This window comes from Streptococcus sp. oral taxon 056 str. F0418 (genome assembly GCF_000220065.1).
In the GTDB taxonomy this organism is placed as follows: Bacteria; Bacillota; Bacilli; order Lactobacillales; family Streptococcaceae; genus Streptococcus.
In genome coordinates, this window is sequence record NZ_AFQU01000001.1 from 1,260,001 (window position 1) to 1,317,671 (window position 57,671).

The 57,671-nt window shown below is 39.0% G+C and carries 43 protein-coding genes, 9 tRNA genes and 9 pseudogenes (2 of these 61 only partly in view); 42 read left to right on the top strand and 19 right to left on the bottom strand.

Annotated elements, in window-relative coordinates; translation table 11 throughout:
* From HMPREF9182_RS06375 to HMPREF9182_RS06410, 8 genes are all read left to right on the top strand, one after another.
* Nucleotides 1-48, top strand: a tRNA-Ser gene (locus HMPREF9182_RS06375); it begins 42 nt to the left of the window's first position.
* 19 nt (nt 49-67) lie between these two features.
* Nucleotides 68-141: transfer RNA gene (locus HMPREF9182_RS06380), tRNA-Met, on the top strand.
* A gap of 3 nt (nt 142-144) precedes the next feature.
* Nucleotides 145-217: transfer RNA gene (locus HMPREF9182_RS06385), tRNA-Phe, on the top strand.
* Between the two features lie 18 nt (nt 218-235).
* Nucleotides 236-316 (top strand) — tRNA-Tyr (locus HMPREF9182_RS06390).
* Between the two features lie 8 nt (nt 317-324).
* A tRNA-Trp gene (locus tag HMPREF9182_RS06395) sits at nt 325-395 on the top strand.
* Between the two features lie 12 nt (nt 396-407).
* A tRNA-His gene (locus HMPREF9182_RS06400) sits at nt 408-480 on the top strand.
* 13 nt (nt 481-493) lie between these two features.
* Nucleotides 494-565 (top strand) — tRNA-Gln (locus HMPREF9182_RS06405).
* Nucleotides 566-575: 10 nt separating this feature from the next.
* Nucleotides 576-659: transfer RNA gene (locus tag HMPREF9182_RS06410), tRNA-Leu, on the top strand.
* 113 nt (nt 660-772) lie between these two features.
* Here HMPREF9182_RS06410 and HMPREF9182_RS10030 read toward each other — a convergent pair.
* Nucleotides 773-2,079, bottom strand: a pseudogene (locus HMPREF9182_RS10030) (transposase).
* Nucleotides 2,080-2,292: 213 nt separating this feature from the next.
* Nucleotides 2,293-3,153: an RluA family pseudouridine synthase gene (locus tag HMPREF9182_RS06425; protein ID WP_009754234.1), complete on the bottom strand. Its 861-nt coding sequence runs from the start codon at nt 3,151-3,153 to the stop codon at nt 2,293-2,295.
* 140 nt (nt 3,154-3,293) lie between these two features.
* Here HMPREF9182_RS06425 and pbp2a point away from each other — a divergent pair, with 140 nt between their 5' ends.
* The 6 genes from pbp2a (at nt 3,294) to HMPREF9182_RS06450 (ending at nt 9,676) form a co-directional block, all read left to right on the top strand.
* A complete protein-coding gene (gene pbp2a / locus HMPREF9182_RS06430; RefSeq protein WP_009754743.1) occupies nt 3,294-5,507 on the top strand; it encodes a penicillin-binding protein PBP2A in 2,214 nt (737 codons plus the stop codon).
* Between the two features lie 104 nt (nt 5,508-5,611).
* On the top strand, nt 5,612-5,764 hold the full coding sequence (gene rpmG, locus HMPREF9182_RS10035) for a 50S ribosomal protein L33 (protein ID WP_080979189.1): 153 nt from the start codon (nt 5,612-5,614) through the stop codon (nt 5,762-5,764).
* 9 nt (nt 5,765-5,773) lie between these two features.
* A complete protein-coding gene (gene secE / locus HMPREF9182_RS06435; RefSeq protein ID WP_009444018.1) occupies nt 5,774-5,950 on the top strand; it encodes a preprotein translocase subunit SecE in 177 nt (58 codons plus the stop codon).
* Between the two features lie 463 nt (nt 5,951-6,413).
* Entirely contained in the window at nt 6,414-6,950 is a 537-nt protein-coding gene (gene nusG / locus HMPREF9182_RS06440; RefSeq protein WP_009754399.1) for a transcription termination/antitermination protein NusG, read from the top strand.
* A 126-nt stretch (nt 6,951-7,076) separates the two neighbouring features.
* Complete coding sequence (locus tag HMPREF9182_RS10960; protein WP_009755055.1) at nt 7,077-7,709, top strand: sigma 54-interacting transcriptional regulator; 633 nt, start codon at nt 7,077-7,079, stop codon at nt 7,707-7,709.
* 77 nt (nt 7,710-7,786) lie between these two features.
* Nucleotides 7,787-9,676 carry a PRD domain-containing protein gene (locus tag HMPREF9182_RS06450; RefSeq protein WP_255263266.1) on the top strand — a complete coding sequence of 630 codons (1,890 nt, stop codon included), beginning with the start codon at nt 7,787-7,789 and terminating at the stop codon, nt 9,674-9,676.
* 106 nt (nt 9,677-9,782) lie between these two features.
* Here HMPREF9182_RS06450 and HMPREF9182_RS06455 read toward each other — a convergent pair whose 3' ends face one another.
* The 4 genes from HMPREF9182_RS06455 to HMPREF9182_RS06470 all read right to left on the bottom strand — a co-directional run bounded on the left by HMPREF9182_RS06455 (nt 9,783) and on the right by HMPREF9182_RS06470 (nt 14,880).
* Nucleotides 9,783-11,132 carry an MATE family efflux transporter gene (locus HMPREF9182_RS06455; RefSeq protein WP_009443314.1) on the bottom strand — a complete coding sequence of 450 codons (1,350 nt, stop codon included), beginning with the start codon at nt 11,130-11,132 and terminating at the stop codon, nt 9,783-9,785.
* On the bottom strand, nt 11,129-12,358 hold the full coding sequence (locus tag HMPREF9182_RS06460; protein ID WP_009443948.1) for an apiosidase-like domain-containing protein: 1,230 nt from the start codon (nt 12,356-12,358) through the stop codon (nt 11,129-11,131). The genes HMPREF9182_RS06455 and HMPREF9182_RS06460 overlap by 4 nt, the downstream gene beginning before the upstream one ends.
* Nucleotides 12,359-12,402: 44 nt before the next feature.
* Complete coding sequence (locus tag HMPREF9182_RS06465) at nt 12,403-14,364, bottom strand: family 20 glycosylhydrolase (RefSeq protein WP_009754696.1); 1,962 nt, start codon at nt 14,362-14,364, stop codon at nt 12,403-12,405.
* Nucleotides 14,365-14,442: 78 nt separating this feature from the next.
* A complete protein-coding gene (locus HMPREF9182_RS06470; RefSeq protein ID WP_009443093.1) occupies nt 14,443-14,880 on the bottom strand; it encodes a DUF3284 domain-containing protein in 438 nt (145 codons plus the stop codon).
* 373 nt (nt 14,881-15,253) lie between these two features.
* Between HMPREF9182_RS06470 and HMPREF9182_RS06475 the strand changes: the two genes are divergently transcribed.
* From HMPREF9182_RS06475 to HMPREF9182_RS06490, 4 genes are read left to right on the top strand one after another with little or no spacing between them, the layout of a single operon-like run.
* Nucleotides 15,254-15,586 carry a PTS lactose/cellobiose transporter subunit IIA gene (locus HMPREF9182_RS06475; RefSeq protein ID WP_009754996.1) on the top strand — a complete coding sequence of 111 codons (333 nt, stop codon included), beginning with the start codon at nt 15,254-15,256 and terminating at the stop codon, nt 15,584-15,586.
* Nucleotides 15,583-15,873, top strand: coding sequence for a PTS sugar transporter subunit IIB (locus HMPREF9182_RS06480; protein WP_009443334.1), 291 nt, complete (start codon nt 15,583-15,585; stop codon nt 15,871-15,873). The genes HMPREF9182_RS06475 and HMPREF9182_RS06480 overlap by 4 nt, the downstream gene beginning before the upstream one ends.
* A gap of 13 nt (nt 15,874-15,886) precedes the next feature.
* Nucleotides 15,887-17,194, top strand: coding sequence for a PTS sugar transporter subunit IIC (locus HMPREF9182_RS06485; RefSeq protein ID WP_009754267.1), 1,308 nt, complete (start codon nt 15,887-15,889; stop codon nt 17,192-17,194).
* A complete protein-coding gene (locus HMPREF9182_RS06490; protein WP_009443112.1) occupies nt 17,191-18,585 on the top strand; it encodes a glycoside hydrolase family 1 protein in 1,395 nt (464 codons plus the stop codon). The genes HMPREF9182_RS06485 and HMPREF9182_RS06490 overlap by 4 nt, the downstream gene beginning before the upstream one ends.
* Nucleotides 18,586-18,851: 266 nt before the next feature.
* Here HMPREF9182_RS06490 and HMPREF9182_RS06495 read toward each other — a convergent pair.
* A tRNA-Cys gene (locus HMPREF9182_RS06495) sits at nt 18,852-18,922 on the bottom strand.
* A gap of 280 nt (nt 18,923-19,202) precedes the next feature.
* On the opposite strand from HMPREF9182_RS06495, the gene rpsB reads away from it, so the two are divergent.
* The 4 genes from rpsB (at nt 19,203) to HMPREF9182_RS06515 (ending at nt 24,248) form a co-directional block, all read left to right on the top strand.
* Nucleotides 19,203-19,985, top strand: a complete 783-nt coding sequence (rpsB, locus tag HMPREF9182_RS06500) for a 30S ribosomal protein S2 (RefSeq protein WP_009754635.1) — start codon at nt 19,203-19,205, stop codon at nt 19,983-19,985.
* 81 nt (nt 19,986-20,066) lie between these two features.
* Entirely contained in the window at nt 20,067-21,110 is a 1,044-nt protein-coding gene (gene tsf / locus HMPREF9182_RS06505) for a translation elongation factor Ts (RefSeq protein WP_009443401.1), read from the top strand.
* Between the two features lie 235 nt (nt 21,111-21,345).
* Complete coding sequence (locus HMPREF9182_RS06510; RefSeq protein ID WP_009754862.1) at nt 21,346-21,804, top strand: CtsR family transcriptional regulator; 459 nt, start codon at nt 21,346-21,348, stop codon at nt 21,802-21,804.
* 5 nt (nt 21,805-21,809) lie between these two features.
* Nucleotides 21,810-24,248 carry an ATP-dependent Clp protease ATP-binding subunit gene (locus HMPREF9182_RS06515; RefSeq protein ID WP_009443337.1) on the top strand — a complete coding sequence of 813 codons (2,439 nt, stop codon included), beginning with the start codon at nt 21,810-21,812 and terminating at the stop codon, nt 24,246-24,248.
* Nucleotides 24,249-24,447: 199 nt separating this feature from the next.
* On the opposite strand, the gene dusB is transcribed toward HMPREF9182_RS06515, so the two are convergent.
* Nucleotides 24,448-25,425, bottom strand: coding sequence for a tRNA dihydrouridine synthase DusB (gene dusB, locus HMPREF9182_RS06520; protein ID WP_009754577.1), 978 nt, complete (start codon nt 25,423-25,425; stop codon nt 24,448-24,450).
* Nucleotides 25,412-26,284: an Hsp33 family molecular chaperone HslO gene (gene hslO / locus HMPREF9182_RS06525; protein WP_009443263.1), complete on the bottom strand. Its 873-nt coding sequence runs from the start codon at nt 26,282-26,284 to the stop codon at nt 25,412-25,414. The genes dusB and hslO overlap by 14 nt, the downstream gene beginning before the upstream one ends.
* Nucleotides 26,285-26,644: 360 nt before the next feature.
* Between hslO and HMPREF9182_RS06530 the strand changes: the two genes are divergently transcribed.
* From HMPREF9182_RS06530 to HMPREF9182_RS06545, 4 genes and pseudogenes are all read left to right on the top strand, one after another.
* Nucleotides 26,645-27,937, top strand: a complete 1,293-nt coding sequence (locus HMPREF9182_RS06530) for an adenylosuccinate synthase (protein WP_037603062.1) — start codon at nt 26,645-26,647, stop codon at nt 27,935-27,937.
* Between the two features lie 58 nt (nt 27,938-27,995).
* On the top strand, nt 27,996-28,646 hold the full coding sequence (locus tag HMPREF9182_RS06535; protein ID WP_009754445.1) for an HAD family hydrolase: 651 nt from the start codon (nt 27,996-27,998) through the stop codon (nt 28,644-28,646).
* A 410-nt stretch (nt 28,647-29,056) separates the two neighbouring features.
* Complete coding sequence (locus HMPREF9182_RS06540; protein ID WP_009443698.1) at nt 29,057-29,653, top strand: TetR/AcrR family transcriptional regulator; 597 nt, start codon at nt 29,057-29,059, stop codon at nt 29,651-29,653.
* Nucleotides 29,653-29,988: pseudogene (locus HMPREF9182_RS06545) on the top strand (ATP-binding cassette domain-containing protein); the annotation flags it as partial. The gene HMPREF9182_RS06540 and the pseudogene HMPREF9182_RS06545, both read left to right, overlap by 1 nt.
* A 234-nt stretch (nt 29,989-30,222) precedes the next feature.
* Here HMPREF9182_RS06545 and HMPREF9182_RS06550 read toward each other — a convergent pair.
* Nucleotides 30,223-31,388, bottom strand: a pseudogene (locus HMPREF9182_RS06550) (MFS transporter).
* Nucleotides 31,389-31,419: 31 nt separating this feature from the next.
* Nucleotides 31,420-31,941, bottom strand: a complete 522-nt coding sequence (locus HMPREF9182_RS06555; RefSeq protein WP_037603066.1) for a TetR/AcrR family transcriptional regulator — start codon at nt 31,939-31,941, stop codon at nt 31,420-31,422.
* A gap of 158 nt (nt 31,942-32,099) precedes the next feature.
* On the opposite strand from HMPREF9182_RS06555, the gene HMPREF9182_RS06560 reads away from it, so the two are divergent.
* From HMPREF9182_RS06560 to HMPREF9182_RS06585, 8 genes and pseudogenes are all read left to right on the top strand, one after another.
* Entirely contained in the window at nt 32,100-32,954 is an 855-nt protein-coding gene (locus HMPREF9182_RS06560) for a cation diffusion facilitator family transporter (protein ID WP_009443655.1), read from the top strand.
* A 669-nt stretch (nt 32,955-33,623) separates the two neighbouring features.
* A complete protein-coding gene (locus HMPREF9182_RS06565) occupies nt 33,624-34,235 on the top strand; it encodes a hypothetical protein (RefSeq protein WP_128080246.1) in 612 nt (203 codons plus the stop codon).
* Nucleotides 34,236-34,243: 8 nt separating this feature from the next.
* A complete protein-coding gene (locus HMPREF9182_RS06570) occupies nt 34,244-34,816 on the top strand; it encodes a CPBP family intramembrane glutamic endopeptidase (RefSeq protein WP_009443894.1) in 573 nt (190 codons plus the stop codon).
* 12 nt (nt 34,817-34,828) lie between these two features.
* Nucleotides 34,829-35,212 (top strand): annotated as a pseudogene (locus HMPREF9182_RS10965) (Msa family membrane protein); the annotation flags it as partial.
* 33 nt (nt 35,213-35,245) lie between these two features.
* The gene (locus tag HMPREF9182_RS06575; RefSeq protein ID WP_037603069.1) at nt 35,246-36,121 is read left to right on the top strand and encodes an ABC transporter ATP-binding protein; all 876 of its coding nucleotides are present in this window, start codon (nt 35,246-35,248) and stop codon (nt 36,119-36,121) included.
* A gap of 1 nt (nt 36,122) precedes the next feature.
* Nucleotides 36,123-36,878: a hypothetical protein gene (locus tag HMPREF9182_RS06580; protein WP_009754296.1), complete on the top strand. Its 756-nt coding sequence runs from the start codon at nt 36,123-36,125 to the stop codon at nt 36,876-36,878.
* A gap of 1 nt (nt 36,879) precedes the next feature.
* Nucleotides 36,880-37,685, top strand: a pseudogene (locus HMPREF9182_RS10970) (ABC transporter transmembrane domain-containing protein); the annotation flags it as partial.
* A gap of 21 nt (nt 37,686-37,706) precedes the next feature.
* The gene (locus HMPREF9182_RS06585) at nt 37,707-38,606 is read left to right on the top strand and encodes an ABC transporter ATP-binding protein (protein ID WP_255263276.1); all 900 of its coding nucleotides are present in this window, start codon (nt 37,707-37,709) and stop codon (nt 38,604-38,606) included.
* 27 nt (nt 38,607-38,633) lie between these two features.
* On the opposite strand, the pseudogene HMPREF9182_RS06590 reads toward HMPREF9182_RS06585, so the two are convergent.
* Nucleotides 38,634-39,162, bottom strand: a pseudogene (locus HMPREF9182_RS06590) (TetR/AcrR family transcriptional regulator).
* A 132-nt stretch (nt 39,163-39,294) separates the two neighbouring features.
* Here HMPREF9182_RS06590 and HMPREF9182_RS06595 point away from each other — a divergent pair.
* The 4 genes and pseudogenes from HMPREF9182_RS06595 (at nt 39,295) to HMPREF9182_RS06610 (ending at nt 44,571) form a co-directional block, all read left to right on the top strand.
* Nucleotides 39,295-41,714: pseudogene (locus tag HMPREF9182_RS06595) on the top strand (YhgE/Pip family protein).
* A gap of 182 nt (nt 41,715-41,896) precedes the next feature.
* Complete coding sequence (locus tag HMPREF9182_RS06600; RefSeq protein WP_009754402.1) at nt 41,897-42,634, top strand: polyphosphate polymerase domain-containing protein; 738 nt, start codon at nt 41,897-41,899, stop codon at nt 42,632-42,634.
* On the top strand, nt 42,615-43,295 hold the full coding sequence (locus HMPREF9182_RS06605; RefSeq protein ID WP_009443395.1) for a DUF4956 domain-containing protein: 681 nt from the start codon (nt 42,615-42,617) through the stop codon (nt 43,293-43,295). The genes HMPREF9182_RS06600 and HMPREF9182_RS06605 overlap by 20 nt, the downstream gene beginning before the upstream one ends.
* 22 nt (nt 43,296-43,317) lie before the next feature.
* On the top strand, nt 43,318-44,571 hold the full coding sequence (locus HMPREF9182_RS06610; protein ID WP_009754647.1) for a carbohydrate-binding domain-containing protein: 1,254 nt from the start codon (nt 43,318-43,320) through the stop codon (nt 44,569-44,571).
* 58 nt (nt 44,572-44,629) lie between these two features.
* Here the strand turns inward: HMPREF9182_RS06610 and HMPREF9182_RS06615 are convergent, their stop codons facing one another.
* Both HMPREF9182_RS06615 and HMPREF9182_RS06620 read right to left on the bottom strand, forming a co-directional pair.
* Nucleotides 44,630-45,583 carry a S66 family peptidase gene (locus HMPREF9182_RS06615; protein WP_009444017.1) on the bottom strand — a complete coding sequence of 318 codons (954 nt, stop codon included), beginning with the start codon at nt 45,581-45,583 and terminating at the stop codon, nt 44,630-44,632.
* Nucleotides 45,584-45,646: 63 nt separating this feature from the next.
* On the bottom strand, nt 45,647-46,279 hold the full coding sequence (locus HMPREF9182_RS06620; RefSeq protein WP_009443119.1) for an HAD family hydrolase: 633 nt from the start codon (nt 46,277-46,279) through the stop codon (nt 45,647-45,649).
* A 288-nt stretch (nt 46,280-46,567) separates the two neighbouring features.
* Here HMPREF9182_RS06620 and HMPREF9182_RS06625 point away from each other — a divergent pair, with 288 nt between their 5' ends.
* The 4 genes from HMPREF9182_RS06625 (at nt 46,568) to HMPREF9182_RS06640 (ending at nt 52,346) form a co-directional block, all read left to right on the top strand.
* Nucleotides 46,568-47,077 carry an ABC transporter permease gene (locus tag HMPREF9182_RS06625; protein WP_009443761.1) on the top strand — a complete coding sequence of 170 codons (510 nt, stop codon included), beginning with the start codon at nt 46,568-46,570 and terminating at the stop codon, nt 47,075-47,077.
* Between the two features lie 77 nt (nt 47,078-47,154).
* The gene (gene nrdI / locus HMPREF9182_RS06630) at nt 47,155-47,613 is read left to right on the top strand and encodes a class Ib ribonucleoside-diphosphate reductase assembly flavoprotein NrdI (RefSeq protein ID WP_009754787.1); all 459 of its coding nucleotides are present in this window, start codon (nt 47,155-47,157) and stop codon (nt 47,611-47,613) included.
* Nucleotides 47,614-47,928: 315 nt separating this feature from the next.
* Nucleotides 47,929-50,319 carry a Cna B-type domain-containing protein gene (locus tag HMPREF9182_RS06635; RefSeq protein ID WP_009755003.1) on the top strand — a complete coding sequence of 797 codons (2,391 nt, stop codon included), beginning with the start codon at nt 47,929-47,931 and terminating at the stop codon, nt 50,317-50,319.
* Entirely contained in the window at nt 50,316-52,346 is a 2,031-nt protein-coding gene (locus HMPREF9182_RS06640; RefSeq protein ID WP_009443670.1) for a Cna B-type domain-containing protein, read from the top strand. The genes HMPREF9182_RS06635 and HMPREF9182_RS06640 overlap by 4 nt, the downstream gene beginning before the upstream one ends.
* Before the next feature lie 47 nt (nt 52,347-52,393).
* On the opposite strand, the gene pulA is transcribed toward HMPREF9182_RS06640, so the two are convergent.
* The 5 genes and pseudogenes from pulA to HMPREF9182_RS06665 all read right to left on the bottom strand — a co-directional run.
* Nucleotides 52,394-54,487 carry a type I pullulanase gene (pulA, locus tag HMPREF9182_RS06645; protein WP_009443132.1) on the bottom strand — a complete coding sequence of 698 codons (2,094 nt, stop codon included), beginning with the start codon at nt 54,485-54,487 and terminating at the stop codon, nt 52,394-52,396.
* Nucleotides 54,488-54,513: 26 nt separating this feature from the next.
* A pseudogene (locus tag HMPREF9182_RS06650) lies at nt 54,514-55,499 on the bottom strand (LacI family DNA-binding transcriptional regulator).
* Between the two features lie 8 nt (nt 55,500-55,507).
* Nucleotides 55,508-56,319 (bottom strand): annotated as a pseudogene (locus HMPREF9182_RS06655) (DUF1189 family protein).
* A gap of 54 nt (nt 56,320-56,373) precedes the next feature.
* The gene (locus HMPREF9182_RS06660; RefSeq protein WP_009755022.1) at nt 56,374-57,216 is read right to left on the bottom strand and encodes a sugar ABC transporter permease; all 843 of its coding nucleotides are present in this window, start codon (nt 57,214-57,216) and stop codon (nt 56,374-56,376) included.
* A gap of 1 nt (nt 57,217) precedes the next feature.
* Nucleotides 57,218-57,671, bottom strand: the 3' portion of a protein-coding gene (locus HMPREF9182_RS06665; protein WP_009444032.1) for a sugar ABC transporter permease. 842 nt of this gene lie beyond the right edge of the window; 454 of the gene's 1,296 nt are visible here — the last part of the coding sequence; its start codon lies off the right edge, out of view; it ends in the stop codon at nt 57,218-57,220.

Sequence of the window (57,671 nt, forward strand, 5' to 3'; positions counted from 1 at the left end):
CCGTCAGGCGTGTAAAAGCGTGCGTGGGTTCGAATCCCACATCCTCCTTTAGAGAATATAATACTATCGCGGGATGGAGCAGCTAGGTAGCTCGTCGGGCTCATAACCCGAAGGTCGTAGGTTCAAATCCTGCTCCCGCAATAAGGCTCGGTAGCTCAGTTGGTAGAGCAATGGATTGAAGCTCCATGTGTCGGCGGTTCGATTCCGTCTCGCGCCATTTTGTTTATATCATTTTGGAAGGGTAGCGAAGAGGCTAAACGCGGCGGACTGTAAATCCGCTCCTTCGGGTTCGGGGGTTCGAATCCCTCCCCTTCCATAACCTTTACGGGCATAGTTTAAAGGTAGAACTAAGGTCTCCAAAACCTTCAGTGTGGGTTCAATTCCTACTGCCCGTGTTTAATAATATGGCGGGTGTGGTGAAGTGGTTAACACACCAGATTGTGGCTCTGGCATGCGTGGGTTCGATCCCCATCACTCGCCTATTTATTAATATTGGGGTATAGCCAAGCGGTAAGGCAAGGGACTTTGACTCCCTCATGCGTTGGTTCGAATCCAGCTACCCCAGTTAAACTTGAGCCGGCGTGGCGGAATTGGCAGACGCGCTGGACTCAAAATCCAGTGTCCTCACGGACGTGCCGGTTCGACCCCGGCCGCCGGTATAGCTTAAGTTTACTGAGAGATAAGGTTTTTAGTCCTTATCTTTTTTATCTTAATATTTTTTGAGTTCCTTAAAATCTGAATTCATTGTCAACTGTGGTGGTTTGATGAAAAGTTATAACCTGGAGAGGACCAACTTGGTTCTCTCCTTTTTGATGTTCAAAGCGATGAGGATTCTAGTTTTAAAGTTTTCAAAGTTCCGGAAGCCAAAAGCATTGCGCTTGATGACCTTAATGAGGTTATTAGTCGCCTCTAGTTTCACGTTTGAGTAGGGCAGTTCCAGTGCGTTCATAGTCTTGTCCTTATCTTCCAAAAAGGTCTTAAAAACAGTTTGAAAAATAGGATTTACACAAGAAATAGTTTCTTCAATCAGTTCAAAGTAATGGTCTGTTTGTTTCTCTTGGAAATGAAACAGTAATAGTTGATAGAGTTCATAGTGCTCTCTAAGTTCTTGAGAGTATGCAAGGAGCTTTTCGAAAATCTCATTATTGGTCAAGTGTAAGCGAAAAGTAGGGCGATAAAAACGTTTATCACTGAGTTTACGGCTATCCTTTTGAATGAGTCTCCAGTAACGTTTTAGTGCCTTATATTCGTGCGATTTACGATCAAAATGATTCATGATTTGGATGCGAAGACGATTCATAGCTCGACTGAGATGTTGGACAATGTGAAAGCGGTCGAGAACGATTTTAGCGTTAGGGAGTGAAACAGTCTGGGGGACTGTTTCAGCCTGAGCCTAGAAATTCGAAAGCGAAGTTTTCTGGCAATATCGTAGTAGGTGCTAAACATATCTATGGTAATGACTTTCACGCAACTTCTCACCTGTCTAGAATAACGAAGGAAATGATTGCGAATAGTCACTTGAGTCCGCCCATCTAGGATAGCTACGATCTTTCTGGAATCAAAATCCTGTGCAATGAAGCTCATTTTACCTTTCTTGAAGCTGTATTCATCCCAAGACATGTGAGTTGGAAGGAAAGATAAATCTGTTTCGAATTTGAATTCTTTCAATTTACGAATGACTGTCGAAGTAGAGACAGCTAGACTTTCTGCGATAGCCGTCATAGGGACTTTCTCAATTAACTTTTGAGTGATTTTCTGGTTGACGATAGTTGCGATTTGGTGATTCTTTTTGACTAAGGAAGTCTCTGCGACAGCCACTTTCCCACAGACTTTACAACGGAAACGACGTTTTCTCAATCGCATGAGTGTCTTATATCCCGCGCATTCTAGATAGGGGATTTTAGATTCTTTTTGGAAGTCATATTTAGTCATTTGCCCTAGGCAATGTGGACAGTTAGGGGCAGGATAATCCAGTTTAGCGATGATTTTTTTATGTGTTCTAGAATCTAGAACATCCAAGATTATGATGTTCTTGTCTTTTATTCCGAGTAAGTTTGTGATAAAATTTAATTGTTCCATAAGATTCTTTCTAATGATGGTTTGGTCACTTTTCATTATAGGTCTTATGGGACTTTTTTTCTACAACAAAATAGGCTTCATAATTTTTACAGTGGTTTTACCCACTACAGAAATTATAGAGCCTGAATAATTATTGAAAGGATTTAGTTATGTATTGCACAGGACTAAATTCTTTATTTAAATTATTTGTCTAATTTTTGGGGATCAGTACACCTATTTTAACCCTTTTTCAAAGCTTTCTGACGGAGCCTCTACACAAATCTTTTCAAGACTGAAAGGGTGGATAAAGTCAAGTCGATGAGCATGAAGCATGAGACGTTTGGAAGGTAATTGATTATAAAGAGGGTCGCCAACAAGTGGGAAGCCCTGATGAGAGAGGTGAACTCGAATTTGGTGAGTCCGTCCTGTCTTAAGTTGGCATTTCACGAGAGTGTGTTTGTCAAATACTTTTAATCGAGTGACATGTGTTTCTGCATATTTGCCATTTTTGTTATCAACCAATCTCTTTCTTCTATCATGCCGATCACGTCCGATTTTATCTTTAAAGATTTTGCTTTTATATGGAAAACTTCCTTCCACCAAGGCCCAATATTCTCTGTGGATGTCCTTTTTTTCCAATAAACGGTTGAGGATGGGCAAGACGAAAGGGTTTTTAGCGAACAAAACAGCTCCGCTGGTTTCCTTGTCTAAGCGATGGACAACGTAACAGATTTGTCCAACATAGGCAGATACATGGTTAAGTAGAGCTAGCTCGGTAGGTTCATTCGCATGAGTTTTTATGCCTTCGGGTTTATTGACAATGATTATATGTTCATCTTGGTATAGTTCCTGAACTAGATCTGGTTTCCCCATCGGGATACTTTTGGTTGGATAATCTTCGTCATCAAAAGTTAAGGACAAGGAGTCGCCCGCTTGAATTGTACTTTGCCAATTCACAGGCTGTCCGTTCACAAGTACATGTTTTTTGGTTCGGAGGAAATGTCGAATTTTCCTTGGAATGAGAAAATAATTTTCCAGTAGTTCTTTGATGCTCATAGTGGGCATTTTTTCAGGAATTTTAAATAAAAATTGCATAGCTTTATTGTAACAAAAAGGCACATACTTTAAAAGTCAGTTTCTTAGTGTGAAATAAATGCTCTGCCATTTCTTAAAGAAAACTAAACTTAAATAGTACTTTCTTGTAACCTCTCTAGGAAGGTGATAAAATAAGGAATATGAAAAAAAGAAATCAATTTTTTGAAAAAGTTATCCATCATTTTAAAAAGGGAAACGAACACGAAGAAGTCATTGAAACAGAGTTAAGTTCAGAGAACCAGATGTCTCGGGCGGGTCGTTCGTCACAAAAGTTTACGGGGAAAGGACCTTTTCGACGCTTTTGGAGAAAGTACCATTTAACGAAAATCTTCTTGATTTTAGGCTTAGGTTTTGGTCTCATTGTAGGTGGCTATCTTTTTTATGTAGCGAAGTCCACAAATGTTAATGATCTACAAAATGCTTTAAAAGCCACAACGCTTATTTACGATAAGGAGGGAAAGGAAGCAGGGAGCTTAACAGGGCAAAAGGGAACGTATGTTGAGTTAGATCAGATTAGTAAGGATTTGCAAAACGCAGTGATTGCAACAGAAGATCGTTCCTTTTACAAAAATAGTGGAATTAATTACGGTCGTTTTTTCCTAGCAATCGTAACAGCAGGACGCTCAGGTGGTGGTTCAACCATTACCCAGCAATTAGCTAAAAATGCCTATCTTTCACAAGACCAAACCATCGAACGAAAAGCCAAAGAGTTTTTTCTCGCTTTAGAATTGACGAAAAAGTACAGCAAGGATCAGATTTTGACGATGTACTTGAATAATTCTTATTTCGGAAATGGTGTATGGGGAGTCGAGGATGCGAGCAAGAAGTATTTTGGAGTGTCTGCCAGTCAGCTGTCACTGGATCAGTCCGCTACGCTTGCAGGTATGTTAAAAGGCCCTGAAATTTATAATCCTTTGTATTCGATAGAAAATGCGACCAATCGCCGAAACACTGTTTTGCAAAATATGGTAGCGGCAGGCTATATCAATCAAGATACAGCTAATCAAGCTGCAGCAAATGGAATTGGAAGTCAGCTTGTTGATGCTTATACAGGGAAGTCAGAGGATTACCGTTACCCATCTTACTTCGATGCTGTTATCAATGAGGCTATTCATGACTATGGTCTGACAGAGGAAGATATTATAAAGAATGGTTATCGTATCTATACCGAATTGGATCAAAATTATCAGGCCAGCTTACAGGTTATCTATAGTAATGAAAGTCTTTTCCCAGTGGCAGAAGCTGATGGTACGAGGGCTGAGTCTGGTAGCGTTGCACTAGACCCTAAGACAGGTGGAGTAAGGGCTTTGGTCGGTAGAGTCAATAGTCAGTCAGCTGGTTTTCGATCTTTTAATTATGCGACACAATCGTCTCGTAGTCCAGGTTCGACGATTAAACCATTGATTGCCTATAGTCCCGCAGTAGCGGCTGGTTGGCCCATTGATAAGGAGTTGGACAATCACACGACGATTTATGGGACATACGTGGTAAATAATTATGGAGGTATCCAGACAAGTCCGACAGTACCTATGTATCAGGCTTTAGCAGACTCTCTCAATCTACCTGCGGTAGCGACAGTAAAGGAGTTAGGGCTGAAAAAGGCATTTGAATACGGTCAAAAGTTTGGCCTAAATATGAAAAAAGTAGAGCAAAACCTAAGTGTAGCTCTAGGTGGCGGAGTAACGACGAATCCTCTTCAGATGGCTCAGGCATACTCCACTTTTGCTAACGGAGGCGTTATGAATGATGCCCACCTCATTACTAAAATCGAAAATGCCAGTGGTCAAGTCGTTAAGACGCATAAATCAAGTTCTACTCGCGTTCTTAGTCAATCAGACAATGAAAAGATGACGAGTATGATGATGGGAACCTTTTCTAATGGGACAGGAATTTACGCTGCACCCTATAATTACACCATGGCTGGAAAAACAGGAACAACCGAAACGAGCTTTAATCCGGACCTATCGGGGGATCAATGGGTCATTGGTTATACGCCAGATATTGTCATTAGTCAGTGGTTAGGCTTCCCAACAACAGACGAAAGCCACTATTTGACAGGGACGAGTGCGAATGAAGCTTCAGCTATTTTCCGAAATGTAGCCAATAGCATTTTACCTTATACAGAAGGTACACAATTCACTGAAAAAAATGCTTATGCTCAAAACGGCATTGCACCTGTAGATACTTATGGAAATGGGGATGAGAAAAATCAAAGTAACTCTAACTTCTTACAGAATGTACAGGATAAGGCGAAAGAGCTGGTAGATCAAGCTAAAAATGCAATTGAAGAAGCGGATATTCCTGGTAGAGCCAAAAATGCTTGGGATACAGTCAAGAGTTGGTTTGGTTGGTAGTAGGAATTTCTATCTTAACAGCTTCAATAATGATCATCTAAGCTAGCGCGAAATGACTTGTCAAATAAGGAAATACTTGTTATAATAGGAAAGATGGAGGCGTTATGGCATTAAAAAAAGCAAGTCTGGCGTGTACGGTTTGTGGATCAAGAAACTATTCAATTAAGTTGAGCAGTACGCCAAAACCCCAACGCCTAGAAGTAAATAAATACTGCAAACACTGTAGTAGATACACTGTTCATAAAGAAACTAGATAGGAGAAAGTTGTGAAATTTATTAAAGATACTTTTACAGTTTTAAAAGATACAACTTGGCCAACAGGAAAACAAAGCTGGATTGACTTTATTTCAATCATGGAATACACAGCTTTCTTTGTTGTGATTATTTATGTATTTGATTTATTAGTATCTCGTGGTTTACTGCGGTTGCTTAATTTATTTTAGATTGAACAAAGAGAGTGGGACAGAAATCGGTAATTCGTTAGAATTCGATTTCGTCGTCCCACCTCCGCACAGTTGAGTAGGGCTGTAAAAGCTGATGAAATCAGCGTAGTAGAGCCCACTCAACCACTGCGTCTTGCTCGACAATCCAAAGACAATTGAGAGGCTAGGACTTTTGTCCTAGTCTCTTAAATTTGTCTTAGAAAAATAAAATTACGCAGTGGCCGATTGGCATTTTTACTCGTTTTTTAACTCTATGGATATCATAGGAAGACATATTCTTTTATTTTTGTTGAAGTTTTACCTACGCTCTTTTTCTATAAAATAGTGACAAACTGCTTGGCATTCCTTATTTTTATGGTATAATTAAGCTATAAGAAAACAGAAAGCCAAGAGGCTTTTTTATAGTACTTTGGTTTACGATTATTTTCTAAATAGAAAATGAGATCGAAAGAAAGGATAGAAAATGGATAGTTTTGACAAAGGTTGGTTTGTACTACAAACTTACTCAGGATATGAAAATAAGGTAAAGGAAAATCTCTTACAGCGAGCTCAGACATATAATATGTTAGAGAATATTTTGCGCGTGGAAATTCCAACTCAAACGGTGCAAGTGGAGAAAAATGGCAAGACAAAAGAAATCGAAGAAAATCGCTTCCCAGGATATGTTTTAGTGGAAATGGTAATGACTGATGAAGCATGGTTTGTCGTTCGGAACACACCTAATGTAACAGGATTTGTCGGTTCGCACGGAAATCGTTCAAAACCAACCCCACTATTAGAAGACGAAATTCGTAATATCTTAATCTCTATGGGGCAAACGGTACAAGAGTTTGATATCCATGTCAATGTTGGTGATACTGTTCGGATTATTGATGGAGCTTTCACTGACTATACTGGTAAAATTACTGAAATTGATAATAATAAAGTAAAAATGGTTATTTCAATGTTTGGCAATGATACGATTGCAGAAGTGAATCTCAACCAAATCGCTGAATTATAAAAAAGAAAGCTGCTTTTGTGCGGCTTTTTTAGTTAAGGAAAATTCAATCTGTTTAATTATTTATTATATTGATTTCGAGAAAGCGTTTTTATATAATAAAGACAAGAATATTATGAGAGGTGGAGTATGAAGGGTGCCAAAGCGCTTGTATTGGAGTATCTAGAGCAAGAATTATTGAAAAATAATAACCAAGGCGTTGAGACACAGGCTGTTGCAATAGCCCTAGGAATGCAACGACCTAATGTCAGTACTATTTTGAACCAGTTGGTAAAAGAAGGCATTCTCGTTAAGGGAAGTACACGGCCTGTCCGATATCGATTGAAACAAGTTGTGATAGAGAATCCTTTAGACTTTCCAGCTATTATTGGCGAGAATGGCAGTTTAAGTACAGCGATACAGCTAGCTCAGGCAGCTATTTTGTATCCCAATTATGCTTTACCGGTACTTGTTTTATCAGAGATTGGTTCTGGACGAACTTACTTTGTTGATAAAATGATGGAGTTTGCCCTCCAAAATCATGCAGTTGAACAACCTCACTTGTTTCAGAAAATTAATTGTTTAGATTATTTGGATGCTTTGGATGATTTGTTGCATCTTTTATTTGGATCAGATACCTCAGCATCGGTTTTTGAAAAGATTGCAGAAGGAATTTTATTTATAGACAACATCCATATTCTTCCTTTAGCTGATCAAAACCGTTTGATTTCTTGGTTAAATCATAGAGAAAAAGAACAGAAAAGGCATCAAAAAAAGGTTTAGTAATTATAGGGAGTGATGCAAAAATTTCTGATCATTTTTCAAATAAATTTCCTGTTGTTATTCAATTGCCTTCATATGTGAATAGACCTATTAGTGAAAAATTAGAGTTGCTAAATTATTTCTTTTCTATTGAATCGAAGAATTCCGATCGGGATATTCAGGTACCGCGTGATGTCATTCATGTTTTTATCTTATCAATAAATATTAGCAACATAAAAGAATTGGAGTATGCTGTTAGAACAGCATGTGCTAATGCATTTGTTAGAAGTTTAAGGGGCGATTTAAATGATTTATCTATTAGCATCGATGATCTTCCAATTCCCTATCAAGGCATTCGGCATTTAGGTGGTCACGATGCAGTTAAAATTGATGAATTGATAGGTACGCGAAAAGCGTTGATTTATGATAAAGAGTTAGGGTTATTGGATTTTGCGAAGAATGAATCAGATGATTTGTATAGTAAAATAGAGCTTGAGTATGCTCAGTTAGCAGAAAGAGGGATTGAGCAGGATGATGTATTTGAAGCTGTAAGAAATTATATTCAGAGCTATATTGAGTATAAGCCTCTAGTTGAAAAAGAAGATGAACTTAAAAATCTTAGTCAATTAGAAACAATTGTCTCTTCCGAAGTGGTTCAGTTAGTACAAGCTTTTGTTTTAACCGTACAAAAAGAACTTAATAGGGACTTGAATCCGACAGCTTATTATGGAATTAGTCTTCATGTTAGTGCTATGATAGAGCAAAAAGGAAGTTTAAATCGGAAACTTGATAATGATACTATTGTAAAAGTAATTCGAGATTATCCAGTAGAATATGCACAGTGTTCAAAATTTGCCAAACAGTTAGAAGGTACTTTCCAGATAACAGTTCCTATTGATGAAATTGTTATTTTGACTATGTTTATCATTGAGTCAGAAAAAAAAGAGGATAGTTTGCGGCCAATCTTACTCTATGTGTTGCATGGAAAAGGAGTGGCTCAATCATTAGCGGAATCTACTAAAATGTTGACAAAAAATCTGCAGGTATATGGTTTTGATATCTTGCTAGAAGAATCGGTGGAAAATAGCTATGAGAAGTTAAAAGAATATATTGAAAAAATAGATCAAGGCCTAGGGGTGATCGTGCTCTACGATATGGGATCCATAAAAGGAATGTTAGATAAAATTCGATCAGAAACCTTGATTAAAATCAGAGAATTTGAAATTCCGATTACAATGATTGGTATGGGAATTGCTCGCCGTTGTTTGATAGAAAACGATATTGATAGTGTTTTTCACGCTTTTAATATGGAAATGAACCAATTCTATCAAAATCGGGATCAAGAAAAAATTATCATTACACTCTGCTACACTAGTGAAGGTGGTGCCCTTCAACTGAAACATTATATTGATCAATATTCAAGGTTGGGTTACCGCGTTATCGCCTTATCAGTAGCCAATAAAGAAGTGTTGATAGAAGAAGTAATGGCTTTAAGAAAGACCTATCAGGTTCATGCTTTTGTTGGAACCTTTGATCCTAAAATTATGGGGATACCATTTATTTCCATCAAAGATGTTTTTGAACAACCCAAGGAACATTTAGATAAGCTGTTGATGTTTATGCCGGTTGCGGTGAATTCCTATGATTATGAAAAAGTGTATCGCTTTTTGGAGGAGCAGTTTGTTTATACTTCGATTGCTAAGGTGAAGAAGGTTTTACCAGCAGTTTTAGATGAATTTAACTTTTATTATCAATTGACTGAAGAACAAACGATAGGTTTATTTGTACATATCGCTTGTTTGGTAGAACGTTCTTTATCAAGAGAAGCCGTAAAGAAACTCTCTAAAGAGGCGGAAGAAGTCATTGAAAAATTCCCTGAAGATTACAAGCATATTCGTAAAATTATGCGAACAGTAGAAAGGAGTTTTAAGATTATTATAGATGATGTCGAGGTTAGCACGATGATTCATATGCTACGAAAATTATAAAATCTTAGTATAGAGAAATAAAATATAGAAAAACACCTAATGAAGCGAACTGTCTTTGAATTGGAGCTTACTTCAACTTAAAGACAAGTTACTCATTGAGGTGTTTTTATATACGTTCATGTACGAGATTGTGTAGCCATTTGCCAGAAAAGACGCGGGGGATACCCCAGATAGGCTTGAGAATATCCTCTCCATTAATCACAAGAAAAATCAACCACACTGGAGCTTGTAGAGTGACAAGAGCATAACCAATTGGAATGCTGAAGAGCCATACCGGCAAAACATCTAGCAAGCAAGCATAATTTGTATCTCCGCCACTTCGTAAAATGCCGACAATTAGTACAACACTGAAGGATTTGGGGATAAATAATAGTGCATTTAGTTGAATCATTAATACAGTTAGTTGCTCTGTTTGACTACTCAAGTGATAAAGTTTGAGAGCGAGAGGCATAGCCCAGAGTAAGAGAAGGCTAACGATAAGTCCAATAAATGGCAATAAGGCTAAAAAGCGTTTAGAATCTCGTAAGGCCTTTTCGATGTGGTTTTCTCCGATTGTATTTCCAAGCATAACGGATACGGAATTTCCAGCTCCTCGAACAAAAACGAATCCAATCTGAGCGATAGCACTAGCGATTTGGGTGGAAGCCACAACCTCTGTTCCTAAAAGTCCAATGATAGCTAGGCCGATGGTAGTTCCTAGAGACCAAGCACCTTCATTGAAAACGACAGGCAGGGTTTTTTTAAGAAATTGGTATACGAAATCCTTGTGGAAGGAAAATAGCTCTGATAAGCGAGCAGCTCCAGCCATTTTTGTACGATAAACACCAAAAAGTAGGCAACAAAGCTCAAGCAATCGAGCAATAAAAGTGGCGATAGCAGCTCCAGCAAGTCCTAGCTTGGGAAACCCAAATAGACCAAAGATAAGAATTGCATTACCTATGATATTAGTAGCCATAGATAAAAGGCTAGTAAGGGTTGGCAAGAAAACCTCGTTACTACAACGGCACATAGTAGCCAAAGAAGTAGTGATGGCTGTCATAAGGTAGGTCCAGCAAACGATAGAGAGATATTGAGCTCCCAAATGGATAGCTTCACCATCATGGATATAGAAGCTAATTAGCTGGTTAGAAAAGAGCAAGGAAACTAGAGTGAAGAGAATCGAAATAAGACCGCTTAGCATGTAGACTAATCCCAAGGTTTTTTTCATATCGGCAATCCGCCGAGCCCCCCAGAATTGAGCCATAAAAACAGATGCACCGCTACCAATGCCAAACTGTACAATTGTTAAGAGGAAAAAAATTTGATTAGCAGCACCTGCTGCTGCAATTTGTTTTTCTCCTAGTTGACCAATCATCACTACATCTGCTAGATTGACAGCACTAGCCAACAAAAATTGCAATGAGAATGGTAAGCTAAGACGTAAGAATTGCTGGATAAACTGTTTTCTTTCACTCACTTGTTCACCTCCTTTAATTCTAGATATAGTAGCCAATCTGTGTGTCCGGTAGCATTGTATCCTGGAATTTGTAAAGTATCTTCCTCTAACCAGTTAAGCTGTTTTTCGCGTCCTGATATAGGGTCAATCCATTTCCCTTTATGAACAGGCTGTGTCGATCTAAACCAGCGAAAGTCGGAAATATAGGCTACAAGTTCATTTCTGTTTATATTTATGCTGGTTGGAATAGGTTTTGAGCTAGCATGAGGCATCTTGGACCGAAGAGTTTGTAGCCATCTTCCTTTAAAGTCGGGCTGCATTTTGCTCCAATCTAGATGTTCCCAAATGTCCTTAGCTACTTCCATATGATGAGAAGCAGCAGAGCAAAGGCTCTGTGCCCAAAACATAGTTCCCATCCAAATATCTTTGTGACCATAGGTATGACCGCAGTTGCCTAGGATAAGAGAAGAGTAGGCATAATGGCGAAGGATGTCCGTACTAATGCCTTCATTTCCCTCATAATGGCTCTCTCCCAATAAAATAGGTTTATCTGGATAACGACTTTTAAAATCCTGAAATTGTTTAAAACAGTCATCTTTATCATAGCTATAAGCCATGCCAAAATCGAACCAATTTTGATCGCCAAAAAATTCCCATCCACTAGATATTCCAGCATGATAAGTTGCAGCAATATTGGGATTGACCTGCTTATAAATATTTGCGATCTGGTGGATCGTTGAGTGAAGAGACAAAGCGTCATCATCCCCTCCATGAATCCAGGCGATGATGTTATCTAGATGACAATAGCGTTGAGCAACAAAAGCAGAATAATCAAGCACGGTTTGGTCGTGAAAATATTGATACCAATCCTGCTCCCAACTACTGAGCCAAATGGGAGCGATAGCAAAGTTCAATCCTAGCTTTTTACCATATTGAAGAACTTTCTCAACTTCATCAAAATAAATAGGATTGACAGAATGCAAATTGCCTTCTACCAAAAACGGTTTATGTCCTCTACGGTTACATTGATGAAAATATTGAGGAAGCAGTTGCACCTGAATCACAGAAAACCCCTGCTTGGCACGATTTTCTAAATAGGTTTGAGCTTCTTCTAATGTATATTCCCAAAACAGGCGCCAGCAGGTATCACCCAACCATAAGAAGGGCTTATGATTGGCATCCGAAAAGTATGTTTGCTCAGGCTTAATACTAATAGGGAAAACATACTCTTGGTTCTGATTTTTCATAAATTTAGATCTTTCTAATTAAGAAAATAGTATAATTTTCTAATTTAACAATAATAGGCGATTTCATCTATAAAAATGTGGCAGTCTTTATCAGGAGACACTTTGATTTCCACATTTTGTAATTCCTTTTCAGGATAAGGGTTTTGAATAGGAAATGCGAAGAAAGTTTGCTGACCTTTTTGGTAAGGTTTGGTTCTAAGAGAGACTTCAAATAATTGCTCATCTACTTTATAGATAGGTTCGCCTGGAAGAGGATTTTTGTTGAGTGAACGATCCCAGCTAACACTTGCTTTACCAATGTTTTCTCCGAAGATAATTGGAACAGTAACCTCGGTTTGATCAGCATAGGTTAGAAGGATATTTCCAATTTGATAGGTTTCCATTTCAGGGAAGACTCCATCTACAAACCATTCATATTCTACAAAGTAATCCGTTGCATAGCTGACTTCAATCCAACTCGGATGAGACTGCATTTCAAGAGTTCGTGAATGATTTTGCAGTTCAGGATAGTGGTAGTGGAAGAGGTAAGACAGGGTTTTATCACGGATAGTAGCATAGTCCTCATCACAATAGTCATGATTCCAAAACATCTCGTAAGCATAGGCCAAACCGAAGAAAATAATATTTCTTTGCAAGATGATTTCATTTAAGGTGCTCCAGTTAGAGATGATAGCCCCTTTGCTCCCTTTCTTCAAATGTTCAGTCCAATGCGGGAAGAGATAGCCCTCAAAGTTTCCGTAGCAAATAGTGAAGCCCTCTTCTAAAACTTCATCTTCTAAGTTTTCATCCAGACTCCAAAGCCAATGGAGAATTTCTATATCTTTAGGAATTTGGTGAATAGCCTGCCAGGTTGCCGGCATGATGCCAACTTTTTTGCCTGTATCTTTTTTGAATTGGGGAGTGTACATGACGATTTCTGCTCCACCAAAAGGTCCTGCATCAGGTACGATCGCATTTTTCAGCAGCTTGTCGCCCCAAATCATTGTACGAACGTTTTTCTTTTTCAAATAATCATAAATTTTTATGATATCCTGAGCAAAGATATCTGCCCCGGATTTTCCTTTACAATGCTCACACATGGCGATAGAGTAGTATTCGTCGTGTCCGATATTAATAATATCAGGTTTAAAAACGTTCACGATTTCATCTAATACATCAAAGAGAAGTTCGTAGGAGGCTGGATTAGAAGGGCAGTAAGTATCTGGGTATGGATCTTCAGGTATTTCGGCGATCTCTGGATGCCCTAGCATCAAATAGTCGCAGTGACCGAGGGATGGTACTTCAGGAATCACCTCAAAAAATCGTTCCTTGCAGTAGAGGACTAACTCTTTTACGTCTGCTTGACTCAAAAATTCTCCATCGCCATTTTCCATGTGGATGGCATTCTTGTACCAAGGGAAAGTGTAGTCTTGGATTTCCTTGGTTTTACCAGAGTATTCGGCCATGTCCGCGCAATATTTAACCCACTCTTGATTGATTTCAGGGTGTTTTTTATATTCCATAGCACCGCCGATTTCAATCATAAGAGTGTTGTATTTAAAGAAAGCCAGCATATCTACAAATTGTTTAAAGAAGGCCATATTCTTTTTAGAAGGTAAAAATACCTTAAGTCCACGTTCGGAACAGACAGGTTCGTCATAAGCTAGACCATAGGGTAAGTAGCCATCTTGTAACATTTGGATAATAGAAATGGCCCCATAAAATAACCCACGCTGGGACAAGGCATAAACAAAAATACCGTCTTCTGTCGCTTTGACAATATGAGCTTCCGGATTGGAAGGATACGGGAGTGAGAATGTTTGTATGATCTCTTGGCCGATCTCTCTAGGAATTTCTTCGTTAAAGTAGATAGACGGAAATGCTGGTTGATCACCATTTTTGGTGGTTAAATGAGTAGCTATCGTGTCAGTTAAAATAGGAAGTGGGCTGAAAATCTGAGTTGCTTTGGTTAAATATCGTCCGTTTACTTCTTGTTTCCAATACTGAGGAATAATACCTTGTTTCATATACTTCTCCTTAAAATAATATTTTTAATCTAGGCATACTTTAAAGCACGCAAAAATGTTGCAGGATGCCAAATTTTATCATTGAGCTTGTTCTTTACGGATTTTTTCGATTTCTCCTTGAATTTTATATAGATTTTCCGATAGACGTCCGAAGTACAAGAGATTTCCTATCCATTTAATCGCCTTATTCTTTGAAGTTTTGGTTAACTTGTTTTGTTCTTGCTCCAAGGTAACTTCAAGCCCTTTTGAACAAGGCTTTGTATGGTAGGATGTAGTGAGCTTTTCACTATGTGATGAAATTTGTATGACGTAGCGTTCATGGCGGTGATACTCTAGAATCTCATAATCGGTCTTAGTGAAGACATTATCTGACAATTTTGAATAGCGAAGTCCTTTCTTTAGTTTACCTGTATATTTTGCTGGATTGTCAGATTCGTTCATTTGATTTAGAAATTCACTCTCCAGAAAGTCATAAAATTCCTCTGAAGTGATTTGTAATTCTCTGATAATCTTCATAAATCAAGTATATAATAAGCCACTATAGAAAGTAACCCCTTTTAGCAAGCTGGGGAAGTTTTGTTGATTTTTTATACGCTTTTTCTTTGTTTTATACATTAGTAAAAATTACTGTTATTTTTTATACACTAAATTTTAGAAAGAGATGAAATATAGTAAAGTGGAAATTAAGGTATCTTATAAAAGCTCTAGTTTAGGTATTTTTAACCCAATTCGTGACTATTTTTTATCATAACTTGAGTATACTTCTTTGGGAAAAGTATATACACTAAGTTTTAAAACTGTATAAATAGACGATGTAAGCGCTTTTGACAGTGATACAGAGCTATAGTAAACTGTGGATAAGAAGTTGATTGGAAAGGAGGAATATTGTATGGAAGAGTGGAATAATTCAGCAGAAATTATTGCCATGTCCTTGATAGCTAACTCAGGTGCAGCTCGCTCTCTCGCTTTTGAAGCGCTAAAAAAAGCTAAAGCATGTGAGTTTGATAAAGTAGATGAACTCATGGTTGAAGCTAATAGTGCGATTCAAAAAGCCCACCATTCACAAACAGAGTTACTACAGGAAGAAGCTCGAGGAAATGGCCAAGAATTGAGCATATTACTGGTACATGCGCAAGATCATTTTATGACTAGCCTTTTGGCTATTGATCTTATTACTGAGATGATTGAACTCCATTCCAATCAAAAAGGAGAAAGAAAATGAAGGTTTTATTAATTTGTGCGGCAGGTATGTCTACAAGTATACTGATGAAAAAAATGGAACAGTATGCTAGTGATCAAGGATTCGAACTAGCCATCAAAGCGGTTGGCTTGATGGAATATCAAGATTATGTAAATGACTATGATGTTGTTTTATTAGGACCACAGGTGTCCTATAAGCTGGATTCTGTTAAATCAACAGTAAGCAAGCCGGTAGCTAGTATTCCAGCAATGGAATATGCAATAGGAGATTGTAAAAAAATCTTCCAATTAATTGAGGAAATATCTTAAGGAGGTTTTTCTGATGGAAAAATTGTTTAATAGTAAGTTTATGACTAAACTTCAAGAATTTGGTTATAAGCTAGCTAATAATGTTTTTATCCAGTCTTTACAGGCTGGTATGGGGTCTCTTTTGGGACTGATTACGGTAGGTTCTTTATTTCAGGTCTTGGCCGCAGTTGGGAACGAAACGGCTCTAGGTTGGTTTAAGACGGGAGACGCGGTCTATAATACTTTGACTTTGCCCTTCCGTTATTCGATGGATTTTATTTCTATTTGGGTAGCTATCTTTTTTGCTTACAACTATGCTAAAAATCTGAAGTTGAAATCTCCCATCATGGCAGCGGTTGATACAGCAGTAACATTTATGCTGGTGGCAGGGCCGTTTGTCGACACTGAAAAATTTTCCGGTGTTCAGTTAGACTTCCTTGGTTCACAAGGAATGTTCGTGAGCTTCTTTATTGTTTTTGTCGTCGTACAAATTGAAAAATTCTGCTATGAAAAAGATATTAAGATTAAGATGCCAGACGTTGTGCCACAATTTTTGCAAGATAGCTTTGGATCTATTTTACCTGTTTTCTTCTCTATTACTCTTTTCCTTTTGTTGAATGTTGGAATCGGTGCTTTGACAGCAGGTGCATATACAGTTCCATCTGGATTTATGGCTCTTTTGCGTGCCCCACTTAGTGCAGTATCTTCTGTTCCTGGTATTGTCATGCTGTGTATGCTTGCCTTGGTTCTTTGGTGCTTTGGTATCCATGGTACTTTAATTATTATCCCAATTATCTCGCCGTTAGGAATTCAAGCCGCAACCACTAATGCTGCTCTTCATGCTGCAGGTCAACCGATGCAATTCTTCCCAGTTTTGCTATACACCTCTATGGCTCTAGTCGGAGGTACAGGTAACACTTGGGCTTTAGTTTTATTAGGATTGCGATCTAAATCGAAACAAATTAGTGCCGTATCTAAAATCTCACTTATTCCAGGTTGGTTTGGTATCAATGAGCCAGTAACATTTGGTATGCCAATTATGTTTAATCCAATCTTATGTATTCCTTATGTACTTAATGTGCCTATTATGATGATTCTGACCTATTTTGCTTATCAAACTGGTTTTATCATTCCAGCATGGATCGTTGTCAGTGCACAGTTGCCAATGGGATTCAGTAACTACTTGACAACACTTCGTTGGCAAAATTTCATTTGGGATTACATTTTGATTATTCCAGCTATGTTGATCTATTATCCATTCTTTAAGAAATACGAAGAACAGCTTGTTAAACAAGAAGCTGAAATGGCAGCTTTAGAAGCAGAAGGAGGTGTAGCAGCTTGATTGATGTGACAAAGTTTTCTAGAGATTTTCTCTGGGGATCGGCTTCGGCCGCTTACCAGGTTGAAGGTGCTTGGGATGAAGATGGCAAGAGTGTGTCTATATGGGACAATTTTGTCCGCCAGCCTAATAGAACCTTTAAAAACACGACAGGTGATGTGGCGGTGGATCACTATCATCGCTATAAAGAAGATGTTAAGTTGATGGCAGAAATGGGCTTGAAAGCCTATCGGTTCTCTATTGCTTGGACTCGTATCTTGCCTGAAGGACGAGGAGAAGTTAATCAGAAAGGGATTGAATTTTATTCAAATCTTATTGATGAACTGCTAAAGTATAATATTGAACCCATTATTACAATCTACCACTGGGACTTACCTCAAGTTTTGCAGGAAGAGTACGGTGGCTGGGAGTCTAGAAATATAATCGATGATTTCCTATATTATGCTGAAGTCTTATTTGAAAATTTTGGAGATCGAGTAAAGTATTGGATAGGACTTAACGAGCAAAATGTATTTGTAGGCCTCGGCTACAGAGATGGCTATTTCCCTCCAGGCATTAAAGACATCAAGCGGATGCATCAAGTCAATCATATTGTCAATTTGGCAAACGCAACAATTATCAAGCGTTTCCATGAGTTGAATATAAAAGGTCAAATCGGCCCAAGCTTTGCCTTTCCTGTCCTCTATGCTCTGGATAATCGGCCTGAGAATGTTCTAGCGACAGAACAATCGTTAGATGTCAATGTTTGGTATTGGATGGATGCCTATATACTAGGACGCTACCCCAAAACAGCCTTGGCTTATCTGAAAAATCAATTTGGAATAGAATTAGATATTCGTGAAGGAGATTTTGATATTCTAAAATCTGGTAGACCAGACTTTGTAGGCGTAAACTATTATCAGTCTCATACCTTTGCAGCGAATGTACCAAATGCTGAAGCAGGAGAACCGGACCAATTTAAACATGTTAAAAATGAACATTTGGAACGTACCAGCTGGGAATGGGAAATTGACCCCACGGGTTTACGCATCGCTTTGCGTCGCATCACCAGTCGTTATGATATTCCAATCATGATTACAGAAAATGGTCTGGGAGAATACGATAGTTTGACAGAAGATAGAGAAGTACACGACTCTTATCGAATTGAGTATCTTGAAAATCATATTACAGCCGTACAAAATGCCATAGAAGATGGTTGTGCGGTGCTAGGTTATTGCACATGGTCTTTTACAGATTTGCTTTCTTGGCTCAATGGCTATGGAAAACGTTATGGCTTTGTTTATGTTGATCGAGATGAGGAAGAGGGAGGTAGTCTAGAGAGAATACGTAAAGATAGCTTTTATTGGTATCAAAAATTGATTTCAGAGTTTGATAGTAAAAAGGAGAAAGTTTAATAAAAAAATAAGCAAAAGAGAGTGGGACAGAAATCGGTAATTCGTTAGAATTTGATTTCGTCGTCCCACCTCCGCACAGTTGAGTAGGGCTGTAAAAGCTGATGAAATCAGCGTAGTAGAGCCCACTCAACCACTGCGTCTTGCTCAACAATCCAAAGGCAATTGAGAGGCTAGGACTTTTGTCCCAGCCTCTTTTGTATACATCAAAAAAACAAAGACCCTCGAAAGGATCTTTGAAAAAAGATAAAAAGATAAAATTCTGAAAAAGGCGGTAGACGGATTTGAACCGACGATCAAGCTTTTGCAGAGCCGTGCCTTACCACTTGGCTATACCGCCTCAACAGTTATTATTTTACATTAAAAAATCGCTTTCGTCAATACTGCTGAAAATACGAAATAGAAATAATCTTGAAAGAAAATAAAAACTAACAGATAGATAAAGAAATTGCTGTAAAATAAGGGAAAGAGCTTGTCAAATGATTTTAAATTTGTTACAATGGTAGATGCCGTGTAAATGGCAAATACTTCATTTTAGATGAATTGTGGGGCTGTTGCCTTCGGGTGGTCTTGCGAGCTGAAATCTAAAAGAGGAAATAAACAAAAAGGAGAATTTACTCATGGCAGTAATTTCAATGAAACAACTTCTTGAGGCTGGTGTTCACTTTGGTCACCAAACTCGTCGCTGGAACCCTAAGATGGCTAAGTACATCTTTACAGAGCGTAACGGTATCCACGTTATTGACTTACAACAAACTGTAAAATATGCAGACCAAGCATATGACTTTATCCGTGATGCTGCTGCAAATGATGCAATCATCTTGTTTGTTGGTACTAAAAAGCAAGCTGCTGAAGCTGTAAAAGACGAAGCAGAACGTGCTGGTCAATACTACATCAACCACCGTTGGTTGGGTGGAACTCTTACAAACTGGTCTACTATCCAAAAACGTGTAGCTCGTTTGAAAGAAATCAAACGCATGGAAGAAGACGGAACTTTCGAAGTTCTTCCTAAGAAAGAAGTAGCGCTTCTTAACAAACAACGTGCACGTCTTGAAAAATTCTTGGGTGGTATCGAAGAAATGCCACGTATCCCAGATGTAATGTACGTAGTTGACCCACATAAAGAGCAAATCGCTGTTAAAGAAGCTAAGAAGCTTGGTATCCCAGTGGTTGCGATGGTTGACACAAATACAGATCCAGATGATATTGATGTAATCATTCCATCTAACGATGACGCTATCCGCGCTGTTAAATTGATCACTGCGAAAATGGCTGACGCTATTATTGAAGGTCGTCAAGGAGAAGATGCTGTAGCAGCTGTTGAAGCAGAATTTGCAGCTTCTGAAGCGCAAGCAGACTCAATTGAAGAAATCGTTGAAGTTGTAGAAGGCGACAACGCTTAATTTAAATAATTAGTAATAACCTAGGAGGGCGGGCGTGGCCCGGCTCTCCTATTTTTAAAACATATTTATAGGAGAATAAAAATGGCAGAAATTACAGCTAAGCTTGTAAAAGAATTGCGTGAAAAATCTGGTGCTGGTGTCATGGACGCTAAGAAAGCATTAGTTGAAACTGATGGTGACATCGAAAAAGCGATTGAATTGCTTCGCGAAAAAGGAATGGCAAAAGCAGCTAAGAAAGCTGACCGTGTTGCTGCTGAAGGTCTGACAGGTGTTTACGTAAACGGTAATGTCGCTGCTGTTGTTGAAGTAAATGCTGAAACTGACTTCGTTGCAAAAAATGCTCAATTTATTGACTTGGTAAACGCAACAGCTAAAGTAATCGCTGAAGGCAAACCAGCTAACAACGAAGAAGCACTTGCTTTGACAATGCCTTCAGGTGAAACTCTTGAAGCTGCATACGTATCTGCAACTGCAACTATCGGAGAAAAAATCTCATTCCGTCGTTTTGCACTTGTTGAAAAGACAGATGCACAACACTTTGGTGCTTACCAACACAACGGTGGCCGTATCGGTGTTATCTCTGTTGTTGAAGGTGGCGACGATGCTCTTGCAAAACAAATCTCAATGCATATTGCTGCAATGAAACCAACTGTTCTTTCATACGAAGAGTTGGATGCGCAGTTTGTTAAAGATGAATTGGCACAGTTAAACCACGTTATCGATCAAGACAATGAAAGCCGTGCAATGGTTGGTAAACCAGCTCTTCCACATCTCCAATATGGTTCTAAAGCACAGTTGACAGCAGAAGTTGTTGCAAAAGCTGAGGAAGACATCAAGGCTGAGTTGGCTGCAGAAGGTAAACCAGAAAAAATCTGGGACAAAATTATCCCAGGTAAAATGGATCGCTTCTTCTTGGATAATACAAAAGTGGACCAAGCATACACGCTTCTTGCACAAGTATACATCATGGATGACAGCAAGACAGTTGAAGCTTACCTTGAATCAGTAAATGCTTCAGTAGTTGAGTTTGCTCGCTTTGAAGTGGGTGAAGGTATTGAGAAAGCTGCTAACGACTTTGAATCAGAAGTTGCAGCAACAATGGCAGCAGCTCTCGGACAGAACTAATAGATGTCGAAATAAACCTTGGAGAAATCCAAGGTTTTTTATTGTTAGCTTTTGAATCTGCAGTTCATTTTCATATGAGAGAGATATAATCTTTATTACTATAGATTGAAATCATGGTCTTTTTCTTTCAAAAATACAATATTTTCGATATAATATTAGTCAAAGATAGTCAATGTCAAATGTAAAATAAACTAACTAGAAGAAAGAGTGATTTGGTTGGTTAGAAAGGATTTTCATGGGGAGTAAAAATACTTCAGATAATATAGAGGCTTATATCAAAGAAATATTAGCTCAAGCTGGTATAGTAGAACTAAAGCGGAGCGAACTAGCAGATGTCTTTCAGGTCGTACCTAGTCAGATCAATTATGTCATCAAGACTCGATTTACAGAAAGTCGAGGTTATATCGTGGAAAGCAAGCGTGGTGGCGGTGGGTATATCCGTATTGGTAAAATAGAATTTTCTGATCATCATCAGATGCTTTGCGATTTATTAGACCATGCAGGAGAGCGAGTCAGTCAGCAGGTTTTTACAGATTTAATGCAGCTTCTATTTGATGAACGAGTGATCAGTGAACGGGAAGGGAATCTTCTTTTAGCTACAGCAACGGACTGTGTTTTGGGAGAAGGTGCACCTCTTATCCGTGCTCGAATGTTAAAGAAAATTTTACAACAACTTGATAGAAAAGGAATATAAATTGGATGAAATATTCAAAAGCTTTAATTGTTAGTCTTGAAGATGCACAGAAATTAGCGGCTCACTTTCAGGCGGATTATCTGGAATCTTGGCATTTGTTGCTGGCTTTTTCAAATTATCCTTATAGTGTAGCAGGATCTGTTTTGAATGATTATCCGCTTGAGGTAGATGACTTTGAAGATGCTGCTTATCATGTGGTTAGAAAGTCTTTTCAAAAGGAGTCAGATTTTTCTATTTTGCCTTTTTCTCATCGCTTGACAGCATTATTTGAAGAAGGAAAGGCTGTTGCGGAAGTTACCTATGCTAAAGAACTTGGAACAGAGCATCTATTGTATGCGATCATCAGTGATCGAGGGACACTAGCTACTCGTATACTAGAATTTGTTGGTTTTAGCTATGAGGATAAAGAAGGCGTTTTGCGGATGAAGGATTTGCTTAAAAATCTTGAACAAAAGGCTGGTTGGACAAAAGATAATATAAAGGCTATTCGAAGTTTGCATAAAGGTTTTCAACAAGCAAAGCAAAATATGGCCAATATGATGGGAATGCCTCCAACCCAAAGTGGTGGATTAGAAGAATATACGAGAGATTTGACAGAGCTAGCCCGCTCAGGACGTTTAGAGCCTGTGATTGGTCGAGATCGAGAAATTTCTCGGATGATACAAGTACTGAGCCGTAAAACGAAAAATAATCCTGTCTTAGTAGGAGATGCTGGAGTTGGAAAAACAGCTTTGGCTCTTGGTTTGGCGCAACGTGTAGCTTTAGGTCAAGTGCCTTATGAGTTGTCAAAGATGCGTGTTTTGGAACTTGATTTGATGAATGTGGTAGCTGGTACGCGCTTCCGTGGGGATTTTGAGGAACGTATGAACAATATCATTGATGATATTGAAGAAGATGGTCAGGTGATTCTATTTATCGATGAACTTCATACTATCATGGGTTCTGGTAGCGGGATTGATTCTACGATGGATGCAGCCAATATCTTAAAACCTGCTCTGGCTCGTGGCACGCTCCGAACGATTGGTGCGACGACACAAGAGGAATATCAGAAGCATATTGAAAAGGATGCGGCGCTATCTCGTCGATTTGCTAAGATTGTTGTGGAAGAACCTAGTGTTTCTGACAGCATTGCTATTTTACAGGGGTTAAAGACGAATTATGAGGCGCACCATAAGGTTGTGATTACGGATCAAGCTATTGAGGCGGCGGTTAAATATGCTCACCGTTATTTGACGAGCAAGCAATTACCAGATTCGGCTATCGATCTTTTAGACGAGACCAGCGCAACGGTGCAAAACAATAGATCGAAAGGGCAAGCTCCGAGTGATTTGAGTCCAGCTGATCAGGCTATTTTAGCTGGTCAGTTTGCTAAGTTAAGTCGCTTAATTAAAGAAGAAAATCAACCTGTTTTAACGGATTTAATAGTAGATGAGGCTGATATTTTGGAAACGTTGAGTCGTTTATCTGGGATTCCTGTTCAAAAATTGACTCAGACAGATGCTAAAAAATACCTCCATTTAGAAAAAGAACTCCATCAGCGTGTGATAGGACAAGACGAAGCGATTTCCGCTATTAGCAGAGCTATTCGTCGCAATCAATCGGGTATTCGCTCTCATAAACGACCAATTGGTTCATTCATGTTTTTAGGACCGACTGGAGTTGGGAAAACAGAGTTAGCTAAGGCGTTAGCCGAAACACTCTTTGACGATGAATCTGCCCTCATTCGATTTGATATGAGTGAATATATGGAGAAGTTTGCTGCTAGTCGTCTTAATGGAGCACCTCCAGGTTATGTTGGATATGAAGAGGGGGGCGAATTGACTGAGAAAGTTCGAAATCGTCCATATTCGGTCTTGCTTTTTGATGAAGTTGAAAAAGCCCATCCTGATATTTTCAATATTCTTCTGCAAGTCTTGGATGATGGTGTGTTAACAGACAGCAAAGGGCGCAAAATTGACTTTTCGAATACTATTATTATCATGACGAGTAACTTAGGAGCGACTAGTCTTCGAGATGATAAAACAGTCGGTTTTGGAGCTAGAGATATTCGATTGGATCAGGAAAATATGGAAAAACGTATGCTAGAAGAACTCAAAAAGACCTATCGTCCAGAGTTTATCAATCGAATTGATGAAAAAGTTGTTTTCCATAGTCTGTCTGAACAGGATATGCAAGAAGTTGTCAAGATCATGGTCAAGCCGTTGGTTGCTAGCTTAGCTGAGCAAGGGATTACTCTTAAATTCCAAGCTAGTGCTTTGAAATTGCTAGCGAAAGAAGGCTATGATATAGAAATGGGAGCACGTCCATTGCGCAGGACCTTACAGACTCAGGTAGAAGACCGGTTGGCAGAATTGCTATTAAAAGGGGAAGTGATGACCGGGCAAACATTGAAAGTCGGTGTCAAGTCTGGGCAACTCAAGTTTGAAGTCACAAACGAAAATTGAGAATGAAGAAAAGCAACAGCAGTAAGCTGTAAAGTGTTTAATTAGTGAATCTTTTCTATATTAAATGGAATTGAAGGACTAAACTGAATTTTAAGATGGTATCTTACTTCATTATCTTTTATGCAATATGGGAACGGACTACTATACATTAGAATAGCTACTTAAAACGTCTGGGATAACTTGTCCCAGACGTTTTTTATTATTTTTTAATTTGCAAGAGTTCCTCAATTTCAGCTAGACTTTCAGCTTGTGAGATAGTACCACGGAGCTTAGCAGCACCAGCAGTTCCACGAAGATAGTGTGGTGCTAGTCCGCGGAATTCACGAATAGCTACATATTCTCCTTTGAGATTGACTAATCGACAAAGGTGCTCGTAGGCAATTTTCATTTTATCCTCAAAATTGAGGTCTGGAAGGATTTCGCCGGTTTCAAAGTAGTGGTTGATTTGGTTAAAGATGTAGGGATTTCCCATAGCTGCTCGACCAACCATGACGGCATCGGCACCGACTTCCTCGATACGCTGTTTGGCGTCTTGTACACTTCGGATATCACCGTTAGCAATGAAAGGAATCTTAGTCAGAGCTTGGGCTACATCGTGTAAGGTCTCAAGGTCAGCATGGCCAGTATACATTTGCTCACGGGTCCGCCCGTGCATAGCCAGGGCTGAGACACCAGCTGCTTCAGCTGCCAGAGCATTTTCTACAGCCAATGAACTGTCGGACCAGCCAGTACGCATCTTGGCTGTCAGAGGAATATCTAGCACGGACTGAACTTTGTTGATAATTTTGTAGATTTTCTCGGGATCCTTAAGCCACATGGCTCCAGCTTCGTTTTTGACAATTTTATTGACCGGACAGCCCATATTAATATCGACGATATCGGTTTTAGTATTTTCTTGGATAAATTCTGCTGCGCGCGCCAAACTATCCTCGTCGCTACCGAAAAGCTGAATAGAAACTGGATTTTCTCCTTCATCAATGTGGAGCATATGAAGGGTTTTTTCGTTGTTATACTGGATGCCCTTGTCAGAGACCATTTCCATGACAACGAGTCCAGCTCCCAGCTCCTTAGCAATGGTCCGGAAAGCAGAGTTGGTTACGCCGGCCATAGGTGCCAGAACTGTGCGGTTGGGAATTTCAACATTTCCAATCATAAAAGGTGTATTAAGATTTGTCACGAATCAGTTCCTCCAGGTCGTTTTGGTCAAAGTGATAGGCTGTCTGGCAGAATTGGCAGATGATTTCAGCCCCTTGATCTTGGTCACGCATCTCTTCTAAGTCAGCCTTTGGCAGGGTAGCCAAGGCATTCATGAAGCGCTCTTTGTTGCAGTCGCACTGGAAGCGGATTTCCTCTTCAGACAGGCGTTTGTATGGTTCATCACCATAGATAGCAGCTAGCAGAGCTTCGATATGGTCATCGGATTCCAGTAGTTTTGAGATAGCAGGCATTTCTTGAATCCGCTTCTCAAAGCGGGCGATTTCAGCTTCTTTGGCACCAGGCAGAACTTGTACCAAGAAACCGCCAGCGACCTTGACTTTATCATTCTCATCCAAGAGAACATTGAGACCAACTGCAGAAGGTGTCTGCTGGCTTTCAGTCAAGTAGAAGGCTAGGTCTTCGCCGATTTCTCCAGAGATGAGAGGAGTCATGGAGTTGTAAGGATTGCCCGTACCATAGTCCGTGATGACGAGGAATTCGCCTTGGCCGACAAAAGGACCAACTAGAACTTCGCCGGTGACAGTCTTTTTGATATCTACACCGGGATTTTGCACATAGCCTTTGACATTGCCCTCAGTATCTGCCACTGTGATGATCGCACCTAGTGAGCTGGTCCCGAGGACCTTGACGGTAATCTTGGTCTGGCCTTTTTCATTTGCAGCCAAAATCTGGCTGGCAATCAGTGTGCGACCCAGTGCAACGGTAGAACTTGTTTGGGTTTGATGTTTTTCTTGAGCGGTCCGAACCGTCTCTGTGCTATCCAGCACATAAGCTCGGAAAGAACCATTTTCTGAGATAGTTTTGATAATTTTGTCCATACCTTTTATTTTAACACAAAATTGGAAAACAAGAGAGGAGCTACTCTTGTTTTTATCAAAAATAAAGAATGGCATTAAAAATAATAATGTTAGTTTGTATCATTAATGCTCATATAATTTATAAATAATTAGAAAACAATCATTATCCCGAACTTTTAGTTTGTTTTTCGCTGAAAAATTCGGAAAAATCTCCTTTTTAAGAAGTCTGAATTATTTTTGAAGTAGAAAATACTAATGAAACACCTCTCTATCCTTGAAAAAACAACTGGAATCTCTTATAATAAAGTGTAAGATATACCAGCAGGTGAGACTCCTGCCATGTATGTAAGAAAGGACGAGCGACTTAGCTCAGACAAAGTTATGACATCAGTAGTTGTTGTAGGAACCCAGTGGGGAGATGAAGGAAAAGGGAAAATCACTGATTTTCTTTCTGCTAATGCCGAAGTGATTGCCCGTTATCAGGGTGGTGACAATGCCGGCCATACCATTGTAATTGACGGCAAGAAGTACAAATTGCATCTGATTCCGTCAGGGATTTTCTTTCCAGAAAAAATCTCTGTGATTGGAAATGGGATGGTGGTGAATCCTAAATCTCTGGTCAAAGAATTGAACTACCTGCATGAGGAGGGTGTGACGACAGATAACCTTCGCATTTCTGATCGAGCGCATGTCATCCTGCCTTATCATATCGAGTTGGATCGCCTACAGGAGGAGGCCAAAGGGGACAATAAGATCGGAACAACCATTAAGGGAATCGGCCCAGCCTATATGGACAAGGCTGCGCGTGTTGGTATCCGGATTGCAGATCTTCTAGACAAAGACATTTTCAGAGAACGCTTGGATCGTAATTTAGCTGAGAAAAACCGCCTTTTTGAGAAATTGTACGATAGTAGAGCAATCAGTTTTGATGATATTTTTGAAGAATACTATGAATATGGGCAACAAATCAAGCAATACGTGACGGATACCTCTGTCATTCTCAACGATGCATTGGATCAAGGCAAGCGAGTGCTCTTTGAAGGGGCTCAAGGAGTTATGCTGGATATTGACCAAGGGACTTATCCATTTGTAACTTCATCTAATCCAGTTGCTGGTGGTGTAACGATCGGTTCTGGGGTTGGCCCGAGCAAGATTGACAAAGTCGTTGGTGTTTGCAAGGCTTATACCAGTCGGGTTGGTGATGGACCATTCCCAACAGAGCTTTTCGATGAAGTAGGAAATCGTATTAGAGAAGTTGGCCATGAATATGGCACAACAACAGGCCGTCCGCGCCGAGTAGGTTGGTTTGACTCTGTTGTCATGCGCCATAGTCGCCGTGTATCAGGCATTACGAATCTCTCACTTAATTCTATTGACGTTTTGAGTGGTCTAGATACGGTGAAGATTTGTGTAGCCTATGATTTGGATGGCCAAAGAATCGATCATTATCCAGCTAGCTTGGAGCAGCTCAAGCGTTGTAAGCCGATTTATGAAGAATTGCCAGGCTGGTCAGAGGATATCACAGGTGTTCGTAAACTGGAAGATTTGCCAGAAAATGCTCGAAACTATGTCCGTCGTGTTAGTGAATTAGTAGGAGTGCGTATTTCTACTTTCTCAGTTGGCCCTGATCGTGAGCAAACCAATATCTTGGAAAGTGTTTGGTCAAGTTTATAAGTAAATGAAGACAAAGGGAACGTTTAGTCCCCTTTTTTGAAAGCAGAAAGAGGCAAAGATGTATCAAACGATTTTATTTGACTTAGACGGTACCTTGACTAATTCAGAACTAGGAATTACCAACTCGGTGGCCTATGCTTTAGGAAAATTTGGGATTGAAGTACCAGACAAGAAAGCATTGAGAGTTTTTATCGGCCCTCCCTTGCAGGATTCTTTTGAGCGCTTTTACGGATTTTCTAAGGAAGAATGCTTAAAGGTCATTGACTACTATCATGAGTACTTTTCTGAAAAGGGACTTTATGAAAATGAGGTCTATCCAGACGTTCCAGACTTACTGGCTTCTCTGAAGCAGGCTGGCAAACAGTTGATTGTAGCTACGTCAAAACCTGAAGAATTTTCTATTCAGATTCTCAAGCACTTTGGTTTATATGATTATTTTGACTTTGTCGCTGGTGCGACCATGGACAGAAAACGTAGTAAAAAAAGCGATGTTATTCAGTATGCCTTAGAACAAAATCAAATCACAGATTTGGCGCATACCATCATGATTGGAGACCGAGAGCATGATGTACTTGGTGGTCAAGCGCAAAAGCTTGATTCTATCGGTGTTCTTTATGGCTTTGGTAGTAGGGAAGAGTTAGAAACCGCTGGTGCTACTTATATCGTAGATGATGTCAAAAAAATGCACGAAATATTAATTAAAAAATAATCTTAAGTTTATTTTAAGAAAGCTTGTGTACAATAAAAGACATAAACAAAGACCTCCTAACTTTGTTTAGAAATCCTAAAACTTTTTCATAATAATCTCCAAAACACCGCTGTTCTATTATGACAGTGGTGTTTTTTTGTATAGTCGGTTAGTGTATCTTTTATTTACTTGAGCCACCTGCGGTTCGTGGCATCATTGATTTTTAGTTCAAGTCATGAATCCGAAGATTCACTGCATCTTTTTATTGCTAAAAGAATATAAAAGTCTTAAATTTCTTCCTAATGATGGGATGATGTTGAAGACTTATATTTTTTACGATCAAAATATAGGTCTTTTTGACATTCTTTATTTTATATGGTAAACTATGACCGAAAAAACAAAAAACGTCACAGAGAACAAAGGAGAAAGTTATGGTTGCTGCTTTTACTGCTGAGGAAAAAGAGGTAATTAAAAGGAAATTACATACAGTCGCAAAGGAATGTCTGCAAAGATATGGGGTTAAGAAAACAACAGTTGACCAAATGGCGGCCTTGGCTGATATTTCCAAAGGCTCTTTTTATAATTTTTATTCTTCAAAGGAAATGTTATTTTTTGCAGTCTTAGAAGAATATCAAATAGATGTTATGAATCACCTGACAGAACAATTGGGTATGGAAACCAAGATAGATACAAATCGTCTGGTACAGTTACTTTATGATTTTTATCAAGATTTTCGCTATTCATTTATGTATACCATATTTAAAAATCATGAAATGGAATTACTCATAAGAAAATTGCCAAAAGAGGCGATAACAAATCATCATCTGATAGATGATAGGATGGTTAAAAAAATTGTGTCCCGAATCAACATTAGAGAAAATGTATCGGTAGAAATCGTCTCTGCTTTATTTAGAACGATTGCTATGACTATATTACACATCGAGGAAATCGGCGAAGAACAATTTGATACTACATTGAAGTTAGTCATACAAGGAGTTGTGGAACAAATTACTAAGGAGGACAGGTAATGGTGAAAGAAGCAATTAGAACCGCAAAGCTTTCTAAAAGATATGGAACAAAAAATGTTGTCAACAACTTGAATTTATCAATAAAACCTGGTGAAATAGTAGGGTTTTTAGGACTGAATGGTGCAGGGAAAACAACGACGATGAGAATGATGCTAGGATTGATAAAATCTACATCAGGAGAATGTTATATCCAAGGAAAAAAGTTAGATCTGAGTAATTTAGAACTTCGAAATGAAATAGGTTATATTATTGAGACGCCTTATTCTTATCCAGACTTAACTGTGAGAGAAAATTTAGAAATAGTTAGTAAATTAAGAGGACTTGATCCTGAAAATAGACGTTTATATAAAAACCGCATTTTCAATGTAAAATATTGAGATTGCCCTCTAGAGATATAAGATAGGAGTTAATTCCGTAAGTGAGAAGCTATATTGCTGGGTATAATTATGATTAACCTTAAGAAATTTTAAAAAGCATAAATCCCGTAAAGATAAAGGAATTATGCCTTGTTGAATAATACAATTTTATGGTTCGTTTTACCTATAGTTTGATAAATAGAGTATTTTGTGTTACAAAATCTTATCAAACTTTTCAATGTAAAACAGTGAAGCGGTCATGATTCCTGTTAAAATAAGCAGTGCGAGAATGCCTGGAGTCCAAGATTTGAAGAAATCAAAACCAAAACCAAAGAGGCTAGGTCCTAAAGCTGCAAGGATATAACCACCAGTTTGCGCTAGGCCAGATAATTGAGCAGTTTGCTCTGGTGTGTTTGTTTTAAGTGAGAAAGTCACCATGAGGTAAGGGAAAAGAGCACTAACAGATATTCCAATCAATAAATTTAGTACGAGCCAATAAAGGAAGTTGTCCGTTTGAAAGAGCAACATGCTTACTCCAGACAGACCTGCTGCAGCTACACAAGAAATCATAATCAAGCGTCCGCGTGCAGATAATCGTGTAGTTAAGCTCGGAATCGTCATCGAAAAAGGTAAGCTAACCAATGAAAAGACGGAAGCCAAGATACCAGAAGCATTTTTGGACAGACCAGCCTGTAGAGCTAAGGTTGGAAGCCAAGTCATAGCTGTATAAAAAAGTAGAGATTGTAGACCACAGAAGATAATGAGGGCCCATACTTTTTTGTTTTTAGTAGGCTAGTAACTGGATGATTCCTTCCCTTATCCTCAAGCATGTGATTGTGTTTCGTGTTGGGGAACCAGATAAAGAAAGCGCAAAGACAAATCAGAGTTAGAGTGATAATCAACCCTTGCCAAGAGCTAACATTGACAATAGGGACTGCTAAGGCAGAGACGATAGTAATAGAGAGACTCATAGCTGAAATATAGAGAGTTGTCAAAAGTCCGATTCGGTGTGGTTGGTTCGCCTGTATGATACTTGGCAAAAGAACATTTAGTAGAGCTGTCGCTCCTCCAAGGATAATCGTTCCTGTATAAAGTAGGGGGAGATTAAAGATTCGGATCAGTGAGCCGAGAGTCAAAAAAACTAGAACCAGAGTAAAGAGTTTCTCCAGTCCGAATTGTCGTGCCAAGCGAGGAGCAAAAGACGAGCAAAGAGCAAACATGATTAAAGGAAGACTGGTCAGCAGTCCAAGTGAACTGAGAGAGACATGTAGTCCATCGGCAATATCTGATAAGACAATAGGTAAAATCGTAAAAGGTGTTCGTAGGACAATCCCAATCATGATAATCCCCGGAACAAAAAATTTAGAACGTTGTTGCATAAAAATCTCCTAAGAATAAATTTTTGATGAGTTATTTCATCAAGTCCAGAAAATACTGGCTAATAGCCTCTTCATCAATTTCTTTTCGCTGTTGTAGCCACCATGAAACCGTCTCAACAAAAGTGGCTGTTACGTGGTTTCTCAAGAAATCTTCGGGTAGAGCTTTCTTATTGCTCAAACCTTTTTCCATAATTAACGGAAAGATATAGTGCTCTAGCTCTTTTTTTAAGCGGTTAATAAAATAAGAGTTTTTTGCCAAGAGTAGAGTAGCGATACGATCTTGGTTTTTTCGAAAGTGATGAAAAATGTGGGTTGTTGCTTCTGTCAAGTTTTTCCCTTCAGGGCGATCGATAAAGGTATGTTGAAACAGCTCTTGACAGAGCTCCTCCAGTAGGGCTTCTTTTGTTTCAAAGTGTGCATAAAAAGTAGACCTTCCCACATCAGCTAGGTCGATGATTTCCTGAACAGTGATGGCTTCATAGCTCTTGCGATGCAAGAGGCTGAGAAAGGCCTGGTAAATGGCTGCGCGTGATTTTTTTACTCGTCTGTCCATAGCATTTTCAAACAAATCTAGTCTTTTGTCTCTTATCTGACAAAAGACTAGATTTGCTTCTTGTTTCCTTTTCTAAAAAGATGGATAATAGAATCGAACAAAGTGTTTGCTTTTGAATATATTATACTATAAAAATATCAGATGTAACAGGGGATGCTATGAAATCAAGTCAAAAAATGATGATTGCCTTTCTTTTGAATGTGTCTTTCGCCATTATTGAAGTTATTTTCGGATTGGCCTTCAATTCCAGTGCTGTCTTGGCTGACGCCGTCCATGATATGGGAGATGCGCTGGCGATTGGTCTGTCAACGCTTTTAGAAAAGATTTCTAATAAAAAAGAAGACAGCCGTTATACATTGGGCTACAAGCGTTATAGTTTACTAGGAGCCATTCTAACGTCCATTATTTTGATTATAGGTTCTATTTTGGTCCTCTGGGAAAATGTTCCCAAGGTCTTCGCCCCGGAACCTGTTGATTATAACGGGATGCTGGTCCTAGGAATTATCGCTATTCTGGTCAATCTAGCAGCAAGCAAGGTGGTCAGTCACGGCCATAGTCACAATGAGTCTATTCTCAGTCTACACTTTCTAGAGGATATTCTGGGGTGGCTAGCGGTTATTTTAGTGTCAATCGTCCTACACTTCACAGACTGGTATTTTCTAGATCCCTTGCTATCTCTGTTGATTGCTGTCTTTATCCTCAGTCAGTCTCTACCTAAGTTTAGGGATAATATCAAGATCTTTCTGGATCATGTTCCAAGCGATATTGATCTAGGTCAGCTCTATCAAGAACTGGGGAGTCTGGACAATGTTCAAGCTATTGCCCAGCTAAATGTCTGGACGACAGATGGCATTGATAAGTATGCCATGATTCATATTTGCCTAAAAGAGGCGGAGAAAAGTCAGCAAATTAGACAAGCTATTCATCAGCTTGTGAAAACCTACGGGATTGTGAGTGCGACTATAGAGTGCGATGGAAGTATGGAAGAGCACCGTGGACATAGGGAAAGATAAGGAGTTACTTAATAGAAAATTAATTAGTTTAAAACAACTAATTTTTTTTAATGATTTTTTATTTTTGGATTTTTATTTCGAATAGTATAAGTGAGAAGCAATAAATCATTTGGTTGCTTTATCAATATAAAAAAGGAGAATATGATGAAAGTTTTTAAAACTTTATTTAAACGCCACACTTGGAACTTTGGTATTTTGAGTATTAGTTATCGAGTAAATCGTCGTGTTACATTATAAGGAGGAATAATGAAAATTTTTAAAACCCTATTTAAACGCCATACTTGGAATTTTGGCATTTTGAGTATTAGTTATCGAGTAAACCGTCGTGTTACATTATAAGGAGGAATGATGAAAGTTTTTAAAACTCTATTTAAACGCCATACTTGGAATTTTGGTGTTTTGAGTATTAGTTATCGGGTTAACCGCAGAGTAACCCTATAAAAAAGGTAGCTAATCAGATATGATTAGCTATCAATAAGATGAGGATTAGTCAGCTAACCCTCATCTTATTGATAAAATTCCCCCCAAGGAGAGGCAGATGAGAAGATTTTTTTCCCTATCTTTAAGTCCATATGGAATAGACGAGAAGTTAAATTTTTAATGGCATTTTCTTTCTTACCACTAATAGTTCCTCTGTTGACAAATAGTCCAGATATGGAGACCTTTTATGTGGCCAAATCAAGCGCAAGTTTATTCACTTTTATTATTGTTGTTTTACAATCACAGTATAAGCTTGTACTACCGACATTGATATTTTCTTACATTATCTATCTAACCCTACGAGATGAATTTAGCTCTGGGACGATGTTTTTATATAAGGATTTAAGAAAGTCTGTTATTTTTAATACAAAAGTTATAAGTCTATGCTTGCTGTATCTGCTATATCTGGTCGTTAGTCTCCTTGCAAGTGTGTTCATTTTTTACCTATTTTTAAATACTTCTGATCAGATTTTTTCGAGTAATCCGTCATTATTCGGACAAGAGTTGGTTAGTTTCTTAGCAATCATTATGCTTAATATTGTAGCTGTTTTTATTACGATAGCTTTTTCAATGTATGCTAATCGTGCAGCGACAATTGTTATGAGCATATTCTTTGTTTTACTCAGTGTAATTGCACCACGGTTGCAACTGTTACAATATGTTTTTCCAAATGGTTATGTTAATACAATTTCAACTGTTGGAATAGGGATAAGTATCTTTATAGCTTTGTCCATTAGTTTGACTTATATATTAAGCTCGTATGTGATTGCTTATCGGAAGTTTATAGAAATAGAATTTTAGGTGGTACAATGAATCGGGCGAATTCAACGATATTAGTGACTACATTAGGAGTTCTGATTTTATCTATTGTTTTATTTAGTATTGGCATGACTAGTTTGATTTTTATAGACCATCAACATCTAGTTATCAGTTATTTTTACATTTTAGCTTTCTTTATGCCTGTTTGTTTTGTGGGACTTCCCCATTATCTAGCTCAAAAATATAAATTGTACAGTAGATATAAAGAAGTAACCTTCTCCACACGAGTAGCAGCCATTCTATTATTATTGTTATTTGTAGGAAATGCTATGTTCATCAAAGGAAATGAATTTTGGCATCAGATGATTGTAGCTAGTTGCGAAGAATATCTTTTTCGTTATGTTCTGTACCGAATGTTACGGAAGAATTTCTCTAAATTTCATTCTATTCTTTTTTGCTCATTGGCATTTGGAATCCTGCTACATTTAAACTATAATCTATGGGATAATCTCTTAATTCGAACACCGGTAGGGGTTCTACTCGGTTATATTGCAACGCATTTGGGACTTCATTATTCTATTGCAGCTCATTGGTTGATTAATTTATTAGCAGCTTTGTTTTAAAAAGGAGATATTATGACATTATTTGTTTTATTTTTGGTGCTTTATTACGTGTTGATAACAGGGAGTATGCTAGCATTCTTGCCTTCTTTGCCTGTAATCGTATTAGCAAGTGTTTTCTACTTGCTTCCCTTGCTTCTGCATAGTTGGTTGCTTGTAAAGTGTAAAAGCAAGGAAGAGCTATTAAAATATGGTATCACTTTGCCTGTTTTATCTATGGTTTCTTATACGGCCTTTGCTTATTTTTCTGAGAATCTAGGTTTATGGCAACTATTTGTAGAGAGAAATACAGTTGTTTCTGATGAAATGACTGTGCAGATTGCTCAGTCTCCAATGGAACTTTCACAACTCGCTTTTGCATTTATATTATACAGCTCTATTTCGGTTGTACACTATTACATTAAATTACAAAAAATAAAAAGGAAATTACTCATGCTTACCATTAATCATCTATCTAAACAATTCAAAGGCAATGATTTTTATTCACTTCGAGATGTGAGTCTGACGATAAAAAAAGGAGAAATTGTCGGTTTAATAGGAAAAAATGGAGCAGGAAAATCGACTCTTATGAAGCTTATTGCTAAGTCACTTAAACCGAGTCAGGGTGAGATTTATTATAAAGATATTGACTTACATTCTAAGGAAAATCTCTTACAGGATGTCGGTATTATGATTGATCCTGTTTTTTATCCAGACATGACTGTAGAAGATAATCTTAAATTTTACTTGCAGTTACATGGGAAAACAAACCTTTATCCCAATATTGAAAAAACATTGAAATTGGTTGAGTTGTGGGAAGCGAGAAAAAGAAAGCCAAAAGGATTTTCTTTTGGGATGAAACAACGGACAGCCTTAGCAATTGCGCTTGTAGCTGAGCCGAATTTCTTAATTTTAGATGAGCCTTTTGTGGGGTTGGATCCGATAGGTGTTCAAAAGTTGATTACAATCTTGAAAGAGTGGTCAAGTAAACGTCAGATTTCGATGTTGATCTCCAGTCATCAGCTAAGTGAACTGGAAGCCCTTTGTGATCGCTATCTCTACATAAAGGAAGGACATTTAGCAGATCAATTCAATGCGATGGATGGTACGAAGCTGTTAGTTCATTTAGCGGAAGAAGGGATTATCGAAGATTTACAACCTTATCTTTCAGAATACATTCGTATGGATGGTAACTGTCTAGAGATTGCGACGATCTGTCCACAAGAAAAACTGAATAATCTATTTACAATGTTGGGTCGACAACAGTTAATCAAATCTATTGATATAAAAGAGAATCAACTTAAACAGATTTTCTCGCAAGGAGACTAGAATGAAACAAATTTTTTCAGCAGTGCTAAATGCAACGTGGAAACAAAAAGAAAGCAAGCTTTTTATGGCATTTAGCATGAGCCCTCTTTTGTACTTAATATCAACATTTATGAAAACTGGCTTTATGAACATCACTTCTCTTGATAACCATGTTCAATTAAGTTTTTTAGAGATGTATGATGGGATTTTCAATCTTACTTTCAGTTCGACTCTGCCGACCTTAGCTTTATTTTTTGTAGTCATTGCAGTGTTTAAAAGTGAAATACAACAGCATTTGCTTTTCTTGTATAAAGATTTAGAAAAGACAAGAGTTTTAGTGGCTAAACTACTTAGTATCTTGACCTTGTTCCTTATTTTTGTATTAAACTTTACTGTCCTTATGTTCGGAGTCTATTATCTGAGAATTATTCATCTACCTTTTGGTTCAGGAGAACTGATTGGTTCGGATGGCTATTATGCCTTATTCTCTACTATTGGAACAATTTTACTGCATTTTTGTTATATTTTTTGCATTACCCTTATATCACTTTATAGTACTAATATTGTTAGTATGATTAGTGGTATTGCTTTGATTCTTATAACAGGGATTCTTCCTTTATTTGGTTCGATTGGATTTCTAGTTCCAAACGGTTATCGTACTATTGCAGAGACTGGTAATTTTGGTTTTGCTTTTCTTGGAATGGTAGTAACAACATTACTGTATTGTGGTCTATTGTACTACTTTAGTCTTCAGAAATTTAAAAAAGTGGAGTTTTGACATGCCAGATCAAACAAATTTTTTTCGGATTATTTACTATTTTCTAGATAAACCACGTTTTTTTATTGGTTTATTGCTTAGTTTTTTAGGGACAGGATTAGGTTTAATCTTACCTCAGTTGATAGGTCTGCTGATGGATCAAAAATTTATGAATTCCGTAGTTTCGCAGCCTCATTTGCTATTAGGGATGGCATTGTTTTTTGTAGTAGTTTATATTATTCAAGCTTTTTCGACCTATCTTCTAGGGATGAGTGGTAATAGGGCCATGTCACGTATGCAGACATATTTACACAAACATTTGTTAGGCAAATTTGTTCAAGATGTAGAGGAACTCCAGGCTGGTGATTTAGCAAGTCGGTTGACAAATGATATGACTATTGTTTTAAAACTTGTTACTCTAACTTTTCCGGAGTCATTGCTAAATATTTTTATAGTGATAGGCGCAACAAGTTTTCTTTTTTTATTAATTTTCATTTAACAGTACTTAGTTTTATTTTAATACTTTTTTTGTTACTAGGTATGATTCCAATTAATAAAAAGTTAGAAAATTATTATGTGAGACATCAAGAAATGACGGGAAATTTAACAGGAAAGTTAAGCCATAAATTTTCTCATTTTCGCTTGATAAAAACGTTAAAAGGAGAGCAACAAGAAATAGAAGAGGCAGAACAGGGTTTCCGGAGACTTTTTCATAATTTTAGAAAAATACTACTTTTATCCTCTTTTCAGAGTGCAATGATGAATAGCCTAGCTATGATCTTTATGTTGATTATTATACTAGTAGCTGGTTTGAATGTTCAAAATGGCTCAATGACAATTTCAAGTTTAATGGCATTTGTGTTATATATTTTACAGTTACTAGAGCCGATTTCAGAATTAATTAAAATCTTAGATGATCTCGCAGAAGTTAACGGAGTTGCAAAGCGAACAAAGCAATTGCTATCAAAGTCAGATGAACAAGAGTTGTGCCATGTCGCCCCTGTTCAGGAGGGGAGCATTTCTTTGAAGGATGTTAGTTTTTCTTATCCAGGGCAAAAAGATCCTGTTCTGAAAAATTTGTGGTTAGATATTCCAACAGGACAAAACGTGGCGATTATTGGGCCTAGCGGAGCTGGAAAAACAACACTATTTTCACTTTTAATGAAATTTTATCATCATTACAATGGAAGTATTCGGATTGGCGGACAAGAATTAAGAGCTTTATCTCCAATGCAAGTACGTCAAATGATTTGTTATGTTCCACAGGAAAATACGCTGTTCCATGGTAGCCTTCGCGATAATTTATTTTATGGAAAAAATAAAGCTGTTTCTGAAGAACGTCTCTATGAGGTTTTGGAGGAGCTGGATCTTGTAGAGGTCGTGGAGCAATTACCGAATGGTTTGGATACCGTTTTATCAGATAGTGGCCATGGCTTATCAGAGGGACAAAAACAACGTTTCAATATTGCGCGTGCATTGATGAGTAATGGGGAGATTTATTTGATGGACGAGGTTACAGCTAATCTCGATCTAGTGACCGAACAAACTATTGTTCAAGCGATCGATCGCTTGACTGTAGGAAAGACTCGGCTAACAATTGCTCATCGAATCTCAACTGTTCAACAGGCTGATTCAATTCTAGTTTTAAATGAAGATGGCAGCCTTGATGATCAAGGTAGTCACAGTGAGTTGCTGATGCGTAATAGTCAGTATCAACAATATGTATCAGAGTTAAAAAAAGTAAGCTAGTCTATAAGGATGAACCTCACTTGCTCTCTATCCTAGCATTTTCAGAAGGAAGTCCGTCATTTGTTGCGGGCTTTCTTTTTTTCCTCTCGCAATCCACATTTGTAGGACACCAAAAAAAGCATTGGTAAGATAGACATTGCTATATTCCTTTTCGATTTGGGTATAGTGTTTATTGCTGAATTGCTCCTGTAACTCTTGATCCAGCATGACTTGAAATTTATGCCGCAAGAAAGTCTGGATTTCTTTGGTGCCATTTTCAGATAAAAGTGCTGATAAGAGAGGTTCACTTTCTAGGAAGTCAATAACCTCTAAAATAGCCGCTTGTTTATTTTGAGTGTTCTTCTCAAAAATCGCTTCTAGTTGCTGGAAAAGCCCTTGTTGATAACGTTCAATCAAATCATATTTATCTTTGTAATGTGTGTAAAAGCTACTACGACTTATGCCTGCTTCTTGTGTTAACTCGACGGTTGAAAGATGCTCGAAACTCTTTTTCTCTAAAAGATGAACCATAGCCTGTTCAATCATTTTTTAGTTTTTTACGTTTATTGCTTTCCATATTCACTTGAACTTTCTAAACAAAATTGAACGCTATGTCCATTTTTCGTTAAAATGACTTGTAATATTTGGGGGTTGATGTATAATCTATTGTATCAAATTTTAGACACTATGTATAATTTTGGAGGTGCGTATGTTAAGAGAATGGAAAGCAATTTTAAAAAACCAAGTTTTATCATTGTGTTGCTGGGGGTTTCTCTCATCCCCGCTCTGTATAATGTTATTTTCCTCAGTTCGATGTGGGATCCTTATGGAAATGTATCTCACTTGCCAGTGGCGGTCGTTAACCAGGATAAAGCTGTAATTACAGCTGGTAAAACCTTATCTATAGGTGAGGATCTTGTTTCAAATCTCAAGGAAAACAAGAATTTGGACTTTCATTTTGTAAGCGAGAAAGATGCACAAGATGGATTAGAAAAAGGGGATTACTATATGGTGGTCACGTTGCCTAAGGACTTGTCTGAGCGTGCAGGTAGTATCCTAAGTGACGAGCCTAAGCAAATGAATATTGACTATCAAACATCAAGCGGTCATAGTTTTATTGCTGGTAAGATGAGTGATTCAGCTATGACTTCTTTGAAACAAACCGTTGCTCAAAATGTGACCAATACCTATACAAGTGTACTCTTTAAGAATATGGGAACTTTAAAAATGGGCTTAAGCAAGGCTTCTAATGGTGCTCAACAATTAACTTCAGGTAGCCAGCAACTAGAGTCAGGTAGTCAGATACTGACGGATAATTTAAAAACTCTGAACCAAGCGACAACGAATCTCGCTTCAGGAACCGTACAGCTGAATGCAGGCTTAGAGAGCTATACAGGAGGGGTGAAACAGTTGTCAGCTGGCGCTAGTAGCTTATCAGAAGGACTAACTACTTATGCAACAGGTGTCGCTACCGTAGCAGCGGGAGCAAGTCAGCTCTCTGAAAATTCTGCTAATTTGCTAGGAGGGGTACAGCAAATTTCTCAGTCTGGAACTGGAGTCCAACATTTAGCGATTGGTGCAGAAAATCTGAGTACTGGTCTTGTTGCCTTAAAAAGTTCGATAGATACGAAATTGGCAAATAACCAAGACAATCTAAGACTTGTAACGACTTCATTGGCACAATTAAATGCTAGTATACAAGCTATGTCAACAGATACAAACAATTCAACAGCTAGTATAGAAGCTTCACTAAACAGTATAGCAAGCTCTGTGCAGGCTATTCTCAACAATAACCAAGATGCCAAAGCAGCAGCTTTAGCCAGTGTTCAAGGCACAAGCGCTTATCAAAGCCTTTCTAGTGAAGCAAAAGCAGAGATTGATACGGCCGTTAGCACTAGCCAAGCAGGTAGTAATCAATCAGCGCAGGCAATTTTATCAGAAATCAATACCATGAAAACTTCATTGGAAGCGATAAAAACGACTAGCCAGACAAAAATAAGTCAACTGAACAGTGCTTCTACTCAAGTGATACCTCAAGCCGCAACGATGATAACAGGCCTTTATGATGGCTTGTCAACAATAAGCGCCAACCTTGAAATAGTAAATAAGGGAGCAAGGCAAGTCTCCGATGGAGTCGGTACTCTAAATGAGAAGTTGACAACTGGGGCGCCGCAACTAGTCCAAGGTATGACAGAGTACACAACTGCTGTAAATAAGCTCTCTGAAGGGGCTACTGGACTAGCAAACAATAATCCCATTTTGCTATCCAACGTTGATAAACTGGCCACTGGAGCGACTTACCTAGCAGATAAGTCTCCAGAGTTGACAGCTAATTTTGGAAAATTAGTGAATGGAAGTAGTCAGCTAATGAGTGGATCAGAACAGCTAGTGGATGGAGGGACAAGTTTGACAGGACATCTGAGGACATTAGCTACAAGTACGAGTCAACTAGCCACAGGCTTGACAGAGGCAGACACTAAGCTATCAGGTTTTTCAGCTAAAGAAAGCAATGCTAAAACGTTAGCAAATCCGTTAGCATTGACCAAGACGGATAAAGACAAGGTAGAGAAAAATGGTATTGGAATGGCGCCTTATATGATTTCGGTAGCCCTGTTTGTAGCGGCTATTTCGACCAATATCATCTTTAGTACACTTCCTTCAGGAAAAGAACCCAAGACCAAATGGGACTGGTTCAAAGCTCGCCTAGAAGTAAATGGCGTGATTTCAGTTGCAGCTGGTGTGTTGGTTTATGCTGCTGTACACATGATTGGCTTAACTGCCAACCACGAATTGGCGACCCTTGGTCTGATTATCCTAACCAGCATGACCTTTATGGCACTTGTAACAGCCTTGGTCACATGGGACAATAAGCTGGGCGCTTTCGCAGCACTTATTTTGCTACTTTTACAGCTTGCTTCCAGTGCGGGAACTTATCCTATCGAGTTAACCAATAAGATTTTCCAAGCTATGAATCCTTGGTTGCCGATGAGTTACTCTGTCTCTGGACTCCGTCAAACTATTTCGATGGGTGGACAGATTGGAGGGCAAGTCAGCTTTCTGATAGTTGTCCTACTTCTATTTATGGTTGCTGGCGCCTTGGTCTATCGAACAGATAACAAAAAGAGTTGAGAGCCTTTTGACTGAATCCTAAGAGGAAAAGAGAGGTCTGTCTTTCTTTTCCTTTTTATCTAAGCAACATCTCCTGAAAAAGGGGATGTTTTGTTTTCTTTAAGTTTTTTTAGACTTCGTTTAAGCTTTGGTCCGTAAAATAACCAAGTAACTAATCAAGAAGCTAGAAGGGGAGAGGTCCTATGGGTAAAAAAACATTTAAAGATAAATTTCAGCGATTTGAAACAAAATACGTCATTTCAAAGGAAGTTTTAGCTAAATTGCTGACGGAGTTTGAAGAATATATGGTAGAAGACGACCATGCTTACTCAACCATCAGCAATCTCTACTATGATACGCCGACTTTTCAAATGATTCGAGAGTCTTTGGAAAAGCCTTATTTCAAAGAAAAATTGCGGGTACGAACCTACGATGGAACACCAACAGAAGACAGCCAGGTTTTCCTGGAAATAAAAAAGAAAGTACGGAAGATAGTTTATAAGCGCCGCATTTCAACAGACTTATCTGCCGCTGAGTCCTATCTAGCGGGTAATCGAGATCAGATAGATGATTCGCAGATTCGCAAGGAAATCGACTGGCTGATGGCTCGCTATCAAGAGGTTCAGCCTATGATGTATATCTATTATAATCGCTATTCTATGAAGGGGATAGAAGATCCTAATGTTCGGATCACCATTGACTATGATTTGACCTATCGTTCGTATGATTTAAGCTTGTTAGACGGCAAATATGGGGATAAGCTCTTGCCAGAAGGCTATGTCATTATGGAGATTAAGGTTCCGGGAGCTTATCCACTCTGGTTGAGTGAGATTTTGGACCATCATCAGGTCTTTCCAAAATCCTTCTCTAAATATGGCGTTGCCTATAAGAAAACCACAGACTACAAAGGAGTTGTAAACCATGCTAAATCAATTATTTAATGACGTTTTTACCAGTACGGCCGTAAAGCCATTGACTATGATGGGGGCAATCGGTGTTGCCTTAGTCTTAGGTTTGGTTGTGGCCAAGGTCTACCAGTATAAAACCGTCTACAGCAAGTCATTTGTCATGAGTTTAGCACTCCTGCCTACCTTGATTGCTATTGTTATCTTTTTAGTTAACGGAAGCCTCGGTGCTGGGGTTGCTGTGATGGGTGCTTTCAGCTTGATTCGTTTCCGTTCAGCACCTGGTGGAGCTAAGGAGTTGGTATCTATATTTCTAGCTATGACGATCGGGATTGCGATTGGGATGGGCTATCTGGTATTTGCGACAGCTTTTACCTTGATTATGTCTGTAGCTATCTTATTACTGGAAAAGATTAATTTTGGGCAGATGCAACATGCCATGCGCCAGTTGACGATTGTCATTCCCGAGAGTTTGGATTATGAGGTTTTGTTCGATGATATTTTTGATCAAGCAACGAATCATGTTGAACTGGCTATGGTTAAAACATCTGATATGGGTAGCTTATTTAAACTAAAGTATATTATCCAATTAAATGGGAAAATGACAGAAAAAGCTTTAATGGATGCTTTGCGTACCCGTAATGGTAATTTAGAGATTGCCATTAGTCGCTATATCACAAAAGAAAATGAACTATAATGTACAGAGAAAGAGGCCAATCATGAAAACAAGTAAACAAACAATTTTCCACAAAGTAAAGTTAATGGTCCCGCTGGTTTTATTAACCGCTAGTCTAGGAGCATGTAGTTTGACTAGTCAAGCCAATACTAACTCAAGTACGAGCGCTAAGACTAGCAAAACAACGTCAAACAAAACATCCACAGATAGCTCAGGTTACTTTACGGATAAGGATCAGGATTCTTCCTATGATGAATCAAGTGCAACTAAGGTAAGCTTAAGTGGTTCGACAGCTAAAGTCTCTGGCAATGGTGCAGCAGTATCTGGATCAACTGTCACAATCACGGCTGCGGGGACCTACATCTTGTCTGGAAGTAGCGAAAACGTTCAAATCGTTGTCAAAGCGGGAGATCAAGAGAAGGTCCAAATAGTCTTGAATGGTGTAACCATGAAAGGAACGGACGCAGCGATTCTGGTTGAAAGTGCGGACAAGACCTTCATTACCCTTGCAGAAGGAAGTCAGAATAGCATTTCTGACTCTGCCAACCACACCAATACAGATTATGACGCAGCCATTTATAGTAAGGATGACTTGACTTTCAATGGTTCTGGTAGTTTGACGATTGAGGGCAACTATGGAAATGCAGTCGAGTCTAATGATGATTTGCGTATTACTGGCGGAACCTATACAATTAAAGCTTATAAAAATGCTCTCTCTGCAAATGATGCTTTAAATATCAAGGATGCAACCTTGGATTTGACGGCAAATGAAGACGCTCTACACGCCGACAATGATGAAGATACGACACTTGGGAATCTCTATATCCAATCTGGGACGATTACCATTAATGCCGGTGACGACGGGATGCATGCTTCTAATGCTGCTGTGATTGACGGAGGTACAATTACAGTCTCTAAGAGTGTTGAAGCACTAGAAGGGACCAACGTGACTATTAATGGTGGTAAACTGAATCTCTATGCCACAGATGACGGCATCAACGCCTCAAGTAAAGTGACAGGAGCCAATATCTTCATCAAGATTACGGGTGGCGACATCAAGGTAGAGGTGGGGCAAGGCGACACTGATGCTCTTGACTCTAACGGAGATATCATCATGTCAGGAGGAAATCTCGACATTACTTCTACAGTCTCTGCCTTTGACTTTGACGGAACAGCTACATACACTGGTGGAACCATTACGGTCAATGGTGAAACTCGATCTGAAATCACAGCTGATGGACCCGGTGGGGGTGGAACCCCAGGCGGTAGTCAGGGTGGTGGACCTAGTGGACATTAAGCTCGTTTCAAATAGAAATAAAAAAACTCCTCATTCCAGCTGGAATGAGGAGTTCTTACTATTCATCAATTCTAATCAACATCGTCTCCGTATCTACCGTCACTTGAGCGCCAATAGTAATGGTAAAGAGTGGCTGAGTATGGGCAAAGTCCAAGTCATAGAGGACGGGAATCGTCTTTAGAATAGGATGTTTGTCCAAGATATAAAGGAGCAGCTCCTCTGTCATCTGGCATTCTTTTGGAAAGCGGCCGATGAGAAGGGCCTGTGGGTTAGGATAGGCCTGAAGGAGGGCAGCTAGATTGCGGTCAAACTCCACATAATCATCTTCCTCGGCCTCTTCAACAAAGAGGACATAGTTTTCATCTGTTGGGACATAGGGTGTTCCACGCAGGAGTGAGAAGGTGGAGAGATTGCCGCCGATAGCAGTGGCTTGGGCTTGCCCGTGGTGATAAACTTTCCACTCCGTCTCATGGAAGGTCAGTGGCGCATCAGGTAGATACCATGCATTGTCGCCCCATTTTTCACTAGGAGTTAATTCATAAGAAGTCTGGCTGACGGCCTTGAGCCAGCTCTCGGTCTGATAGTCCTGCAGGGCATCCATTTTAAAGCTGGAGTAGGACGGTCCCATGTAGGTTTTCATGCCGGTCTTGCTATAGATAGCGTTGAGCAAGGCTGTTGTGTCTGAGTAGCCGCAGAAAATCTTAGGATTTCTAGCAATCAACTCAAAGTCCAGATAGGGCAGGAGCTCATTGCAGTTGAAACCGCCGATAGTGGCCAGAATAGCATCAACGGAGTCATCTGCGAAGGCAGCATGGATGTCTGCCACTCGGCTTTCGATGGAGGCAGAGCCTAGTATATCATTTTCCAGATAATGCTCCGAAAAAGACACGGTAAATCCTAGCTTTTCCAAGCGCTCCTTGGCGGCTAGATTGGCCTCAAAGCCACCAAGGCGTTCGATTGACGACGAGGGGCTGACGATTCGAATGTGCATACCAGGTGTGAGTTTTTTCATAAGAAGACCTCCTATTTAAAATGACTACATTATACAATAGAAAATGCTAAAAGACAAGGCCAGCTAGGACAAGAGGATGGGAAGCACATCAGTCAGTTTTTCGACGGTCCAGTCAGCTCTTTCTTCAAGATTCTTAACTTGAGCTAGACGACTGAAGCCCTGTTTGATCCATATAGTTTTCATCCCTATCCTTTTGGCAGGAGCGATATCATTATCCAAGCGGTCACCAATCATAATAGCTTGATGAGGCAAGCAGTTAGTCTTTTGTAAGGCCAGCTTGAAAATAGCGGGGTCGGGCTTGGCCAACCCAAGGTCAGCAGAAGAAAAGATAGCGTCAAAGTAGTCTAAAATCCCAAAATCCTTCAATCGCTCTTCTAGGCCAGGTAATTGATTAGCGATAATTCCCAATTTATACTCTTGCCCCAGCTGCTCCAATATTTCCTTGGTTTGCGGATAGAGAGTTTCTAAGTCCGTTCTCCAAGCTGGGCGCTCAAGTCCATAGAAGCTTAGGGCTTCTAAGTCGCCTTTTTTATTTTTTCTAAAATAGCTGAGCATCTTATCATAGAATTCTTGATAAGAAATATCTTTTCCAGCGATGGCGGTTTTTATTCTAGCTTCATAAGCTTTGTTTTCATTGACTAGAGTTGATCCCACATCAAAAAAGAGCCACTGGCTAGTTTGTTGGATTTGTTTCATGACAATATTTTATCATAAAGTGCTTATTTTCTGGTGTCATGCCGTATTTTAAAGGGAAAATTAACCATTCAGGAACAAAACGTGACATTTCAGGAATTTAAGTTGTAATTTTTGGGAAATATTTTATAATAAGTATATAGATATCCGAAGGGAAGTTTGCTTTTAATAGCATAGTAATCTTATCTCTAAAATTATTTTAATCTCCTATATTTAATAATTTTTTATAAACGAATCTCCCTAAAATATTTCCCTCGGATTCTATCATTTTAAAATAGAATTGAGAATAATATGAAAAAGAAACCGATCTATTTATACAGTTTTTTGATTGTATCGATTTTAGGAAACTTTCTTGGTTTGTGGGACCTTATGACAGGCAAGCAGGTAGAGAATCCTGCACAACTATTACAACTACAAGGCAATGTCGCACAAGAATATAATCAATTTTACGATGCGGCTTTTGTATTGAATCACAATCCGGTACAGATTGCTATACATATTGTAGGTTTTTTGATATTGGTAACAACATTTGTTTTGCTAATTAAGAAGAATTTATTTTTTGCCAATGTATTTTATATTGGTTATTCACTTTTTACGATAGTAGTCTTAGCCTACAACTATTTGCTGTCACAGCCTTTGTATCATTATTTTAGTGAACCAACATTTCGTGAGTCAGCTCAATTGATTCCTAAGGTATTGACGTTTGCAGGTGTTGGACTCAATGCAATTTTCTTAGCTGTTGTTGTCTTTAAAATCTTTCGGCAGCAAAAAGATTTGAACACTGAGGATACCACTATTTAAGATTTGACAAATAACATTTATCAGCTTACAATTTTAAAAGAAGCGATAGATGTTATTTTTATTTTCAGGAGGAAAAAATGGCAAAGGTTTCCTTAGTGTATATCAGTTTAAGTGGCAATACAGCCAGTTTTATCAAGCGTTTAACCGTTTTTTTACAAGAGCGTCATGAAGGACTTGAAGTCGAGCAGATCAATATTAAAGACTTGGTCAAAGAGGGGCAGGATTTCTTTGTAATGGATAATCCATTTGTGGCTTTTTTACCGACTTATTTAGAAGGTGGCAATGGTGTTGACTCTGGTGATGTAGAAATCTTAACCAATGACTTAGCAAGGTTTATTGATTTTGAAAACAATTATAAAAAATGCTTTGGTATCGTAGGTAGTGGTAATCGTAATTTCAACAATCAATATTGTCTCACAGCGAAACAATATGCTCAGCGTTTTGATTTTCCTTTGTTAGATACTTTTGAACTACGAGGACTTCAGAATGATATTGAGCGTATTGGTTGTAAGATTGAGGACTTGTATCATATTTAAGAGAGTGGGACAGAAATCGTTAATTCGTTAGAATTCGATTTCGTCGTCCCACCTCCGCACAGTTGAGTAGGGCTGTAAAAGCTGATGAAATCAGCGTAGTAGAGCCCACTCAACCACTGCGTCTTGCTCGACAATCCAAAGACAATTGAGAGGCTAGGACTTTTGTACCAGCCTCTTTTGTATTAAATAAAAGCTTTGATAAAGCGAAGTAATTTACTTATTAAAAAAATTTGTTTATACTAGATGTAGCGCATTTTTTATGTTAAATCAAAATAGAATTGTTATCACGAAAATAAAATCGAGGGGATTATTATAGTGAGAAAGATTAGCAAATATTTTAGTGTTTTTATTGGACTTCTATTTTTATTGTTATCCAGTGGTGTGCAGTTGTCAAAACCTGTTCAAGCTGAGGAATTGAAAAATTATTCACTGAATACAACGTTTCAAATTAATAAAAATAGAGTTGTAGATGGAGCTTCTTATGGTGAGGGGAAGTTTTATTTTTCACCGACATTTACGTTTCCAGATAGTGTCGTCATTAAGGATGGAGACCAGATTACCTATGAGATTCCAGAGCAATTTGAGTTTGCTGTGACTGAGGAGACAGATTTAGAAGGCGAAGGAGGAGAGGTGCTTGGTAAGATTCGTTTTGATCAAACCAAGCATAAGGTGATTACGACGATTACCAATTCAGACTACTTCACTCGGCTGAACAAGAAAAAAGTAGTAACATTGGCCTTTACAGCAGGTTGGTCAGACAAAATGCTTTTTAATAAGCCAACTAAAATGCACATTTCAGGTTATGGAGATGTGACTTTGAGTCGTGTCGTTATTGATGATGGGGAGCCGCTAGGAGCTTCAAAATGGGGAGTGCAAGAAAAGACCAACCCAAATCTTATCAACTGGCGCATTCGTTTGAACCGAGACCTAATTTCACCGACAGCTGGTCCTAATGTAAAAGTGACTGATATGATTCCAGCTAATCAGGAAATTGTGCCTGGCTCGATATTTGGTTACTACTTCAAAAACTGGTTTGGTGGCACTTCGACTTTGCAACTTCGTGAGACGTTTACTCCCTCAACAGCAGTCACCTTTAGCGGTAATACTTTTACTATTGATGCAGGAAACTTAACAGGACGTGGTCTATTTATTGGTTATCAAACTCGCATTGTTGGCGAAGTAGATAAGACATCTGCTAAGGTCTATAACGATATTAATGTTTATGCCAATGGTCGCAACACTCCTATTCAAGCTTTTGCAGCCATTACTCAAACAGAAGGCACTGGAACAGCTAAGCTTTCGGATGAAGTTATTTTTAAGGCTAAGAAAATTTTAAACGGCAGAACTTTGAAAAGCAGAGAGTTCCAGTTTGAACTCATCGATGAAAATAATCAAGTAGTCCAAACGACAACTGCTGATGCACGTGGAGATATTATCTTTAGCAAGGTGAAATTTTCTACAAACGGTGTATTCACCTATAAGATTCGTGAAGTAGACAATGGCTTGCATGGGGTTACTTATGATACAAGTGAGGTAACTGCTACAGTAACGGTTACAACTGATCCGTCGGGAGATCGGGTAGCCAGCGCTAGCTATGATAAGACAAGTTTTACAAATACCTATGTTCCAGAGAAAATGAATCTTTCCATCACCAAAACATGGTCAGATGTAGATAATCAAGATGGGAAGCGTCCAAGCTCTGTAGAAGTTGAGTTGCTAGCAGATGGGACTAGGACAGGTCAGAGTCTTACGCTAGATGCTTCTAACAATTGGCAAGCTAGTTTTTCTAATTTGGATAAGTACGATTCATCTGATAATGAAATAGCTTATACTGTTGCAGAAAAAACAGTCCCAACAGGCTACCGATCAACCGTCACAGGAGATATGACAAGTGGTTTTGTAGTGACCAATAGTCATACCCCTGAAACACTAACGGTCGCAGGTACTAAAACGTGGGATGATGCAGACGACCAAGATGGTCTTCGCCCAGCAAGTATAACTGTTCGCTTGATGAAGTCAGTTGATGGTAGTCAACCTGTTGAGGTTGCTAGTCAAACAGTTGGTCAAGCAGAAGACTGGAAATACAGCTTTAAAAACCAACCTAAGTATGAAGGTGGTAAGGAGATTGCCTATAGTATCACAGAAGATGCGGTCGCAGATTACCAGTCGACCATCACAGGCTATCAAGTGACCAATACACATACTCCAGCCAAGCGTACAGTATCCGTAACCAAAGCTTGGGATGATGGCAATGACCAAGATGGGAAGCGCCCAAGCACTGTTAAGGTTCAGCTTTATGCGGACGGTCAAAAGTCAGGAACAGAAGTCACCCTGAAAGCCGAGGATGGTTGGAGCCATACTTGGAGTGATTTACCAGTGAAAAAATCTGGCCACGAGATTGATTACACAGTAAAAGAAGTCAGCAGTCCATCTGGCTACACAGCTAGTGTGACAGGTGATATGTCTACAGGGTTTACGATTACCAATAGCCATACTCCAAGTACTACTCAGTTTGAAGTTACGAAGGTCTGGAAAGATAAAAGCAATCAAGATGGGAAACGTCCAGCTACGATTACAGTAAATCTTCTAGCAGATGGAGAAAAAGTATCTGATGCGACATTTGGTCCAGATGGAGATGGCAACTGGAAGCACACCTTCACCAATCTTCCAGAATATAAAATGGAACTAAGATTGTTTACAGTGTGAGCGAGGAAGCGGTGGCCGGTTACACCAGCAAGGTTAAAGACCATACGATCACCAATAGTTACACACCGGAAACCGTGACAATCGCTGGTGAGAAAACTTGGAATGATAGCAATGACCAAGACGGGAAACGACCAAGTAAGATTACAGTCAACTTGATGAAGTCCGTTGATGGTCAAGCACCAAGCAAGGTAGCTTCTAAGGAAGTTAGCCAAGCAGATGATTGGAAGTATAGCTTTAAAGATCAGCCTAAGTATGAGGGTGGAAAAGAAATCACTTATTCAATTAGTGAGGAAACAGTTGCTCACTATACGAGCCAGATCAATGGCTATAACTTGACTAATAGCTATAGCCCAGAAAAAACAGAAGTTTCTGGAAGCAAGACTTGGGATGATGCGGATAACCAAGATGGGAAGCGTCCTGCTTCTATCACAGTACGTTTGTTAGCGAATGGTAGCTTGGTAGACAGTAAGACAGTCTCTGCTGCAGATGCTTGGTCTTATCGTTTTAGCGATTTACCAAAATACAAGAATGGGGAAGTTATTACTTACTCTATCAGTGAAGCTAGTGTAGCAGGTTATACGACAAGAGTTGATCAGTTTAATTTGACTAATAGTTACACACCAGAAAAGATGGACATCACAGTCAAGAAGAATTGGAATGATGCTCAGAATCAAGATGGGAAACGTCCGTCTGAAATTACCGTTCACCTCTTAGCAGATGGACAAAAAGTAGCCAGCAAGAAAGTGACAGCTGATTCTGAAGGGAAATGGACCACTACTTTTGTGGCTCAACCGAAGTATAAAGCAGGTCAAGAAATCAAGTATACGATTTCTGAAGATACTGTGGCAAATTACACTACGGAAATTAAGGACTTTGACATTACTAACTCCTATCAACCGCAAGTCGTAGACTATGAAGTCATTAAGAAATGGGATGATGAGGAAAATCAAGATGGTAAACGCCCCGATAAGATTACGATTCACTTGATGAAGACGGTGGCAGGTACAACTACAGAAGTAGAGAGTAAGGAAATCAGCTCCGCTGATAACTGGCGTTACCGTTTTAGCCAACTTCCGAAATATGAAGCCGGCCAAGAGATCACTTATTCTGTTACAGAAGACAGCGTTGCAGGCTATACCACAAGCATCAATGGTCGTGAAATTACCAACAGCCATACACCAGAGACTGTTCGTATCCTTGGAAAGAAAATATGGGAAGACGACAATAACCAAGCAGGCAAACGTCCAACCTCTATTACTGTTGAAATCCGAAAAGGTAGAGAAGTAGTGGATACTATCACAGTGAGTCCAGATGGAGATGGTAACTGGAACTTCGTTTCAAAAGAGCTTCCGAAATACGAAGCCGGCCAAGAGATTCGTTATCAAGTTTTTGAGACAAGTCGTGTTGCAGGCTATGAAGAGGGACTTGTGTCTGAAGAGAATGGTCAATATACGATAACCAATAAGCTGACACCAGAGCAGAAGATATCTGTCACAGGAGAAGTGATTTGGAATGATGATGGCAATCAGTCAGGTAAACGTCCAAGCACAGTGAATATTCACTTGATTGTGGATGGACGAGTGAAAGAGAGCAAGGTTGTTCGAGCGGATTCAGAAGGCAAGTGGCGTTATGAATTTAAGGATTTACCACGCTATAAGGATGGTAAAGAGATTGTTTATAAGATTTCTGCCGATACGGTAGATGGTTACCAGTTGCGAGTGGATGGTACGACTGTAATCCATACTCGCCAATCTGGTTCGAAAGCACAACCGAATTCATCCCCAAGTTCGACTCCTTCAGTTCCGAATGGTAAGCCTCAAGGTTTGGATAAGGGAGCATTGGTTACTCCTAATCAAAAACCGGATAAGACAGGGGTGAGTGAAGGTATCAAGCTTCCAAAAGAGGAAGTTCAGCAGGTTGTTCGTCGAGGACATCGATTACCATTAACAGGTACAAGTGTGAGTCTTTTAGTACTGATTGGACTTTGTCTATTAGGAGGAGCTTTCTATCTCAAGTGGAAACACTAATGTACATATTCATAACCCCCATGTCACTTTGACATGGGGGTATTTGATTATTTTAAAATTAAGACTTGTTTGGCAGGAATGGTGTAATGAGTTGCTAAAGGAATGAGGGCATTATTTTCACTGATCATAGGATAAGCTACAAAAACTTGTTGCTGCAATGAATTTTGATACGTTTGTTCTTCCGAGGAGAAGTTAATCAAAATAGTCAGTTGCTGATCCTTTTGTGATATAGAGTATTCCACTAAGGAATCATTGATCCATTTGACTTGGCATGCTTCCAAGATATCATTACGACTTTCTAAGCTGAGTAGAGGATGTGCTTTACGAAAGGCAATTAAATCACGAATGAAGTTTACATCTTGTTCGTATTCCATAAGTCGTTGCCAATCTAGGCGATTAATATCATCCGAGATATTGTAGCTATTGTCTAATAGATTTTTATGACGGAAAAACTCCTGTCCACTATGAATGAATGGAACTCCCTGAGAAAGCAAGACCAGATGTAGTGCCAAGCGTGCATTTGCAAGTCGCTCGCCATGTTCCATCTCTGGATTTTTCAGTTTGAAGTAGTCGAAAACGGTTGCATCGTCATGGCATTCGGTGTAGTTGATAGCTTGCCGAGGACTTTGGAAGTGCGTAGCCGATTCAAGACCGACATTCGCTGTCAAGAGGTTAGCCATACTACTTGTCCATTCAGTGTCGCTTAGCTTATGGCTTTCTAGAATGGTTTTTTTGATAGTGTCGCGGAAGTCATCACTGAAAAATCCATAGTCAGTCAGCTGTTTAGCATTGTATTGATGAGCAAGAAGTGTTGCATCCAATCCCGTCGCCATTTTCCAACCTTCTCCGTAGAGATAGATGTTAGGATAATCTTCTTTTAGTTCTTCTGCTAGTTGGTTCATAGTTTCAATGTCTAAAATACCCATGAGGTCGAAACGGAAGCCATCAAAGCCGTAAAGATTTATCCATTGTTTAACGGAGCGTTTGATATAGCGACGAATCATCGCTTTTTCACTAGCGACATCATTACCACAGAAGGTACCATTTGTTCGTTTGTTATTCTTATCTAGTCGATAGAAATAACCGGGAACGATTTTTTCAAAGGCGAAACTATCTGCGTTATAGACGTGATTGTAGACAACGTCCATAATAACACTCATATCCGCAGTATGATAGGCTGCAATAGCTTCTTGCAACTCTATTATTCGACTGTAAGGATCATCTGGATTGCTAGCAAAGCTACCATCAGGGAGGTTGTATTGGACAGGGTCATATCCCCAGTTGTATACTTGTTCAGGATGTTTTTCATCTACGCTACCAAAATCATAGACAGGCATGAGCTGGATATGTGTAATTCCTAGATCCTGTAAATACTGCATACCGATCTTACGATTGCCCAGTTGAGGAGACTCTGTCAATGCTTTGAATTTACGAGGAGATTGAAAACCAGCTTCTTTTTGGCTGGAGAAGTCACGGACACTCATCTCATAGATAATAGCCTTTGTTGGGCTTAGTTGAGTCTTAGCGCGTTGAACACCAGCTGAGTTGAGAAGCTTTTGAGGATTAATCACAAAGCTTGCGCCAGAGTTAGCTTCAGAGGACAAAGCGTAAGGGTCGTGGACTTCGATCCATTCTCCATTAACTTTGTGGAGGTAAGTATAGCGAGCAGCTTCCCAATCTCCAGAGACTGTGATGCTCCATACACCCTTGGTTTGTCGATGGAGTGGGAGCACGGTTTCTTTGTCATCTTTCTTCAGTCGCAGAAGCGCATGTTCGGAAATGGGTGCCCAAAACTTGAAGCAGGATTGATGAGGAGTGTAAGTAGCTCCTAAATCATCTTTTTCATAGTCAAAAATTTGATCAAAAATAGGCTGTTGTATAATATGACGAAAAGCTAGTACAGCCTTATTACGATCCTGATCATAGATAAGATAATGTTGCTCTAAGTCAAGATCTTGCTTTGCGGTCAATGTATACAAGCGACTGTTGGATAGTGTTTCTGATTTTTCAATGGTTAGTGGAAGTACTTGATGTTCGTTTTCTGCTGTGAAACTTAGATTCTCAGCATCAAAAGACAAGTCCAATTGAAGAGTGATTAATCGCTGATCATCCAGATAAGCGTTAAAAGTTCTAAAAGACATATTTCTCCTTCGTTAAGTTTTTGGGGTTAGCGTTCAATAATTTTATGCGGAATCAGTTGGTGATAACAGATTTTACGATTTTCTTTGGCGTCGTTGATAATCTGTAGGATTGTTTGGAAAGATGCTCTTCCAAGCTCTAAAGAATTGATGTCAACGTAGGCGGCTAAGTCTAGTTTTGGTGCGACAGAGTCAAAAGAAAGTGTTGGTATCGTCAGATTTTCTGAAGAGAGAAAATGACAGACACCAGACGCTAGCAAGCTATCTGTTGTAATAATCGCATCAATAGATGGATTCTTTGCTAGTAATTTCTTAGTAAATTCATAACCTTTTTTTCTAAAAATTCCGATACAAAAGCAGTATGATGCGGATCTAGCTCTAAGTTGTTTTTTCTTAAGGCATTTTCGTATCCTGTATAGCGATCTTGGGTTACAAAAAGCTTTTTCGCTCCACCGAGAAAGGCAATGTGGCGACAGCCTTTTTTGATAAAATATTCTGTAGCATCGAATCCTGCCTGAACATTATCGTTGTCTACCAGTGGAATAAATGGAGAAAGAGATTTCCCTAGTATAAGAAAAGGGAATTGTGCCTCAGACACCATACGAATCAAAGGGTCATTTTCTTGAGCGTATAGGAAAATCAACCCATCTACACGCCGTCCATGTACCATCTGTGAAATAGCAGTCATGCGCTCCTTTTCATCCTTTCCAGTAGCAATTTGGATGGCATACTGGTGTTCGGAAGCTACTTGAGCAATGCCTCGCAATACGGAAGGGAAGAATGGGTTCTGATAGAAGGCATCGGAATCATCCGGTAACACAAGGCCGATGACCTGAGTGTAGCTGCTGACAAGGCTACGTGCATTGAGATTTGGATGATAGTTCAGCTCTTTCATAGCTTTTCGGACTCGCTTTTTCGTGTCTTCGCTGATAGTTGATTTATTTTGCACAACACGGGTCACAGTTGAAGGAGAAACTCCTGCTAATTTTGCAACATCTTTAATAGTAACGGACATAGAACCTCCTAATTTTCCTCATTTTCCTCACGGAAATGCGTACGATAAAAAGCGATAACTAAATAAAGGACAAAAAGAATATTTTGAATCATAATCATAGTCGTTAAGGGTTGGCCAAGAATACCAAAAAATACAGCGATCAAGGTTGGAAGACCAAGACAATTCAGAGTGAAATTGTAGCATTCTTTGAATGTCGTAAATGAAAAGAGTCTGGACTTCTTGGTTAGGTACAGGAAGAGACTAGCTCCAAAAGTTAAGATAAAGAAGTTAAAGCTCAAAAGAAGACCAGATACCAAAAGCAAGAAGAGGCTAATAATCAGTCGATTTTGCTGGAACCAATCCTTGGAAATAGCAGCGCTCAAGCTTTGTTTGCTCCGAAGAGCTTCCTGATTAATAGCTTGATAGCGAATGCTAGCTAACTTCTTGTTGTGTTTACTGATTAACAGTTGTTCTTTATCAAAGTAAAGAGTCAATTTGTCTTCCTGTCCGATTCCTTCATGATGTCCGATAATAACCTGGCCATATTGGTTTTTTGAACTCCGAAATGACTGTCATAATGGAGTTGTCCATCTTTGATGTCTACATGATCAGCAAACTCTTTCATTACTGAATCATCTAACGGCTGAAAGACCTGATCAATAAACGTATCTAGAGGATAACTATCTTTAGCAGCTGTCTGGAGAGACATAGGAATTAAAGTCAGAGAAATCAAAAAGAGACTAGTAAAAATCAGTTGGAACCAAGACAAATGTTTTCGATTAGAGAAAGATTTTCTAAATTGAAAAATACTTGAAAAATAATTAAAAGGATAAGGATACATAATTGTTCTTTCTAATTTTTATAGCCATGTGACAAAAAACAGGGTGGGACAAGATTATCCCTTGTCACCACCGCTTGTTAAACCAGATACAAAGTTCTTTTGTAGGAAGAAGAATAGGATACAGATAGGAAGAGCTGTTAGGATAGCTCCTGCGGCAAAAAAGGCAATTTTCATATTTTTAACATCGCTGACGAATGTTCTCAAACCAACCGCAACTGTAAAGAATTCTTTGTCCCGAAGAAGGAAGCTAGATAAGATATAATCTCCAAATGGTGCCATGAAAGCCCATAGAGCTTGTACAGCAACCATTGGACGAACTAGAGGCAATACAATTTGCCAGAAGCGTCTGAAGTGACCAGCCCCATCTAGTTTAGCAGATTCATCAAGAGAGATAGGAACAGTATCAAAGTAACCTTTCATCAGCCAGGCATTCATAGGGATTCCTCCACCAACGTATAAGAAGATGAGGAACCAATTTTGGTTCAATGCGTTGAGCATGAGAGCCATGACGAAAAAGGCAGTGAGGGCGGCAATAGTTGGAACCATCTGAATGATCAAGAAGAATACCAGACTTTGCTTGCGAGCCACGAAGTTATAACGGCTGTAAGCGTAACCAGCTAAAACTACTATACTGGTTTGTACAATCATTGTCAAGACAGCAATGACAAGTGTATTCAGATACCAGGTTCCATAAAGTGTTTCGGAGAAGAGCCTGTTGAAATTTTCAAAGCTCCAATCAATATTAAAATCCAACTTGAATGCTACGATGTTCCCAGTCTTAAAAGCTGATGTTATTGTAATTAAGAGTGGATAGAGAATGACCACTGCCAATGTCACTAGATACAGGTAAGTCAAAAAGTGATTAAAGCGACGCTTGAATTTAATTGAATTATTCATCTTAGACGTCCTCCATGTCAAATGCGTGTAGTTTCTTGAAGGCAACCATTGAAATACCGATTACAATAATAGAGATAATCAGAGTAACGGCTGCGGCCATTGAGTATTGAGGCGCAGTACCAGTGGTTAAACGATAAATCCAAGAAATCAAGATATCAGTTGAACCAGCACCACCACCGACACTACCAGGTCCACCCGCATTAAAGAGGTAGATGATAGAGAAGTTATTGAAGTTGAAGGTATATTGACTGATAAGAGTTGGCGCTGCAACAGCTAAAATCATTGGTAATGTAATGTTACGGAATTTTTGCCAAGCATTTGCTCCATCAATATAAGCAGCTTCATACAGATCATTTGGAATAGATTGGAGAATCCCCAAAGTCAAGACATAGATGTATGGGAATCCAAGCCAACCTTGCATCATAATCAAGGCAATCTTGGTCCAAGTAGGATCT

Excerpts from the sequence above, each read along its gene's own strand:
- HMPREF9182_RS06425 (WP_009754234.1), bottom strand. The coding sequence starts at position 3,153 with ATGCAATTTTTATTTAAAATTCCTGAAAAAATGCCCACTATGAGCATC.
- pbp2a (WP_009754743.1), top strand. The coding sequence starts at position 3,294 with ATGAAAAAAAGAAATCAATTTTTTGAAAAAGTTATCCATCATTTTAAA.
- rpmG (WP_080979189.1), top strand. The coding sequence starts at position 5,612 with ATGGCATTAAAAAAAGCAAGTCTGGCGTGTACGGTTTGTGGATCAAGA.
- nusG (WP_009754399.1), top strand. The coding sequence starts at position 6,414 with ATGGATAGTTTTGACAAAGGTTGGTTTGTACTACAAACTTACTCAGGA.
- HMPREF9182_RS10960 (WP_009755055.1), top strand. The coding sequence starts at position 7,077 with ATGAAGGGTGCCAAAGCGCTTGTATTGGAGTATCTAGAGCAAGAATTA.
- HMPREF9182_RS06460 (WP_009443948.1), bottom strand. The coding sequence starts at position 12,358 with ATGAAAAATCAGAACCAAGAGTATGTTTTCCCTATTAGTATTAAGCCT.
- HMPREF9182_RS06465 (WP_009754696.1), bottom strand. The coding sequence starts at position 14,364 with ATGAAACAAGGTATTATTCCTCAGTATTGGAAACAAGAAGTAAACGGA.
- HMPREF9182_RS06470 (WP_009443093.1), bottom strand. The coding sequence starts at position 14,880 with ATGAAGATTATCAGAGAATTACAAATCACTTCAGAGGAATTTTATGAC.
- HMPREF9182_RS06475 (WP_009754996.1), top strand. The coding sequence starts at position 15,254 with ATGGAAGAGTGGAATAATTCAGCAGAAATTATTGCCATGTCCTTGATA.
- HMPREF9182_RS06480 (WP_009443334.1), top strand. The coding sequence starts at position 15,583 with ATGAAGGTTTTATTAATTTGTGCGGCAGGTATGTCTACAAGTATACTG.
- HMPREF9182_RS06485 (WP_009754267.1), top strand. The coding sequence starts at position 15,887 with ATGGAAAAATTGTTTAATAGTAAGTTTATGACTAAACTTCAAGAATTT.
- rpsB (WP_009754635.1), top strand. The coding sequence starts at position 19,203 with ATGGCAGTAATTTCAATGAAACAACTTCTTGAGGCTGGTGTTCACTTT.
- tsf (WP_009443401.1), top strand. The coding sequence starts at position 20,067 with ATGGCAGAAATTACAGCTAAGCTTGTAAAAGAATTGCGTGAAAAATCT.
- HMPREF9182_RS06510 (WP_009754862.1), top strand. The coding sequence starts at position 21,346 with ATGGGGAGTAAAAATACTTCAGATAATATAGAGGCTTATATCAAAGAA.
- HMPREF9182_RS06515 (WP_009443337.1), top strand. The coding sequence starts at position 21,810 with ATGAAATATTCAAAAGCTTTAATTGTTAGTCTTGAAGATGCACAGAAA.
- hslO (WP_009443263.1), bottom strand. The coding sequence starts at position 26,284 with ATGGACAAAATTATCAAAACTATCTCAGAAAATGGTTCTTTCCGAGCT.
- HMPREF9182_RS06530 (WP_037603062.1), top strand. The coding sequence starts at position 26,645 with ATGACATCAGTAGTTGTTGTAGGAACCCAGTGGGGAGATGAAGGAAAA.
- HMPREF9182_RS06535 (WP_009754445.1), top strand. The coding sequence starts at position 27,996 with ATGTATCAAACGATTTTATTTGACTTAGACGGTACCTTGACTAATTCA.
- HMPREF9182_RS06540 (WP_009443698.1), top strand. The coding sequence starts at position 29,057 with ATGGTTGCTGCTTTTACTGCTGAGGAAAAAGAGGTAATTAAAAGGAAA.
- HMPREF9182_RS06555 (WP_037603066.1), bottom strand. The coding sequence starts at position 31,941 with ATGGACAGACGAGTAAAAAAATCACGCGCAGCCATTTACCAGGCCTTT.
- HMPREF9182_RS06560 (WP_009443655.1), top strand. The coding sequence starts at position 32,100 with ATGAAATCAAGTCAAAAAATGATGATTGCCTTTCTTTTGAATGTGTCT.
- HMPREF9182_RS06570 (WP_009443894.1), top strand. The coding sequence starts at position 34,244 with ATGAATCGGGCGAATTCAACGATATTAGTGACTACATTAGGAGTTCTG.
- HMPREF9182_RS06575 (WP_037603069.1), top strand. The coding sequence starts at position 35,246 with ATGCTTACCATTAATCATCTATCTAAACAATTCAAAGGCAATGATTTT.
- HMPREF9182_RS06580 (WP_009754296.1), top strand. The coding sequence starts at position 36,123 with ATGAAACAAATTTTTTCAGCAGTGCTAAATGCAACGTGGAAACAAAAA.
- HMPREF9182_RS06585 (WP_255263276.1), top strand. The coding sequence starts at position 37,707 with ATGGCATTTGTGTTATATATTTTACAGTTACTAGAGCCGATTTCAGAA.
- HMPREF9182_RS06600 (WP_009754402.1), top strand. The coding sequence starts at position 41,897 with ATGGGTAAAAAAACATTTAAAGATAAATTTCAGCGATTTGAAACAAAA.
- HMPREF9182_RS06605 (WP_009443395.1), top strand. The coding sequence starts at position 42,615 with ATGCTAAATCAATTATTTAATGACGTTTTTACCAGTACGGCCGTAAAG.
- HMPREF9182_RS06610 (WP_009754647.1), top strand. The coding sequence starts at position 43,318 with ATGAAAACAAGTAAACAAACAATTTTCCACAAAGTAAAGTTAATGGTC.
- HMPREF9182_RS06615 (WP_009444017.1), bottom strand. The coding sequence starts at position 45,583 with ATGAAAAAACTCACACCTGGTATGCACATTCGAATCGTCAGCCCCTCG.
- HMPREF9182_RS06620 (WP_009443119.1), bottom strand. The coding sequence starts at position 46,279 with ATGAAACAAATCCAACAAACTAGCCAGTGGCTCTTTTTTGATGTGGGA.
- HMPREF9182_RS06625 (WP_009443761.1), top strand. The coding sequence starts at position 46,568 with ATGAAAAAGAAACCGATCTATTTATACAGTTTTTTGATTGTATCGATT.
- nrdI (WP_009754787.1), top strand. The coding sequence starts at position 47,155 with ATGGCAAAGGTTTCCTTAGTGTATATCAGTTTAAGTGGCAATACAGCC.
- pulA (WP_009443132.1), bottom strand. The coding sequence starts at position 54,487 with ATGTCTTTTAGAACTTTTAACGCTTATCTGGATGATCAGCGATTAATC.
- HMPREF9182_RS06660 (WP_009755022.1), bottom strand. The coding sequence starts at position 57,216 with ATGAATAATTCAATTAAATTCAAGCGTCGCTTTAATCACTTTTTGACT.